Source organism: Streptomyces sp. CB00316, from assembly GCF_001905595.1.
Lineage (GTDB): Bacteria > Actinomycetota > Actinomycetes > Streptomycetales > Streptomycetaceae > Streptomyces.
In genome coordinates, this window is the sequence record NZ_LIXI01000002.1 from 341,912 (window position 1) to 399,582 (window position 57,671).

The following is a 57,671-nucleotide window of genomic DNA, read 5'->3' on the forward strand; positions in this document are numbered from 1 at the left end:
GGCGGCAGGGGCGTCGGCATCGGCTTCCGGGCCGGCGGAACCCTGTTCGCTTTCCGCGGCCTCGCCACCCACGGCCTCGACGTCCCCCTCAAGACCCTCGGCCGACACGTCCTCCGCACCGTCCTCCTCCGCGCCGCCTTCCTCCGCGCCGTCCTCCCCGTGCGCGGCCAGCGTCTCCGTCACCAGCTGCTGGGTGAAGCGGTCCAGGAGCCGCTGGACCGCCGCGAGCGCGGCGCCCTCCTCCAGCTCGGCCAGCCGGCCGTCGCCGCTCGCCGTACCGCTGTACGCGAGGGTCGTCCCGCCGTCCGTCTCCGTGAGTGCGATGGTCAGGGCCAGCTTCACCGCGCCGGCCCCCCGCGCCTCCACGCCCTGCCCGGACACCGAGAAGCGGTCGCCGTCGGAGCCCGGACCGGAGAACTTCAGCTCGCCCCGGTACGTGATGGTGTGGCCGCCGGCCCGGAACTTCAGCCGGCCCGCCAGGGGCGGCGCCGACGCGTCGGCGTCCTGCTGGATCCCCGGGACGCAGCGGGCGACCCGGGCGGGGTCACCCAGCGTGCGCCGCAGGGCCGGGACCGGGACCGGAACGAACACCTGATGCTCCATACCGACCGAGCCTAATCGCCCCCGGCCCGCACGTCTGGGCTTCCACACGCCCGACCCGCCCGCCCGGCGCCACCCTCACGCCCTCCTCACGCCTCCTCCCAGTAGCGCGGGTGGATCAGCGTGGACGGCACCTGCCCCGGCAGCCGCAGTCCGTCGGCGGCCCGGGCACCCTCCCGCAGCTCCGCCTCCCCCAGCGAGCGCAGTGCGGGCGCCCCGGCACCCAGCCCCGGCTCCCCCACCGACCCGGCCGCCGCCAGGACGAAGCCCCAGTCCTCCGGGGGTCGGCCACCGGCGCCGAGCCGGTCGGGGCTCGCGGTGAAGCCGGAGGGGCGGCCCGGGATGCGGTAGGGGCGGGTCGCGAGGCCTCCGGCCCGTACCGAGGCCTCCACCGTCCAGAAGGTCCGCGGGCGGACCACCGGCGGCCCCGCGTGCACCACGAGCCGCCCCCGCGGGGCCAGGGCCTCGGCGATCAGCCCGTAGAACTCGGCGGAGTACAGCTTCGTACTGGCCGTGACCCCCGGGCCCGGCAGGTCGGAGATCACCACGTCGTAGCGGTGGTGGTCGGCCCGCAGCCAGGTGAAGGCGTCCGCGCCGACGGCGGTGAGGCGCGGGTCCCGGTAGGCGTGGCCGTTGAGCTCGGAGAGGGCGGGGTCGGTGCGGGCCAGCCGGGTGACGGCGGGGTCGATCTCCACGAGGGTGACCGAGCGGACGTCCCCGTAGCGGAGCACCTCGCGGGCGGCGAGCCCGTCGCCACCGCCCAGGATGAGGACCCGGGCGCGGGGCCCGTCCATCGCCGGGTGGACCAGCGCCTCGTGGTAGCGGTGCTCGTCGCGGGCGCTGACCCGGAGCCGGCCGTCCAGGTAGAGGCCGAGGGAGTCGCGGTCGGGCCCGGTCAGGACGACCTCCTGCACCCCGGTCCGCACCGCGACCCGCACCTGGTCCCCGTAGACCGCCCGCCGCGCCGCCTGCTCGAAGTCGTCGACCAGGAGCGTGGCGGTGGCGAGGACGGCGATCACCGAGACGTTGACCACGACGAGGAGCCGGCGGGAGCCGGGGGTGAGGTCGCGCCGGAACACCCACAGGACCAGCGCCCCGCCCGCCGCCGCGTTGACCGCGCCGGTCAGGAGCGCTCCGGTGAGCTGCCCCAGCATCGGCAGCAGGAGGAAGGGGAAGGCCAGCCCGCCGACGAGCGCGCCCACGTAGTCGGCGGCGAAGAGGTCGGCCACCGCCCCGCCCGCGTCCTGCCGGTCGACGCGCTGGATCAGCGTCATCAGCAGCGGGATCTCCGCCCCGATCAGCACCCCGATCGCCAACGAGAACCCGACCAGGGCGTACTGCGACTCACCGAGCCAGGCGAACGACGCGTACAGCACGAGCGCCGAGGAGCCGCCGATCAGCGCGAGGGCCGCCTCGATCAGCCCGAAACCGACGGCGGCGTGGCAGCGTAGACGTTTCGCGAGGAGGGAGCCGATGCCCATCGCGAAGACCATCACGGAGAGCACGACGGAGGCCTGGGTGACCGAGTCACCGATCAAGTAGGAGGCGAGCGCGACCAGTTCCAACTCGTAGACGAGACCGCAGGCCGCGCAGACGAAGACGGCGGCCAGCACGAGGAACCGGCCGGTCCTCGGCCGTACGGGAAGCCGCGCCGCGCCCCCTCGCAGCGACACCTGCTGGTCGATCATGTTGCGAACGCTACGTCACTGACCGGTCACCACTGGTCACCCGCAAGGGTGCAAGTGGCGCGTCCACGAGGGGTCCGGCCCCCGGCCGCACCTCTCGTGGGGCGGGCGCGCGAATCAGGCCGCGGGCGCCTGGACGCGCACCCCCACCCGGGTCCGGGTGACCACCAACTGCCCTTCCTGCGGGTACGCGTGCCAGGTGCGCCACCGCACCTGGCCCTCGATGCACTGGGCGAGCATCGCCGTGAAGGCGTACGGGCTGCCGGGGAAGGTGCCCGCCAGGCCGTGCGGGTGGTCGCTCACGAGCGCGAGCAGCTCCTGCGCCCGCCCCGCGAACTGTCCCTGCGTCAGGGTCTCGACACGGGAGGCGAACTCGTACTCCCAGTCCCCGATCCGCTCGGCGACGCCGAGGGGGAGAGGGGTGCTGCTGCCCGGCATGCAGGCAACGGTCTCGGAGCAGACCCCGCGGTCCTCCTGGAGGAGGACCTGGTGGGAGGCGCCGAGGAGCCTCAACTGGAGTTCGGCACCGCCGAGCTGGAGGTCGAGGACGGCGAGGGCGGGGAGCGGCTCCCGGCCCAGGGTCCAGGCCAGGTCGGCGGCGCGGGTATCGGAGTAGGCCGTCTGGAGGGTGGTGAGCATAGGTCGGCTCCGCAACACACATGGACACATGGACAGCGAGCGGCGCCCCCTGGGCATGCGCGTGGGAGGAGGGAAGCGCCCGATCTGGTCCAACTAGGGGTCCGAGGGCTGAATATTCTCTTCGACGAGGGAATCACGAATTACGCCGCACTCGCAGCGTTTTTGACCAACTTGACGTGGTTTCCATCCCCCCGGGGGCAGCCCGGTTCACCTGTTCAGCCACTTTCCTCTGCGTGGCTCAACGACAGGGCGCCCGAAGGGAGTTCACCTTCGGGCGCCCGGAACTGGAGTCACTGTGGGTGACGGCTACGGCGACGGCCTCGCGGCCCGCTCAGCTGCCCCCGCCGCAGCCGCCACCGCCACCGCAGGACGACCCGCCGCCGCACGAGTGGCCGGAGGAGGAGCCGCAGGACGACCCGCCGCCACCGGAGCCGCCCGCCCACCAGCCACCGCCGCCCGCCGCCGCACCGCCCGCGGCGGACCGGCGCCGGGCACGCGCCGCCTGCGGCCCCTTCCTGACGCTGGTCACCCGCGCCAGGACCACCATCAGGCCGACAACGATCCCCACACCGATCAGCACCGTGATGAAGACAGCCATGCCCCTCACCCGCCTTTCTCTCCCCCGAAGCGCGGTTCCCCCGTCGCTTCCCGGTTTTCTCCTGTTTCCTTCGTGACAGGGGGATCCCCTCGGCGCAGGCGAGCCAAAGCAGACTTGAGCAACTCCAGAGCTTGGGCACAGGATGGCGCCCATGACCCAGGAACGACCGCTGCTCAACCGCCGCCTCGCCGGATTCGGCACGACGATCTTCGCCGAGATGTCCGCGCTGGCCGCGCGGACCGGCTCGATCAACCTCGGCCAGGGCTTCCCCGACACCGACGGCCCCGAGGAGATCCGGGAGGCGGCGGTCCGGGCGCTGCGCGCCGGGCACGGCAACCAGTACCCGCCGGGCCCGGGCGTCCCGGAGCTGCGCGCGGCCGTCGTCGGCCACCAGAAGCGGTTCTACGGCCTGACCTGGTCCCCCGACACCGAGGTCCTGGTCACCGCCGGGGCCACCGAGGCGATCGCCGCCTCGCTGCTCGCCCTGGTGGAGCCGGGCGACGAGGTCATCGCGCTCGAGCCGTACTACGACTCGTACGCCGCGTGCATCGCCATGGCGGGCGGCATCCGCGTCCCCCTCACGCTGCGCGCCCCCGCCTTCCGCCCCGACCTCGACGAACTGCGCGCCCTGATCACCCCGCGCACCCGTCTGCTGCTGCTCAACTCGCCGCACAACCCGACCGGCACGGTCCTCACCCCCGAGGAGCTGAGCGGTATCGCGGCCCTGGCGGTCGAGCACGACCTGCTGGTGGTCACCGACGAGGTGTACGAGCATCTCGTCTTCGCCGGCTCCCACCACCCGATCGCCGCCCTGCCGGGGATGCGCGAGCGGACCGTCTCCATCTCGTCGGCCGGCAAGACGTACTCGTACACCGGCTGGAAGATCGGCTGGGTGACGGGCGACGCGCCCCTGGTGACCGCCGTGCGCTCGGCGAAGCAGTACCTGACGTTCGTGAGCGGGGGCCCGTTCCAGTACGCGATCGCGGAGGCGCTCCAGCTGCCCGACACGTTCTTCACGGAGTTCCGCGCGTCCATGCGGCGCAAGCGCGATCTGCTCGCGGAGGGGCTGCGGAGCGCGGGCTTCCGGGTATACGAGCCGGAGGGGACGTACTTCGTCACCACCGACATCTCCCCGTTCGGCGAGGAGGACGCGTACGCCTTCTGCCGGGCGCTCCCGGAGCGCTGCGGGGTGGCCGCCGTACCGGTCTCGGTCTTCTACGACGATCCGGAGGCGGGCCGCAGTCAGGTCCGGTTCACCTTCTGCAAGCGCGAGGACGTGCTGGAGGAGGCGGTGGAGCGGCTGCGGCGGCTCGGCTGAACACGGAGGCGGCCCGGCCGGCGGTCATGGTGACCGCCGCCCGGGCCGCTGCCGGGGACCGAGAGGTCAGGCGCCCTCGGTGTCCGTCTTCTCCTCGGCCGGCGTGAGGCCGAGGCGCTCGATGAGCCACTTGTCGAACTCGATCGAGGCGCGCACCCAGCTCACCGTCGAGGAGACGAAGTGCTCCAGGCTGACGCCGGTGCCGATGAGCATCTGCGCCTCACCGATCAGCCGGACGGAGCCCGCCTCGCCCTCCTCGCCCTCGTGGGCGTGGGTGTAGACCTTGGGCCACAGGGTGCGGCGGTTCCAGTCGTCGATGGCGTCCAGGAGGACAGGGCGCAGATCGAGCGCGTGAGGGCGGTCGTAGAACGTACGGACCGAGAAGACCTGCTGCTCGTCCTCGCCCCGGAACATGAAGTACGTCCGGAACTCTTCCCACGGCGCGGCGAGGTCACCCTCGTCGTCGACGACGTACTTGAGCTCCATCTGGTCGAGGAGCTGCTTGACGAGGTCCTGGTCAGGGACGACGGGGCCCTCCGGTCCTGCCGCCTGCGGTTCGGGCTGGCCCCCGAAATTAGGAATCGAGGACGGATCGATGCTCACCGTTATTTCCCTTCGTGCGGTTGCGGCCATCCTCTCCCATGGCGGGCGGGGCATGGCAAGCCCGCACGGCCCCTATCCGCCACAAGCTGACACGCGGCGGGTGCGGAGAGGAGCCGGCGGGGCGGTTCTCAGGTGGCGGGGCCGACGATCAGGCCGCCCTCGGCCCGGTCCACCCGGACGGTGTCACCGTCCGTGATCTCGCCGGAGAGGATCTCCCTGGCGAGCCGGTCGCCGATGGCCGTCTGGATGAGGCGGCGCAGGGGGCGCGCCCCGTACGCCGGGTCGTTGCCCTCCTGGGCGAGCCAGGCGAGCGCCTCCGGCGTGACGTCGAGGATGAGCCGCCGGTCGGCCAGCCGGGCCGCGAGGCGGTCGACCTGGAGCTTCGCGATGTGCGCCAGCTCGTCGCCGGAGAGCGCCGAGAAGACCACCAGGTCGTCCAGCCGGTTGATGAACTCCGGCTTGAAGGAGGCCCGCACCACCTCCAGCACCTGCTCCTTCTTGACCTCGGGCTTGACCAGCGGGTCCATCAGGAACTGGCTGCCGAGGTTGGAGGTGAGGACGAGGATGGTGTTGCGGAAGTCCACCGTGCGGCCCTGGCCGTCGGTGAGCCGGCCGTCGTCGAGGACCTGGAGCAGGATGTCGAAGACCTCGGGGTGGGCCTTCTCCACCTCGTCCAGGAGGACGACGCTGTACGGGCGGCGGCGGACGGCCTCGGTGAGCTGGCCGCCCTCCTCGTAGCCGACGTAGCCGGGCGGGGCACCGACGAGGCGGGCGACGCTGTGCTTCTCGCCGTACTCGCTCATGTCGATGCGGATCATGGCCCGCTCGTCGTCGAAGAGGAAGTCCGCGAGCGCCTTGGCCAGCTCGGTCTTGCCGACGCCGGTGGGGCCGAGGAAGAGGAACGACCCGGTGGGCCGGTCGGGGTCGGCGATCCCGGCGCGCGTACGGCGTACGGCGTCGGAGACGGCCTGTACGGCCTCGCTCTGGCCGATCAGCCGCTTGCCCAGCTCGGACTCCATCCGCAGCAGCTTCTGGGTCTCGCCCTCCAGCAGCCGGCCGGCCGGGATGCCGGTCCAGGCGCCGACGACGTCCGCGATGTCGTCCGGGCCGACCTCCTCCTTGACCATGGTGTCCTTGGACGCCTCCTGCTCCGCCTCGGCGGCCTCCTCCAACTCCCGCTCCAGGCCCGGGATCTCCCCGTAAAGCAGCTTGGAGGCGGCGTCGAAGTCGCCGTCACGTTGTGCTCGTTCGGCCTGGCCGCGCAGCTCGTCGAGGCGCTCCTTGAGCTCACCGACCCGGTTGAGGCCCTGCTTCTCCTTCTCCCAGCGGGCGTTGAGGCCGCGCAGCTCCTCCTCCTTGTCGGCGAGGTCGCGGCGCAGCTTCTCCAGGCGCTGCTTGGAGGCGGCGTCGGACTCGTTCTTCAGCGCCAGCTCCTCCATGCGCAACCGGTCGACGGAGCGCTGGAGTTCGTCGATCTCCAAGGGGGAGGAGTCGATTTCCATCCTCAGTCGGGAGGCGGCCTCGTCGACCAGGTCGATGGCCTTGTCGGGGAGGAAGCGGGAGGTGATGTAGCGGTCGGAGAGGGTGGCCGCGGCGACCAGCGCCGAGTCGGCGATCTGGACCTTGTGGTGGGCCTCGTAGCGGCCCTTGAGACCGCGCAGGATCGCGATGGTGTCCTCGACGGACGGCTCGGCCACCAGCACCTGCTGGAAGCGGCGCTCCAGGGCGGGGTCCTTCTCGATGCGCTCGCGGTACTCGTCCAGCGTGGTCGCGCCGACCATGCGCAGTTCGCCGCGGGCCAGCATCGGCTTGAGCATGTTGCCCGCGTCCATGGCGGAGTCGCCGCCCGCGCCGGCGCCGACGACGGTGTGCAGCTCGTCGATGAAGGTGATGATCTGGCCGTCGCTCTCCTTGATCTCGGAGAGGACGGTCTTCAGGCGCTCCTCGAACTCGCCGCGGTACTTCGCGCCCGCGACCATCGCGCCGAGGTCGAGCGAGACGAGCCGCTTGTTCTTCAGGCTCTCGGGGACGTCGCCCTTGACGATGCGCTGGGCGAGCCCTTCGACGACGGCGGTCTTGCCGACGCCGGGCTCACCGATGAGCACCGGGTTGTTCTTGGTCCGGCGCGACAGCACCTGCACGACGCGGCGGATCTCCTGGTCGCGGCCGATGACCGGGTCCAGCTTGCCCTCGCGCGCGGCGGCCGTGAAGTCGGTGCCGAACTTCTCCAGGGCCTTGTACTGGCCCTCCGGGTCGGGTGTGGTCACGCGACGCCCTCCCCTGCTCGTCTCGAATGCGGCCAGCAGCTTCTTGGCGGTGGCCCCCTGTCCGTCGAGGATCTCACCGGCACGCCCGCCCTTCGCGGCGACCCCGATGAGCAGGTGCTCGGTGGAGAGGTACTCGTCGCCCAGCTCCTTCGCCCGCTGGGCCGCGTCCTGGATGACGGCCAACAGCTCGCGGTTGGGCTGCGGCGGGGCCACGGTGGAGCCGGTGACGCTGGGCAGGGCTCCGAGCAGTTTCTCGGTCTGCGCGCGCACCACGGCCTGGTCGGCCTCGACGGCGGCCAGGAGGTCGACGATGTTCGCGCTTGCCTGTCGGCCCTCACCCTCCAGGAGCGCGAGGAGCAGATGCCCGGGGGTGAGGTCGGGGTGCCCGTCCTTCACGGCCCTGTCGGTGGCCGCGTTGATGGCGTCCCGGCTCTTGTTGGTCAGCTCGGCGTCCACGTGTGCTACTCCTCCTCGCAGCTGGAACTCGTCCCTTGACGGAAACAACGTGCACAAAGTTGAGTCTATTCCACTCAAGGCAAGAGTACGGCACGCTTTCCCTCCGCTCCGAGTGAACGGGCTGCCGGACCCTCCCGCCACCGCACCGGCGCCGCCCCGCGCCTACGCTTCACCCATGGCAGACGTACGGAATCCCACCCCCGGCTACCTCGCGTTCTGGCGTGAGCGCCACGTGTGCACCCTGACGACGCTCCGCCCCGACGGCACACCGCACGTGGTGCCGGTGGGTGTGACGTACGACCCGGAGGCCGGGGTGGCACGGGTGATCACCGGTAAGGGCACCCGCAAGGTCGCCAACATCCTGGCCGCCGGCCCGGAGGGGGCACGGGTCGCCGTCTGCCAGATGCACAAGGCCCGCTGGGCGACGCTGGAGGGCCGCGCGACCATCCGCAGCGAGCCGGAGGTCGTCGCGGACGCGGTGAGCCGCTACGCGGAGCGCTACGAGCGCACGCCGAGGCCCAACCCGGAGCGCATCGTCATCGAGATCGCCCTCGACCGGGCGCTCGGAAACGCCTGAGGCCCCCCGAACCGGCACAGCACAACGGCGCCACCGTGTTCAGGTCACGGTGGCGCCGCTGTGTGGGGGAAGCGCCTGGAGCGACAGGTGACGACGGGGGAATCGCTCAGGCACTGCGGGGGGTGGCGGAAAGGGGTTCTGACGCGATCAGCTCATGGTCCCGCTGATCGAGGTTCACAAAGATCATCCCGTACCTAACGGCGCAGCGGACGGGCTGCGGCGCGCCACGGGGGCGTCGGAGACAGCGATAGGCGCGGACGTCTTCGTCCTCTTCCATCACGACGACGATCGGCTCTCCGAACAGGGTGACCATCAACGAGTCGCCACGGCGGGGGAGGGCCGTGAGCAGATCGATGAAATGCCACCCTGAGCGATAGGCGGTTGCCATCTCGCGCCGGAAGGTGCGGTCGTCCGGCGGCGTGGTCATGCCCGGTCCTGTTCGGTCGGGGCGAAATCCCACCCCATGTCAGGCCCGCGCTCTGCCGCCGTGGACGCTTCCGCGAGCTTCGCGGGCGCCGCGTCCCAGGCCAGGTCGGCGGGCAGCCGACCCTGGGACTGCACGGCGACCGTGCTGTCCGTACCTGCCACCTCGGGGCTCAGGGCACCGAGAGCCACGGACACAAGCCCGGCGGAGAAGGCCACGGCAAGCACCGAGCGAAGCGATTTCTTACTCATAGTGGGCTTCGTCCTCACTTCCAAGGTTTCCTCTCCCCCGCATCACAAGACGATGGCTCATCAAGGCACGTCAAACCACAGAAACGATGCATCATGTTCCTGCTGATGCATGTTCCTGGGGGGTGGAGAATTGACCACAAATAGAGCGAAAGCGACACATCCCCACTCTGTCACCACTTTGTGCGACGACGGGGCCCGGCTCTACACGAGCGCGCTCAGCGTGGGGAAGATTGCCCGCGCCGAGGCGGAAGCCGCTCCGTGTCTACTGGAGTTCGCCCTGCTGCAGCCCGATCCGGACGATCCCACCTGGCTCCGGCCGGTCCCCGCGTTCGCGGCGCTCACGCAGCGGCTCCACCCCATCGAGCGGGAGATCCAGGAGCGCAGGCGTCTCTCCGTGGAGCTGGCCGAGGCGTTCGAGCCCTTCATGGCCATCAGCGCCCAGGCCCCGCCGACCACGCACTCGATCACGGTCGTCGAAGGCATCGACCGCATCAACGCGTCCATAGAACTCGCCCTCTCCGAGTGCCAGTCGGAGGTGCTGACCATCCAGCCCGGGGGCGGGCGCAGCGAGGTCGCGCTCAACATCGCCATGGAACGCGGGAACACGCTCATACAGCGCGGTGTCGCCATGCGCACCCTGTATCAGCACACGGTCCGGCACAGCCAGGGCACGCTCAATTACGTGGCCCGCATGGCCGAGAGCAAAATGGAGATCCGGACCCTCGAGGAGCTCGTCGAGCGCCTCATGATCTTCGACCATACGGTCGCTTTCATCCCCGCCACGGAAGACCGGACCGTCGCCCTCGAACTGCGGCATCCGGTCATAGTGAAATACCTCGTCAAGGTCTTCGAGCAGTTCTGGCACCGCGGGACCCCGCTGCAGGAGCAGATCCCTTACGACCCCGGACCGGAAGGCATTTCCGGAGTCCGTCATTCGATCGCCAAACTGCTGGTCGAGGGCCACGTCGACGAGGCCATCGCCCGCCGTCTCGGCATGAATGTGCGGACCTGCCGCTCCCACATCGCCAAACTCGGTGTCGCGCTCGGCAGCAGCAGCCGGGCCCAGCTCGGCTACCTGATCGCGCGGTCAGGAATCCTGGAATCGGACTCCTGACCACGCGAACGATCCCCCCGTCAGGGCGCCCGGGGCGACTGCGCAATGGGCGAGAGCACAGCCGGAACTCCTACCTGATCCAGGTCTACGAGGTCCTCCGGGCCCAGGGCCGCCGCTGGCCGAGAACCACCAGGCGGCCGCGCCCGACACCCCGGTCACCGCGGTCCAGCACAGCGTCGCCCGCCCCCTCACCGACGGCCGTGTCGACGACGTGGTGGCCCGGAAGACGGGCATCAGCCTCCGCACCTGCCGCTCCCACATCGCGAAGCTCATGCAGACTTCGGGAGCCATCAGCCGCACCCACTCTCGGCGCCCTTCTCGTAGGGTCCGGGATCGCCGGAGCAGGCCGCGGCGACACCTGAAGGACGGACACGGGCGCCAGGCCCGTACAGGAGCGCCAGGCGACGTCGTACGCCCTACACGGCGGCGGGGCCGGAAGAGCATCCGCTCTTCCGGCCCCGCCGCACACAGGCGTGCGCCCTACTCCGCAGGCCTCTTCGGCTTCGGCCGCCACACCACCAGCGCGCTGGTCTGCTGCACGTCCTGGTACGGCACGAGGTCGCGGCGGTACGAGGCGTGCACCTGGGCCTCGCGCTGCTGCAGGGCGACCGCCGCGCCGTCCACCGCCGCCGAGAGCTCGGCGACGCGCTGCTGGAGCGCGGCCACCTGGTTCTCCAACTCGATGATGCGCTTGATGCCCGCCAGGTTGATGCCCTCGTCCTGCGACAGCTGCTGCACGGTGCGCAGCAGCTCGATGTCGCGGGCCGAGTAGCGGCGGCCGCGGCCGGCCGTACGGTCGGGGGAGACCAGGCCGAGACGGTCGTACTGGCGCAGCGTCTGCGGGTGCAGGCCCGAGAGCTGGGCCGCGATCGAGATCACGTACACCGGTGATTCATCGGTCAGCTGGTACGGATTGCGTCGACGGCCGTCCATCTCAAGCTCCCTTCGCGGCCTGGAACAGTTCCGCCCGCGGGTCCTCGTCCGCGGTCGCCTTGCGGTAGGCCTCCAGCGCGTCCCCGGCCTCCTGGCCGAGGTCCGTGGGTACCGCCACCTCCACGGTGACCAGCAGGTCGCCACGGGTGCCGTCCTTACGCACCGCGCCCTTGCCCCGGGCGCGCATCGTACGCCCGTTCGGGGTGCCGGCGGGCAGTTTCAGGGTGACCGGCGGTCCGCCGAGGGTGGGGACCTTCACCTCGCCGCCGAGCGTCGCCTCCGGGAAGGTGACGGGCACGGTGACCGTGAGGTTGTCGCCCTTGCGGCCGAAGACCGGGTGGGCGCCGACGTGGACGACGACGTACAGATCGCCGGCCGGACCGCCGCGCTCGCCCGGGCCGCCCTTGCCGCGCAGCCGGATCCGCTGGCCGTCCGAGACGCCCGCCGGGATCCTGACCTGCATCGTGCGGGCCGACTTCGCCCGGCCGCTGCCGTGGCAGACGTCGCAGGGGTCCTGGGCGATGAGGCCCCGGCCCTTGCAGTCCACGCACGGGTCGGTCAGCGAGAAGCCACCGCCCGTGCCGCGCGAGACCTGGCCGGTGCCGACGCAGGTCGGGCAGACCCTGGGGGTGCCGTTCTTGTCGCCGGTGCCCGAACACGCCTTGCAGGGCGCCTGGCTGGACATCCGCAGCGGGACCGTGGCCCCGTCGACCGCCTCGGTGAAGCTGAGCGTCACCTCGGACTCGATGTCCTGGCCGCGTCGCGGCTGGACCCGGGTGCCGGTGCCGCCGCGGTTGAACAGCCCGCCGAAGACGTCGCCGAGACCGCCCCCGCCGCCGAAGCCGCCGCCCGCGCCGCCCTGTCCGCCGCCCGGTGCGCCTCCGCCGAAGAGGTCGCCCAGGTCGAAGTTGAAGTTGCCGCCCGCACCACCGGGGCCGGCGCGGAAGCCACCGTTGCCGAAGAGGGCGCGCGCCTCGTCGTACTCCTTGCGCCGCTTGGTGTCACCGAGGACGTCGTTCGCCTCGGAGATCTCCTTGAAGCGCTCCTCCGCCTTGGCGTCACCCTTGTTGGCGTCGGGGTGGAACTCGCGGGCGAGCTTGCGGTACGCCTTCTTGATCTCGGCGTCGGTGGCGTCCTTGGGGACGCCGAGGACCTTGTAGTAGTCCTTCTCGACGAAGTCCTTCGTGCTCATCGACGTCCCTCCTTCCGGACGATCGGCGCGGCGGCCGGCCCGCGGGCCGGCCGCCGGGCCGGTCGGTGTGCACCCTGGTGGTCGGACGGGTTCCCGTCAGACCTCCTCGGTGCCACCGCTCTCCTCGTCGTCTGTCTTCTCTTCCTTGGCCGCCGCGGGCGTGGCGCCCGGCTGCGGCTCGGCGACGGCCACCCGCGCGGGGCGGATGGTGCGTTCGCCGATGCGATACCCCGGCTGGAGGATCGCCACGCAGGTCGTCTCGGTGACGTCCGGCGCGTAGCTGTGCATCAGGGCCTCGTGGATCGTCGGGTCGAAGGACTCGCCCTCCTTGCCGAACTGCTGGAGGCCCAGCTTCGCGACGACCGTCTCCAGCGATTCGGCGACCGACTTGAAGCCGCCCACCAACTCGCCGTGCTCCCTGGCGCGGCCGACGTCGTCGAGCACGGGCAGGAGCTCGGACAGGAGGTTCGCGACGGCGATCTCCTTGACCGTGACCCGGTCGCGCTCCACGCGGCGGCGGTAGTTCTGGTACTCGGCCTGGAGCCGCTGGAGGTCCGCGGTGCGCTCGGCGAGCGCGGTACGGACCTGGTCCAGCTGGGCGGTCAGGCCGACGGTCTGGTCGGTGTCCCCGGCCGGGGCCGCCGCCTCCTCCTCGGAGGGTGCGGCAGCCTTCGGCTCGGCGTCATCAGGGGTGGCGCCGGAGGGGACGTCGGGCTTCTCCTCGAAGCCCGGAGTCTCCTCGGTCACGCCGCACCGCCCTTGGTGTCCTTCTCGTCGTCCACGATCTCGGCGTCGACGACATCGTCATCGGCCTTGCCCTGGGCGTCGCCCGGAGCCCCGGCGCCCGGCGTCGCACCCTCGGCCTGGGCGTTGGCGTACATCGCCTGGCCCAGCTTCTGGGAGACGGCGGCGACCTTCTCGGTGGCCGTACGGATCTCGGCGGTGTCCTCGCCCTTGAGCTTCTCCTTCAGCTCGCCGACAGCGGTCTCCACCTCCGTCTTGACGTCAGCGGGGACCTTGTCCTCGTTGTCCTTGAGGAACTTCTCCGTCTGGTAGACGAGCTGCTCGCCCTGGTTGCGCGACTCGGCGGCCTCGCGGCGGGCGTGGTCCTCCTCCGCGTACTTCTCGGCCTCTTCGCGCATCCGGTTGACCTCGTCCTTCGGCAGCGAGGAGCCGCCGGTGACGGTCATCTTCTGCTCCTTGCCGGTGCCGAGGTCCTTGGCGGCGACGTGCATGATGCCGTTGGCGTCGATGTCGAAGGCGACCTCGATCTGCGGCACACCGCGCGGCGCCGGCGGCAGACCGGTCAGCTCGAACATCCCGAGCTTCTTGTTGTACGCCGCGATCTCGCGCTCGCCCTGGTAGACCTGGATCTGGACGGACGGCTGGTTGTCCTCGGCCGTCGTGAAGATCTCGGAACGCTTGGTCGGGATCGTGGTGTTGCGCTCGATGAGCTTGGTCATGATCCCTCCCTTGGTCTCGATACCGAGGGACAGCGGGGTGACGTCGAGAAGCAGGACGTCCTTGACCTCGCCCTTGAGGACACCGGCCTGGAGCGAGGCGCCGATGGCGACGACCTCGTCCGGGTTCACACCCTTGTTGGCGTCCTGGCCACCGGTCAGCTCCTTGACGAGCTCGGCGACGGCGGGCATACGGGTGGAGCCACCGACGAGAACGACGTGGTCGATCTCGGAGAGCTGGATGCCCGCGTCCTTGATGACGTTGTGGAACGGGGTCTTGCAGCGGTCCAGGAGGTCCGAGGTCAGCTGCTGGAACTGCGAGCGCGTGAGCTTCTCGTCCAGGTGCAGCGGGCCCTCGGCGGACGCCGTGATGTAGGGCAGGTTGATCGTGGTCTCGGTCGAGGACGAGAGCTCGATCTTCGCCTTCTCCGCGGCCTCGCGAAGACGCTGGAGAGCCATCTTGTCCTTGGACAGGTCCACGCCGTGCCCGTTGGCGAACTGCTTCACCAGGTAGTCGACGACGCGCTGGTCCCAGTCGTCACCACCGAGGTGGTTGTCACCGTTGGTGGCCTTCACCTCGACGACGCCGTCACCGATCTCCAGGAGCGACACGTCGAAGGTGCCGCCGCCGAGGTCGAAGACGAGGATCGTCTGGTCGTCCTTGTCCAGGCCGTACGCCAGGGCGGCGGCGGTCGGCTCGTTGACGATGCGCAGGACGTTGAGGCCCGCGATCTCACCGGCCTCCTTGGTCGCCTGACGCTCGGAGTCGTTGAAGTACGCCGGGACGGTGATGACCGCGTCGGCCACCTTCTCGCCCAGGTAGGACTCGGCGTCACGCTTCAGCTTCTGCAGGATGAAGGCGCTCATCTGCTGCGGGTTGAAGCCCTTGCCGTCGATCTCGATCTTCCAGTCAGTGCCCATGTGGCGCTTGACGGAGCGGATGGTCCTGTCGACGTTGGTGACCGCCTGACGCTTGGCCACCTCGCCGACCAGCACCTCGCCGTTCTTGGCGAAGGCGACGACGGACGGCGTGGTCCTGGCGCCTTCGGCGTTGGTGATGACGGTGGGCTCGCCGCCTTCGAGAACGCTGACGACGGAGTTAGTCGTGCCCAGGTCGATGCCGACCGCACGTGCCATTTCAATTCCTCCAACTGACTACTTGAGTGGATCTGACTCAAGGATGCACGACATCGGCCCCGGAGTCAACAGACCTGAGCCAGGCCGACTCAACTTAGGTGCAGTCACCTGTCACCGTCGCGCTTCTCCCCCGCCCCATGAGGGGCGCCACGCACGCCACACCCCTCGCACACCGCCCTGCCCACCATCCCACCGTGGGATCGTTCTGTCACAAATGCCGCGAGACGCCCATAAGCGTCATCGGACGGCTGGCACAGGGACACCACACCATCGGACTCCGAACCCCGGGCGGGCGCTATGCGGAACGCGAGACAGCGGCGCGTGCGGCAGAAGAACCAGAGGAAGAGACAGCGGAGGCAGCAACAGAGGAAGCAGCCGGAGGCGCAGGTGCTGGCACAGCCCCGACCCCGGGCCGGAACAGAGCCCGCGCCGCAGCCGCCCGCACCCCGAGCGCCGGCCCGCCACGCCCTATCCGCAGCCTCACCCCGCCATCGGACGCGCCCCCCGCACCCCTCCACCGGCCCCACCGGCACCGCCCGAGGCCACTTCCCCTCCCGCCCCGCCGCACACCTCGCCGACCTCAGCGACCGGGCCGGCCACCTCGCGGCCCGCCTCACCCCCCGCGCCTCCGCCGAACGGGTGCTGGACCTGACCCTGGGCACCGCACTCCTGATCGCGGCCGCCCCCGCCATCACCCTCGGGGCCCTGGCCCTCGCACTCCGGCGGGGCCCCGGCAACGTATGGGAGCGCAGCCCTCGTACGGGCCTGGGTGGCCAGGTCTTCACGCTGCGCTCCCTGCGCACCCGCCGGCTCCGGCTCGACCTGCTCTCCCGGCTCCCCCAGGTCGTCCGGGGCGAGCTCTCCCTCGTAGGACCGGCTCCGCTGGCGCCGGGCGACCCGCGCGCCGCATGGCCGGGGGCCCGGCAGTGGCGGCAGGAGGTGCGGCCGGGACTGACCGGGCTGGCACAGGTGCGCGCCCGCTCCGGCATGCCGTGGGACGACCCCGCCCTGCTGGACCAGCACTACGCAGAGCACCATGGAGTGGTGCTCGACCTGGCGATCCTGGCGGAAGCCGTACGCAACCCCCTGCGGACGGCGCTCCGGAGGGCCCGCCCAACCAAGGCACACCTGAGCGACACAGATCACCGCCCGCCCGGCTACAGCGGGGCGGAATAAGTGGATAGTGTCAGCACAGACTAATTAAGTTACTGCTTAGTAGTAGTGGGCAGTCGTAACTGGATCCCGCTCTCGCAGGCCCGAGGAGCCCCGAAATGCAACTCGCCGCGATCATCGTGTCGCTGGTGCTGACGGTCGTCGGCGTTGCGCTCATCACCCGAGCCGTCGCGCAGATCTACCGCTTCGTCCGTCTCGGACAGCCGGTACCCGCAGGCACCCGCACCGACGACCCCAAGCAGCGGACGATCACCCTGGTCAAGGAGTTCCTCGGCCACACCCGGATGAACCGGTGGGGGATCGTCGGCTTCGCCCACTGGTTCGTCGCGATCGGCTTCCTGACGCTGCCGCCGACGCTGCTCCAGGCGTACGGGCAGCTCTTCCAGGCGGACTGGGTGCTGCCGATCATCGGCACGTTCCTGCCGTTCGAGATGTACATCGAGTTCATCGGCCTGATGACGGTCGTCGGCATCGTGACCCTGATGGTGATCCGGCTGCTGAACCTGCCTTCCCGGGCCGGACGCAAGTCGCGGTTCACCGGCTCGAAGGCCTGGCAGGCGTACTTCGTCGAGTACATCATCCTGATCATCGGCCTCGCGATCCTGGTGCTGCGCGGCCTTGAGGGCGCGATCCACCACGTCGACAGCTACGACGCCGCGTACTTCGTGTCGTACCCGCTGGTGCTCGCCTTCAAGGGGCTGAGCATCAGCACCCTCCAGACGCTCATCTACTTCACCGCGATGATCAAGATCGGCACCTCGCTGATCTGGATGATCACGGTCTCGCTCAACACCAACATGGGTGTCGCCTGGCACCGCTTCCTCGGCTTCCCGAACATCTGGTTCAAGCGGAACGCCGACGGCGACGTCGCGCTCGGCGCGCTGCTGCCGATGACGACGGGCGGCAAGGAGATCGACTGGGAGGACCCGGCCGACGACGCGGTCTTCGGTGTCTCCCAGGTCGAGCAGTTCTCCTGGAAGGGCATCCTCGACTTCTCCACCTGCACCGAGTGCGGCCGCTGCCAGTCGCAGTGCCCCGCGTGGAACACCGGCAAGCCGCTCTCCCCGAAGCTCCTGATCATGTCGCTGCGCGACCACGCGCACGCCAAGGCCCCCTACCTCCTGGCCGGCGGCGGCAAGGACATGGAGGGCAACGAGAGGGCCACCGAGGAGCAGCTCAAGGACGTCCCCGCGGCCGCCCTCGCCGAGGCCGAGCGCCCGCTGATCGGCACCGCCGAGGAGAACGGCGTCATCGACCCGGACGTGCTCTGGTCCTGCACCACCTGCGGCGCGTGCGTGGAGCAGTGCCCGGTCGACATCGAGCACATCGACCACATCGTCGACATGCGCCGCTACCAGGTGATGATCGAGTCCGCGTTCCCGTCCGAGGCGGGCACGATGCTCAAGAACCTGGAGAAGAAGGGCAACCCCTGGGGGCTGGCCAAGAAGGCGCGCGTCGAGTGGACCAAGGAGGTCGACTTCGAGGTCCCGATCGTGGGCAAGGACATCGAGGACCTCACCGAGGTCGACTACCTGTACTGGGTCGGCTGCGCGGGCGCCCTGGAGGACCGGGCCAAGAAGACCACGAAGGCCTTCGCGGAGCTGCTGCACATCGCGGGCGTCAAGTTCGCGATCATGGGCGGCGACGAGAAGTGCACCGGTGACTCCGCCCGCCGCCTGGGCAACGAGCCGCTGTTCCAGCAGCTCGGCCAGGAGAACGTGGCCATGCTGAACATGGCGTACGGCGAGTCCTTCGATGACGAGGGCAACGTCGAGCCGGAGACGAAGAGGCCCAAGTCGTCGAAGAAGATCGTCGCGACCTGCCCGCACTGCTTCAACACGATCGCGAACGAGTACCCGCAGCTCGGCGGCGAGTACGAGGTCATCCACCACACGCAGCTGCTCCAGCACCTCATCGACGAGGGCAAGCTGATCCCGGTGACCCCGGTCGAGGGCCTGATCACGTACCACGACCCGTGCTACCTGGGCCGTCACAACAAGATCTACACCCCGCCGCGCGAGATCATCGCGAAGGTCCCGGGACTGCGGAACGAGGAGATGCACCGCCACAAGGAGCGCGGCTTCTGCTGCGGCGCCGGTGGTGCCCGGATGTGGATGGAGGAGCGGATCGGCAAGCGCGTCAACAACGAGCGCGTCGACGAGGCCCTCGCCCTCAACCCGGACATCGTCTCCACCGCCTGCCCGTTCTGCCTCGTCATGCTGACCGACTCGGTCAACGGCAAGAAGAACGACGGCAAGGCCAAGGAGTCCATCCAGGTCGTCGACGTCTCGCAGCTGCTCCTGGAGTCGGTGAAGGCCCCGGCCGATCCGGCGGACGGGCCGGAGCAGGTGGACGCGCCGGAGCCGGAACCGGCGAAGTGACATAACGCATCGGCGCGATGAGCGGCCGGACCTGCCTCGGGGGCAGGACCGGCCGCTTTCCCGTGCGTACGGGAACGGGTGGGTGACGCGGTCCGCGGGTGAGCCCCGACATGTACGCGCGGACGTATCCGGAGCATCAGTGCCCCGGAGATCCGCCGGACCGGAACGCGAACACACCCACGCCGACGGCCTGCGCGACCCCGCCACGTACGACGAACGACCACGGGCGACGAACGAGGGCCCGCGCGCACACGCATCACGTACCCGAAAGCCACGGCAACAGCGACGACCACCACCAAGGCCGCGGCCGCCCTCGCCGCAGGCTGCGCGGGTCTGCCGCTGGTGCTCACGGGCTGCGACAGCTCCTCGGCCGCCGAGCCGTCCCCCTCCGCCGCCGACGCCAAGAACGGCGACGGCGCACCGGTCCCCGCCATTTCCCTCCCGGCGCGGCCCCCGGCCGGCCAGGAGTGGCCCGAGCACCCGGTCTGCGGCGACTTCGACGGCGACGGCAGCACCGACCTCGCGGTCACCGCGAGCGACGGCCGGATCTCCTTCCTGCGCGGCCCCTTCGCCCGCACCGGGGCCCCGGCCGGCGCGGAACTGCTGCCGGACGGCGGCCCGTACCTGGATGCCCCGAGCCGAAGGCCGACACCGACGGTGACGGCTACGGCGACCTCGTCGCCACCGCCCGCCCGCGCACGCCCGGCAAGGGGGCCAGGGGCACCCTGCTGCTGGGCTCCGCGGACGGCCCGGCGCGCCCCCTGTTCCTCCCCTGAGCCCGGAGAACTCCCCGAACTCCCCCTCGTACGCCCCTGAACTCCCCTCCCCGCGCCCCCCTAGGGGATGTCACAGCTCGGCCGCAATGGCGCACGGGTTCCCCCGGCCCCCGCTCACCACCACCGGGGACCAGGTACGTTCGACGGGTGGCTGGATTCAGGATCGGACGCGGCCGGGACAACCGCACCCCGCAACAACCGCAGCAGCGGCAGCAGCCGTACGGAGGGCAGGCACCACAGCCGCCGTACGGAGCTCAGCCGTGGCCGACGGCAGGAGGCGGCGGCAACGGCGCGGCGCCCCCTCCGTACGGAGCCCCCCAGGGCGCCCCGTACACGAGCGGCGGCTACGCGGGCGACGGACACGACGGCAGACACGGCGGGCACGCCGGGCACGCCGGGCACGGACAGGGCCCTCACGGGACCCGCGGCGGCCACGGCGAGCCGGAGTACTTCGGCGACCCCTACGCCGACCCCGCGCCCCACGACCCGCACGCCAACAACCCGGGTCACACGCAGGCGTTCAGCATCAACGACGACCCGTACGGCGCCGGCGACACCTACCGAGCCGGCTCCGCCCCCGCCCAGCCCGCCGGCCCGCGCCTGCCCTGGAAGGCACTGCTGACCGGCATCGTGACGCGCCCCGGCCCGACGTTCTGGCAGATGCGGGACTACCCCGTCTGGGGCCCGGCGCTGATCGTCACGTTCCTCTACGGCCTGCTCGCCCTGTTCGGCTTCGACCAGGCCCGCGAGGAGGCGATCGGCGCCCCGGTCGCGACGGCCGTCCCGTACGTCCTCTTCACCGGCGTCGGCTTCGTCATCGGCGGCCTGGTCCTCGGCGCGGTGACCCACACCGTGGCCCGCCAGCTCGGCGGCACGGGCTCCTGGCAGCCGACGGTCGGCCTGTCGATGCTGATCATGTCGATCACCGACGCCCCGCGACTGCTCTTCGCCGTCTTCCTGGGCGGCGAGAACTCCCTGGTCCAGATCATGGGCTGGCTGACCTGGCTGGCGGCCGGCGCGCTGTTCACGTCGATGGTGAGCAAGTCGCACGACCTGCCGTGGCCGAAGGCGCTGGGAGCGTCGGCGATCCAGCTGCTGGCGCTGCTGTCGATCATCAAGCTGGGCACGATCTGAGGCTGAGGCCGACGTGAGCGACGAGAGAAGGCCCCGGAGCGCAGGACGCGCTCCGGGGCCATCTCACGTACTACGTGCGCACGTAGTACGGGCTACGCGTCGAGGACCTGCCCGTCCCGCCGCACCACGGGCTTCTCGACACTCCAGGGGAAGTTGATCCACTGATCGGTCTTCTTCCACACGTACTCGCACTTCACGAGGGAGTGGGACTTCTCGTAGATGACGGCGCTGCGGACCTCGGCGACGTGGTCGACGCAGAAGTCGTGGACGAGCTTGAGGGTCTTGCCCGTATCGGCGACATCATCGGCGATCAGAACCTTCTTCTGCGAGAAGTCGATCGCGTTGGGCACGGGCGCCAGCATGACGGGCATCTCCAGGGTCGTCCCGACCCCGGTGTAGAACTCCACGTTGACCAGGTGGATGTTCTTGCAGTCGAGGGCGTACGCGAGCCCGCCGGCGACGAACACACCACCGCGAGCGATGCTCAGCACGACGTCGGGCTCGTACCCGTCGTCGGCGACGGCCTGCGCGAGCTCGCGCACGGCCCTCCCGAAGCCCTCGTAGGTAAGGTTCTCCCGCACGTCACTGGTCACGATCGATCACACCTGGGTCCGATGGAAGTTCTGGAACGACCGTGAGGCCGTGGGCCCCCGCTGCCCCTGGTACCGCGACTCGTACCGCTCGGAGCCGTAGGGGAACTCGGAGGACGAGGTCAGCTTGAACAGGCACAGCTGCCCGATCTTCATACCCGGCCACAGCTTTATCGGCAGGGTCGCGAGGTTCGACAGCTCCAGGGTCACGTGCCCGGAGAACCCGGGGTCGATGAACCCGGCCGTCGAGTGCGTCACCAGACCGAGCCGCCCGAGCGAGCTCTTCCCCTCCAGCCGCGAGGCCAGGTCGTCGGGGAGCGAGATCACCTCGTACGTGGACGCCAGCACGAACTCCCCGGGGTGCAGAATGAACGCCTCGTCGCCCTCCGGCTCGACGGTCCGCGTCAGGTCGGGCTGTTCGACGGCCGGGTCGATGTGCGGGTACCGGTGGTTCTCGAACACCCGGAAGTAGCGGTCCAGCCGCACGTCGATGCTCGACGGCTGCACCATCGAAGGGTCGTACGGATCGATACGGACTCGCCCGGCGTCGATCTCGGCCCGGATGTCCTTGTCTGAGAGAAGCACGCCCCGAGGATACGCAGAAGCCACGACCCCACCCCAACCGGACCACCCTGGGACCGGGAGGGCAGGGGGACGACAGGGCGGCAAGGAGGCACCGGCCGGGGGCAGCGGGCTCCGCTCCGCCGAGCCTGCCCCCTCCCCCGCTCCTACCGCTTCTCGAACCCCACAGGAACGGCCTGCCGCAACCGGGCACACCGGGGGCACCGGATCAACCGCCCCGGCCCGATCCGGTCGGCCCCGAGCTGCTGCATCGGGAACGACGAGGTAGCGAAAACGTGCCCTTCGGCACAGCGGACGACGGTGCGCTCCATCGACTCCATCAAGTCCCTTCCCCAACCGCATATGGACGAGACCGCCACATTAGGGGATGAACAGGACGCCACCGCAAGCGGCACTCCGACCTCCCACGCTACGCCCCCAACTACCGCCCGCCACAACCGCGTCCACCCCACCCACGCCCCGGCCCACACAACCGACAGGCCCCACGGCTCATCCACCGGGGGCCTGACATGGGGTACAGTGTGTGACGGTGCAGCGCCGATCATCGGCATGCTTCGCGGGTGTAGTTTAATGGTAGAACATGAGCTTCCCAAGCTCAGAGCGCGAGTTCGATTCTCGTCACCCGCTCCACATGAAAGCCCCTGGCCGTCGGCCAGGGGCTTCTTTGTTGTCTAGACCTCTTGCGGTGCGGCGTGCCCTCCGCGTGCCCCATCTATGAGGCCCGAAGGGCTTGCGCCCATACCGCCGGCGGGACCAGCGGACGGTTGAAGCATCCGCTCAGCACGTCCGGCGTCGGCTTTCAAGACGTTACCGATCTGCTGCGTGTCGGCCGAGACTGGGGCGCTTCTGAGACAGAGATAGCCATTCGCCAGCGGAGGAGATCCGACGTGGTCGAAGGTGGGGCCTTCATTGGACGGCCCTCGGGGGAGGTGGCAGGTGCCGCTGCTGTCTTGGAAGGCGGGAGTGCCCCGCGGACGCACACCGGACTCTGATGCCGGACAGAAGTCGGAGCCCGTTCCCCAAATACCAGTGAACGGCAAGACTGGTCGGCCGCTGGCCTACGTACCCGGCCAGCGCCCCGTCCGGTCGGAGTACGCTCGACGAGATCCAGCGCCAAGCAGCAACTCCGTCATTCGGGGGTTGGCTGGCTCCGTGCACGAGCGAGTCAACAGGATCATGCAGGCACAGGACTGGGTCGGGCGATGGCAGGACAAGATCCAGGGAAGGCCCCAGCGCCCCATTCGGGGTCTAGACGAGTTCACCGGGGAGCCTCTCGCGCAGTGGGCTCTGACGAATGTGCTGTACGCGCGAAAGCGGCCGGTGCCGTCCTTTGGATTCGCGTTGGCTCCGGTACTCACCCACAGCGTGGCGGCACGACGACAACGTCGACTCCGCTTCACTCTGTTGCTGGCCACGTCCCTCTATATGGCAAGCACTCACCCACTGGGACTTGCGGCGCTCGTCCTGGCCATGCTGGTCTGGCAGTTCCTCACCGGGCGGGCCGGTCGAGCAGTCATCCGCTGGGGTTTCAGCGCACTGGTTCCGACTGTCCTGCTTGCTGCAGCCCTGCTTGCCCTCTGGACCTTCGTCAAGCCTCATCAGCCGATGCTGCGCGATGCCGTGGTGGAATCTCTTATCGTCGCTCCTTACCTTCTCATCGGCACCACAAGCATTCATCTTCTTGACCGTTTGGCGTGTCACGCCTATATGCAGTCACTACGGCCTAGCCGCACACAACTGGCCAAACGTCCCTTCCTCGCCCCTTACGCTGCTAAGAAGATTACTTCGCACGAAGTCTCAGAGCAGTGGCAAAGCATTGCCTACCGCAGGGAAGGCAATGTAGACCGCTTCGTGGGAGCCGGCCTCGATTCGTGGATGAGGGGTGCTACCCGCATCCAGCTAACGTCAGCTCGCACCAGCGATGAGGAGGAAGACAATCTTTCGGCCACTGGTGCGTTCGATCTCGATGCGAGCCAAAAGTTTGAGGCGGACGAACTCTTGGACAAGGTGCGTGACGAGCTAGAGGAACTTCGCGGAGCTCTGGTTGAGACCCACGCCCTACCCAACTGCGATGTGGCCGAATTCCTAGGGGTTCCAGAGAGTCGATGGAAAAGCTTGGGGCAGGGTGGGGGCGGTGTAAGCAAATCAGAGTGGCCGGAAGCTACTGAAATGTGCACCGAGGCCCGTGACGCGCCAACCGGCCACTTCTCTCGTAGATACCTGGCTGCGCAGGTCATCGCATGGGACGGGCAGATTGTCGTGACAGTCTTCGCGCACGCTGCGTTGGAAGGCAACACCCTTCACTTCGTTACCCGCCCGCATGTCCAGGCCCCATTGACCCCTTCGGCGAACGTTACTCCCGCCAAGGGTTGGGACCTCGCTAGGAAGCTGGCGGAAGCACCGCTTCACGCGGTCGGAGACACCGTCGCACTAGCTGCCTGGGCCTACACAGCAGTCGGCCGTGGCCTCGGACTGCTGAGCGCGGCAACCACAGCCGCAGCCGCTGTTCGACCAAGGGACGACGGCAAGCCCGTAAGCCTTCGAGAGCACTGTGGCCGGGCGACGACTGAGGATATGCACCAGACCGAGGACGTGCAGCGGTACGTTTCGATCCTCCAGTCGAGGATGTTCAGCACTGTGAGCGCCTTTCTCGCTGACCACGGTCTGGCCACCGGAGACTTCAAACGCCAGGCCATTGCCATCACACAGAACTTCATCAGCGGCGACAACAACCAGGTGAACACCGGAAATATGGGCGGCGGTATGCAGCAAGGCTCCGCGCCTGGCAGTCCGGCGAACAGAACCGAGAAGGCGGGATGACCATGCGTTTTGGACGAGCGAACACAAGTGGCGGCACCCACGTCACCGGCAGCGGCAATCAAGTCAACACCGGCAGGGTCGGCGGCGACATGCGCCAAGTCCAAGTTTCGGGACGGGAAGCAGACGATCCCAGGCTTTTGGCCGCGCAGGCCAAACTCGCCGAGTTGGCAGCCGCCCTGGACACGCACGCTGGCGAAGTCCACAGCATCGACAGCTGCCGACAGGCCGTGGCCAGAATCGACGAGGAGCTTCGCGAGCCGACGCCGGACGGCCGCCGCCTCACCGAGACCCTGGAGATGCTGAGCCTCGCACTCGGGTCCGCCACGTCCCTGGCCTCGCTCGCCGGAGCACTTCGAAGTGCAATCGAGGCACTTCTCAGCTGAAGACGATTCTTCCTCTTCGCCGCGAAAACACCAAAGCCAGCTGGCGACCAAGTATCACGGCTACGTGGGGCCGGGCAGCGGGCCCTGTCCCACGTCCACGAACCGAAAAATGAGGGCTGTGCTGCAAGGCACATCGGCGCCTTGCAGCACAGCAGCTGCTAGCTATGCGGACGAGGTGCGCAACCTCATGGACGACTCACCCGAAGGTCATGCATTCCTGGCGCTGTTCGCTGACCAGGAATCACCGAGGCATCTTTTCTCATGATTTCGGAGGGTTTTACCATGGCTCAGGACCGACCAGACATCCCAACGGCACTGAAGCGGACCGTACTTGTTGAAGCAGGTCATCGATGCGCAATCCCCACGTGCAGGCAGACACCGGTGGAGTTGGCGCACATCACGCCGTGGTCGAAGACCAAGGAGCACACATTCGATAATCTGATCGCCCTTTGCCCAACGTGTCATACACGGTTTGATCGAGGCGATATAGACCGCAAAGCAATGCTTCAGTACAAACTGAACCTTGAAGTGCTGAATGGGCGATATACAGACGTCGAACGCCAGGTACTGAAGGTCTATGCCCGAATTCTCGGAGATAACGCCAGGAGGATGGCATCTGTTGGCTTCCCCTCCGTGATCAGCACAATGCGATCTAGCCTGAGCGCCAGAAGTACGTTCGCGCTTGGAGATATAGCAATCCATCGTGGCATGGCGTGGCTCCTCATGAACCTCATTGATGACGGGATCGTCGAAGTGCTCAAAGAGGTACCGGACTTGGGTGAGTTGCCAGCAGAAAAGCCAGACGGGGTAGTGGCCCTGACAGTCAAGGGGATGGAACTGATTGAGAAGATGATCGCCGCGGAGCCGATTTAGTTCTCTCGTGGAGCCGAGCGGCGCGCTTCTGCCATTTCCCGACGCCCCCTCTGCACCAGGGTGTCGATGCCCGACGCCACCTCCCGCTGACGCTCCCCGTCGGAGTGCTGGTAGATCAGCGCCGCCTTCTCCGAGGACTGGCCGGCGCGGACCATCGTGTCCTTGAGCGTGGCCCCCGACTGGGTGGACAAGGTGTGGCCGGTGTGGCGGAGGTCGTAGAAGCGGAAGTCCTCCGGCAGGCCCACCTTGGCGCGCGCCCTGCGCCACTTGCGGCCGAAGGTGGACCGCCGGAACGGCGCGCCCCGCTCGCCGACGAACAGGAGGCCGTTGGGCTCCTTCTCCGCGTACCAGTCCAGGTGGCGTTTCACCTCGATGTACAAGAAGGCCGGGAGGAAGACGGTTCGGCGTCCGGCGGTCGACTTCGTATCGCCCTCGACCCGGCGGCCCGTAGTCAGCTCCGGCGCGGCGTCGCTGATCCTGGCCGCGAGCGGTTCGAGCGTGACGTCGGGCCGCCGCAGCGCCGCCTGCTCCTCCGGGCGCATCGGCCCGTAGGCGCCGAAGTAGACCATCAGCCGCCACCTGGGGCCCATGGCGCCCGCGAGCGCGTCGACCTGTTCGACGGTGGCGGTGGGGCGTTCCTTGGCCCTCTCGCTGCCGGCGCCCCTGATCCGGCAGGGGTTGCGGCGGATCAGCTCGTCGTCGGCGGCCGTCTCCATGATGGCCTTGAGGAGGCGGTACGACTTGGCGACGGTCGTCGTGCCGGTTGCCTCCAGCCGCTCGGCCCGCCAGGTACGCACACCGGGCGGCGTGATGTCATCCAGGTTCACCGAGGCGAACGTGGGCAGCAGGTGCAGCCGCAGGAGCCTGCGATACAGCTCCTCCGTGGTGGCCGAGAGGCCGCGCTCCTCGACCCACTGGACCGCGTAGGCAGCGAAGTTGACCGCGCCGGCCTCCGGGTCGATCCAGTGCTTGCGCTCGATGTCGGCCTGGGTGAGCGTGAGCCAGGTCTGGGCGTCGGTGCGCGTCGAGAAGGTCTCCGGGGCGGTACGGCGGCTGCCGTCCGGGGCCCAGTAGCGTGCCTGCCAGCGCCCCGAAGGCAGTTGGCGGACCGTGCCGAATTCACGCCGCCTCTGCGGCTTGCGGGTGGCCATCAGGCGGCCTTCCCGTAGCGGGAACGCTCATCGCGAAGAGTCGGTACGGTGCGCTCCTCGATGTATGCGGCGATGGCGCTCTCGGGTATCCGCACGGGCTTGCCGAGCTTGACGTAGCGGATACGGCGCTCCTGGACGAGTCGCCGGATGAAGCGCACGCCGGTGCCGAGGCGTTCGGCAGCCTGCTCCACGGTGAGGAGGGGGTCGGTGGTGGTCACCTCCTCCGACTGGAGGGTGCGCTGAGCAGGGACGTGCGGTATCGCCGAAGGGCGCAAGGTTGGTGCTCCGGTTCTGGCCGGCGGGCAGGGCGGCAACCCCGGGCTGGCCTGGTGTCGTTCAGGGATGGGACGGGTGTTGCGTCCACAGCGGGGGTTTGCGTTCCCGCTGCGGCCGCTGGATCGGTCCGCTACGCGTCGGAAGCGGGACCGTACTCCTCGTTGATCTTGATCAGCTCAGTCGCGATGGCATTGGAGACCATCACGTCGGCTTCCTCACGGATGTCGGGGTGGTCGGCGAGGTAGGCGTCGAGCTGGTCGCGGGCTCTCCGTGCCTCGTGGTTGGCGCGGTTGGAGGCCCGGTAGGTGGCGACGACGTTGTCGATCAACTCCATGGCGCGGCCCATGGTCGCCAGGCTGGGTGGCCCGACGAAGTTGCTGAGCGGGACGCCGAAGATCTCGGCGAAGCCGATGGCCTCGTCGAGGTTGATGCGGCGCTTGCGGTTCTCGATACGCCACACCGCGGACGGGTTCATGTCGAAGCCGGCCTCGTTCATGCGGTCGGACAGCGTCGTGGTGCTCCAGCCGCGCTTCTCCCGCTCCAGCTTGATCCGCACGGTGGCGTTCTCTTCGCCGCTGAGGAGCACCCCTTCCGGGCCCTCTTCGCCATCCGACATCGCCGACAAGGAGCCACCGATGATCGCCAAGATCAGCAGCGGCAAGAGCATGGCCGGCCTCATCCGCTACCTCTACGGACCAGGCCGCGCCAACGAACACACCGATCCCCACCTCGTCGCTTCCTGGGCCGGCTACGCCCCCGACCCCGGCCGCGCCGACGACATCACGGGCGGCCAGGAAGCAGCTCGTCGACGACCTCGACCTACGCGTCAAACAAGCCAACCGGCTGGGCCGCGCCCCAGAGCATGTGTGGCACTGCTCCCTCCGCGCGGCACCCGGCGACCGCCTCCTCGACGACGGCGAGTGGGCGGACATCTCCCGTCGCGTCGTCGCGGCCACCGGCATCGCACCGGCGGACGACCCGGACGGCTGCCGCTGGATCGCCGTACGCCACGCCCCCGATCACATCCACATCGCCGCCACAAAGGTCCGAGGTGACCTCCGCTCAGCCCGTCACTGGAACGACTACCTCACCGCTGACCGCGAACTCGCAGCCGTCGAGAAGGAATACGGGCTGCAGCGGGTCATCCGCGGTGACCGCACCGCCGCCAAACAGCCCCATCGCGCCGAACAGGAGAAGGCCCTGCGAAACGGCCAGGCCAAGGCTGCCCGCGAACGCCTGCGCACCGTGGTCCGCATAGCGGCGGCTGCCGCCACCGATACCGAGGAGTTCCTCGGTCTGCTCACCCACACCAAGGGGGTTCTCGTCGAGGTCCTGCACTTCCCCTCGGGAGAACCACGCGGCTACAAGATCGCCCTGGAGAACGACCGGAACGCCAAAGCCGAACCGGTCTGGTTCTCCGGCTCCACGCTGGCTCCGGATCTCTCCCTCCCGAAGATCCAGAGCCGTCTCGCCGCAGCAGAGGTTCCAGCGTCCGCCGCCGAGGGGCGCCTCAGGCCGCACCCATGGCATCAAGCCACCGCTGCCACCGAGCGCATCCCCCACCACCTCGACCAGCCGAACGCCGAAGCCGCCCAGGCCCACCTCGCCGCCTTCGGCGAAGCGCTCGACGCCGTAGCTCTCACCGCACCGCCGAACATGCGTACCGAACTCCGCTCAGCGGCCTCAGCTTTCGAGCGCGCGACCCGTTCGCGCGTCCGCGCCGAGCACCACCACGCTCGTGCCCTACGCTGCGCGGTCAAGGCGATGCTTCGCGAGCCGGCACCGAAGGACGGAGCCACTTTGGCAATGTTCCTCGACGCCGCGCTCCTCGTCGTCATCGCCGCCGCACGCTGGCACGACCGGCGAGAGCACGAGCAACAGGTCGCCGCAGCCCACAAGAGCCTGCTCCACCTCCAGGCCGCCAACGACCACACGGCAGCCACGCCCCTACTGCTCCTCGGCCAACGCCGACCGCCCCAAAATCTTGCGGACCAATACGTCCGGCTCATCCGCCAGGCCGCCCCGGCGCACGCCGACCAGATCCTCGCCGACTCTGCCTCGCAGGCGCTCACCACCGCATTGGCCGAGGCAGAGGCAGCGGGCCCTGCTGCAGCAGGCAGCAGACGAACGAGCCCTCGACGACGCACGCTCCCCGGCACGCACCCTCACGTGGCGCGTACATCGGCTCTCGCAGAGGCCGGCTCCCAGTCGACGAGCTCTGGCGGCACAAGCTCGCAGCACCGGACTACGCCACGTGCCCTCGCCCGAACCTGCGGCGACGGCCCCACCCACCATTCCCGCGTCTCGCCCTCGGCGGAGGTGATCGTCCAGCGGCTCCCCCTCAGCGTGAACGAATCAACGGCTCTTTTCTGACCGGAGCTGGGAGAGGGTGTGCACGACCGGCAAGTCGTACTGGTCCTTGTCCTGCTCCCAGAAAGCGAGTACCCGAGCCGTGGCCTCGGCCATGTCCGTGGGCAGGTCGGCCGCGCGGAGGGTGTCGGCGACCTCTTCCATCTCAGGTGCCCAGCGCCAGGCTCGGGCTGCAACATTCGGCAGGTACTCCGGATCGGAGAGGATCGCGGAGATCATGATCTCGGCTTCGGCCGTGAGCTGATCACCGACTCCATGGGCATCGGCGAGCGCGTGAGCGATGCCGGCGAGGGTGCGAGCGGCCTTCTGGTAGCTGGCAAAGGCCATCTTCAGCGCGGAAGCGGAACCGGGTGTGTCCCCGACCCGGCACACGTGCAGCGCAGAGTCCGTGAACAGCGATGCCACCAGCTCGACGGGAGAGTCGGCCCCTGCGAGATAGAGCCGTGTGGCACGCCCCTCGCCTGGCGGCTGACCGAAAACGGCACCGTCGACAACTGCGGAGCCGGGGCGGATCTCGTCGGCGATGCGCCGTACGCGTTGAGGGCTGATGGCGTTTACATCGGCGTACACCCCCGCGAAGCCGTGCGCGGCCACCGCCGCCGCAACGTCCTCCGCCGCCTGTGGTGGGCACACCGAGAGAACGACCGCGCTTCGGGACAGCGCTTCCGCGAGCGAGTCGTACGCCGTGGCACCGGCTTCCCTCCCGCGGAGCCAGGTGTTCTCACTGCGGCCCTTGGTCACCGACAGTGCCTCATGGCCGCCGGCGACGAGCTCGGCGGTGATCGCCGCGCCCATGGTCCCAGGGTGGAGGACGGTCACGGTGATCACTGGCTGCCTCCGGCGGTGCGCGACGTGGAATGTCCCTCATCCCCATGATCCGCTGTCGCTCGGCACCGGCGGCTTCAGGATCAATGCCTGGTGGCAGTCCGGGCACTGAATGGCGGGCAGAAGTGCCGCCGGTCTCGGACTCGCCGTTCAGGACGGGACAGCGGTACACGAGCCGTGGCCCCGACTGCCCTTGCAGCTCGTCTCACGCTGAAGCCGCGTCATGGGTACCGTGCAGGAGACGAACTCTGTACGGACAGACCGGCGGTCGCGCCGGATCGTCCGGCGGCTGGGAGGTGTCCTGATGCTGGAGGAAGCCGAGGAGATCGGCAAGCGCGCTCGCAGGGCGAGGCTGCGGCTGGGCATGCCGCAGGCCGACCTGGCGACGGCTCTCGGGAAGTCGCAGGGCTGGGTGTCGAAGATGGAGCGTGGCCTGATCGAGCTGGACCGGGTCGGGCTGCTCAACCAGGTGGCCGCAGAGCTGCACGTCCATCCGAACGACCTGATCGGACGCCCGTACAGCAGCTCCCCCGACGACAGCCAGTGGCAGGTCGCCGCCTCGTCGATCCTGCGCGAGCTGCGTCGCTACGACCTCGTTCCCGTCTTCGACGGGGTTCCCCGACCGGCCTCACAGCTATGGCGTGAGGTGACCCGGCTGCACCGCCTGCGGGACACCGCCTCCAACGTCGCGATCCTCCGAGTTCTCCCGGACCTGTTCCGGGAAGCGCGCGCCCTGGCGGAGGACTCGGACGGGCACGAGCGGGAAGAGGCGTATGCCATTTACGCCGTGTGCTGCAAGTTCGCGCACACCGCCGCGCACGCCCTCGGACACCCGGAGCTTGTGGCCATGGCGTGCGAACGGGCCGCGTGGTCTGCCAGGTTGTCGGGAGATTCGGTGCTGCCGGCCGTCGCCGACTGGATGCGCGTCTGGGACATGTGGGCGACGGCTGACTGGACCGATGCTCTGACCCTCTCGGACAAGGCGATCGCCTCGGTGCAACAGCCGTACGAGCATGGTGATCCGCTGGCCGTGCGGGCTTGGGGCACGCTTCAGCTTCGGGCGGCCATTTCCGCCGCTCGGGCCAACCGTCCATCGGAAGCGGAGGACCGGATCGGACACGCGAAGGACGCGGCGGAACGCATGGACGCTTACGTCGGGGCACCGGTGTACGACCGGCATTCGCTGACGTTCTCCGCCGGAAACGTGCAGATCCACGCGATCAGCGTGGCCCTGGAAATGGGCAAGCAGGGCAAAGCTCTGGAGATAAACCGCCGCACCAGCCCGAGCTTGGTCGGGGCACTGCCCAACTCACGTCAGGGCCACCACCACATGGACGTCGCACGGGCCTGGCTGTGGGACGGGAACCGGGCAAAGGCCCTCACCGAGCTGGAGACGGCTGAGCGCATCGCGCCGCAGCTCGTACGTAACCACCCCATCGCCCGTTCAACGCTCCGCAGTATCGTCTACGCCGAACGAGCGACCACAAGGGAAAAGCTGCGGCACATGTCCGACCGCTTTCACCTGGACGGATAGGGGTCGTATTCCTCCGGCTCATATTCGAGGCTCGTCCTGTCCCTAACTTCGGGGCATGACGCGACGACGCTCTTCTCATCTCCCTTCGCAGGGTGCCGAGTTAGGTACGGCAGCACCGTTCGTTCCACGACTCGGCGACCTCGCCACGGACAGCGCTCGCGATGGCCGTGTCGGGGTCGTGGTCGCCCTCCCCGGTGAGGGCTCCGCTACGACGTACCACCTGCGTCCGCCTGGGGGCGGGGCCCCCTGGTCCGCGCCCGCCGACGGAACGACGCTCAGTCCCGTGCCGGTGAGGGCAACCCACGCCACGCTCTCGGCCGGACGGGACGCGGTCTACGACCCGCGGGCCAGGCAAGGATCGGTTCCCATCGAGTTCCACTTGGATGACGGCTCGACCCTCGATGGCGCGCTCATCCTCACCTCTGCCGAGGCGGTGTGGTTGCACCAGCAGACCAGCCGCCTCGTCGACGCACACGGACGGGCCCTCGGCGGCACCCCGTGACCGGGCCTCGGCGACGCCACGCCCGAAAAGCCGCGCCGCGCTCCGTACGCCCCGAAGGCGGAGGCATCGCGCTCACGCTTCTGGCGGTCGCCGGCCTGGTGGGACCGGGCTGGGCACTGCGTGAGCAGGCCGTCCCGCTCCTCAACGGCCTCGGTCACCAGCCCGCCGCCGTCTCAACGGACGCGAGCCCGCCCTCCGACCGCTGACTCCGCTCCCCTGTCCGGGTCGTTCACCCCACCTTCCCGGCCAACGGAGCCTGCCATGCACCCGGAACATCCAGGCGTGATTCTCCAGGGAGAGATCATGGACATCCCGTACATCGTCATCGACCAGCTCACCCCCGACCAACAGCAGGTCTGGAAGACCTATTTCGGCGACGCCGACCGACCCCGCTACATCGAGGAAGGCATCTGGCGCCGTACGCAGGAGAAGGCCACGGCCGAACAGAGCGGCTGGACTGCCGACGACGACGCCCGGCGGCGGATCATCCACTACCGCTACCGGTACGGCCTGGTCCCCACCACCGCCGCGCCGGCCATCGGCCTGACCGACCTGTACCTCTACCACTCCGCTACCGCTCCCGCGGACGTGATCGACGCGCACCACGACGCCCTGTGGGACTCGCTCGCCACCGGCGGCTGGAAGGAGGCTCCCGGTGGATTCTTATGGACACGTCGGGATCTGCAGTGCCGGATCACCGAGCACGACGTCCACCCCCAGGACGCCGCTGCGGGCCGTACCCTCCCCGTCGGCTACCGGAGCCTGGACGTGCAGATCGCCTCGGTGTCCTACGCACCGCCGCCTTCGGTCCGGCAGCTGCCGTGGAACGTCCTCTCCACCGGGATCAGGTGCAAGGACCGCCCCGGTACGCCGACCCGCGTCCCAGACCTGTCCGTCCTCGCGGACCTGCTGCCGTTCCAGGTGGAGATCGGATGCGGTACGTCGGTCGAGGCGGGTATCCCGCCCCTGCACCGGCTCCATGAGATCTATCGAGTGACCGACCGCCAGGGTCACGAGCCGAGGGAACATCGCTTCACTCTCTCCCCGACCGCGGACACGCTCCTCCACGAGGTGCTGACGGAGCCGGAGGAGAAGGCGGCGGAATTCGTGGAGATGTTCCGCGCATGCTTCCTGGCCGAGCCGACCCCGGCCATCTGGGCGCTCAAGGAACTGAAGGACGCCGGGCACCTCGTCGGCCCTGTCATCACCAACAACTTCGACGTGCTCGCGGCGCGCGCCGGGCTCGACGAGTGCTTCATGCGCCGGTACGACCAGGCCGTACCCGACGTCGAGTGGGTGGACGGCGCCAAGGCCCTCCTCGTCGTCGGCCTGCACGCCGACCGCCGCAAGGTCCAGGCCCGCGCCCGCGCTCGCGGCATGCAGGTCGTCTACCTGGACCCGGAGGGTTTCTGGCGCGACGGCCAGTTCATGCCGTACCCGCTGGAAGGGCCCCAGGACGGCGACCTGGTGTGCCGGGCAACCGCCGCCGAGGCGCTACCCGCCCTCGTCAACCTGCTGAAGCAGCAAGCTGGTTGATCCACCTGCACGAAGAGGGCCATGCCGGGTGTTGGCGCTAGCGTGACGCACCCGGCCGGCCCGGACTCCTCTGGGCGGGCGAGAGGCAAGGAAAGGAGCGTCGACCCCATGCGCGTATCCGTCATCGGTTGTGGTCACCTGGGCATCCCCCACGCCGCTGCTATGGCCGAGATCGGCCACGAGGTCATCGGCGTGGACCTGGACCAGGCGAAGATCGACCGTCTCAACGCCGGCGAGTGCCCCATCTACGAGGACGGCCTGCCGGAGCTCCTCAGCGCCCACACCGCTACTGGACGCCTGCGGTTCACCACCAGCCTCGCAGAGGCGGCCGAGTTCGCCGACATCCACTTCCTCGCCGTGGGCACGCCGATCGACGCGGACGGACGGAGCTACGACACCGGGCAGGTCTTCGGCGCAGCCCGTGCCCTCGCCCCGCACCTGACCCGCCCGACCGTCATCGTCGGGAAGTCCACGGTCACCGTCGGCACCTCCCGCGACCTCGGTGCTCTCCTCGCCCGGCTCTCTCCGGCCGGTGAGGACGTGGAGGTCGTCTGGAACCCCGAGTTCCTGCGCGAAGGCCACGCCATCGACGACACCCTGCGCCCCGACCGCATCGTCGTGGGCGTGCCCTCGGCCCGCGCCGAGGACGCGGTACGCCAGGTCTACGCACCCCTGCTCGCGAACGGCATCCCGCTGTTCGTGACCGACCCCGCCACCGCCGAACTCATCAAGGGCGCCGCCAACGCCTACCTCGGCATGAAGATCTCCTTCATCAACGGCGTCGCCGACATGTGTACCGCCGCCGGAGCCGACGTCCAGCAGCTCACCGAGGCCATCGGCCTGGACCCCCGCATCGGCCGCGGTGGCCTGAACGCCGGCCCCGGCTACGGCGGCGGCTGCCTCCCGAAGGACGTCCGCGCCTTCACCGCCTCCGCCCGCACCCTGGGCGCCAACGAGGCAGCGACCATGCTGCGCGCGGCGGAGGAGGTCAACGAATCCCGACCCACCGCCGCGCTGAGGCTCATCGAGCAGACACTCGGCCGACCCGTCGACGGCGTACGCATCACCGTCTGGGGCGCTTCCTTCAAGGCCGGCACCGACGACGTCCGCGAATCCCCGGCCCTGGCGATCGCCGCCCTCATGCACCAGCGCGGCGCGACCGTCACCGTCCACGACCCGCACGCCGTACCCACAGCACTGCGCCGCCACCCCGAACTCGACTACTGCGAAACCCTCGAAGTCTCCGTCGAGGCGGCCGAGTTGATCGTCCTGGCCACCGAATGGCACCACTTCAGCGAGGCCGACCCCAAAGCACTCGCCCCCCTGGTCGCGGACCAGGTCCTCGTCGACCTCCGCAACCTCATCGACGCCGACGCCTGGCGCATGGCCGGATGGACCGTACGCCAGCTCGGACGACCCGCACAGGAATAGCCGAACCCATCGACCGGAGGTCCGACGTGGACACCCTGTGGGACAACATCGAGAAGCTCTCCGCCGTCTGCCGAGCAGCCGGCACTCACCTCCCCGACGAGGAGCTCAAAGCCCTCCAGGTCGGCAAGGTCGCAGAGGAAGCCGGCGAGGCCATGCACGCCCTCCACGGCCTGAAGGGGCTCACCACCTGCGGCGACGACCACACCTGGTCCGAGGTCCAGAACGACCTGGTCGGCGCCGTCATCGCCGCCCTCCTGGCCATGCACTACATCGACCCCGCAGGCGCCCGCGCCACCTTCGACGAGATTTTCCACCGTCGGACGCGCAGGGGCCGCGAGGCCGCTGCGGCGGCCTGACGGCCTTCGGACGTGGTCGTCGACCGCTCCAGGTGAGCGCGGTCGACGGCCACATCAGACACACAAGTTGCGGCAGGCACGTGCTCCCAGCGCGGTAGAACTCTCCCTACTCCATGAATCGCATCAAGCGTCAGCCGCGTATCGGTTAACCCGCGCCAAGAAGGGCCCCTCTTGCCCCTACCACCGCTGGCTGTCCGGCCACTCGCCTAGCAGAACGCCTGACAAAACGCTCAGAAGCGTAGTTGCCTGCCCTGCAATTTGGTCGAGAGGAAGAGGTCAGCACTCAACGCCATGCTCGTCATTGCTAGCCACAGCTGTGCAACCAGCTGGAATCGCGTCGATTCCCAAGCTTAGAACGCGAGTTCGATTTTCGTCAGCCGCTCTCATGTGAGGTCCCAGGTCGTCGGCCTGGGACCTCATCGTCGTGTAGACCTGATCAGGAGTTAGTAACCCTCGACCAACAGGAGAGCAGCACCGGTTCAGGGCTGTGCAGACCGGTCGTGTCCACGTCGAAGACCTGGAGGGCGCGAAGGATCCGGATGGCGTCGGCGGCTTCCGGCCCAGGGTCCAGGCCGGCAGCGCCGACGGCTGCTTCCAGGTCCTCGAACGGCAGGCCCTGCTCTGTCATGAACTCCAGCACAGCGGTGAACGCCGACCATCGGAACGTCTCCGGTACGAGACCCACCTGGGCCAGGAAGTCGGCCGCGCCCTCGATACTCTCCAGCCGACCGCGTACGGACTTCAGGGCAGCGCCCTCCGAGTCGCCGCGGGATACCTGTTCGGAGAGTTGGTCGACGAGCAGCGGCCAGCCGCCCGTGGTCTCCGCCACCCGTTGCAGCGCCGCCTCCGACGTGAAGGAGTTCTGGTCGAGGGACCAGGTACGCAGCCCGTGTCGGGTGAAGCGCCGCAGTGGGACGACTCCCACGCCGGACGTCTGCTCGTCCGACAGCAACGAGGCCCACAGGGTGAGCTGCTCCAGACCTGCCACGACCACGGCGGAGCGAGTGACCCCCGGGCCGTCCGGCAGTCGGGTGGTCGCCAGCTCCGGGGAGATGAGGCAGGACTGCTCGCCGGGGGACTTGACGGTCAGGTCGGAGACTACGAGCCTGCTCATCCCCGGCTCGCCGCCGACGAGCTCACGCTCGAAATCGGCCCTTCGGGCCACATGCGGCATCTTCCAGCCGGTGGTCTCAGCGATCTCGCGCAGCCCCGTGGTGACCCGGTTCACGCCGGTGGCGGGAGAGCCGAGTACGACCCGAGCCAGGTTCTGGCGGCCCGGTTCCGAACCGGAGACCTGCCTGCCTGGCAGGATGTCCGCAATCTGTGCGGCGGTCAGCGGACAGTGCGAGTGCGACTTCGCGGACTTGTGCCGCGTCTCCAGGGCTGTCAGCCGCTCGGTGACCTGCCGACTGGATGTGTTCTCCAACTGCGCGTCCACGTCCTCCAACGTTCCGATCATGCTGAGGGCGTTGGCGCTTCGCAGATGCCAGCCCCGGTGGTCCGGGTCGGGGGCGAGGACGCCGAGGCCCTCCATCTCCGTGAGGTAGGCGCGGAACTGGTCCGGGTCCAGGTCCCTGAAACCCTCCGCCCACCAATAGGTGCACTCGTCGCGCAGTTCGGCGTGGGTCATCCGGGCGTCGATGCCGTGGTGATGAGCGTGATGCGCCACCACGTTGGCGATCATGTTGTACCGGGAATCGAGCCGCAGGGTGTCATGGAAGGCTGCGGTGATGCTCCGCTGGAGGTCCTTGTCGGACTGTACGCGTTCGACGTCGTCGCGGGCGATGAAGTGCAGCGGCCCCGACTTCGTCTCCCGCCTCTTGGCGTGCATGGTCTGCACCAGCCGGTGCGCGAACATCTGGAGCAGGAACGGCTGATACGAACAGTGGCCCAGGATGCGGTGCACCAACTGCGGTTCCAGGAACTGGTATCCAAGGGCGGCCAGCGGTTTCAGCAGCAGGTTCGCGGCGTCCTGGGGCTGGAGCGGGCCGATGACCGTCGGGTGCTGCGAGAGGTGGCTGAACGGATTGTTCGCCGCGAGGGTGGCGTATCGCTGTACCGAGTGGAGCCCGGCAAAGACGATCTTGACACCGTCGTTGGTCTCGGAACTGAGATCACGCAGCCGCCGGGTCTCGGTGAACCTCGGCGAGTCCGACTCGAAGAAGCCGTCCGCCTCGTCCAGCATGATGAGCATCCGCCGACTGCTGTCGACCTTCAGCCAGGTCCTGATGCCGGTCAGCACGTTGTCGTAGGTGAGGGTAGCGTCGGCCCGTACACGCTTGGGCAGCGGAAGGGCGTCCTCTTCCAGCAGCCTGCGCCCGATGAGATTCCACACGGCCGAGGACTGGGCACTGGTGCCGTTGTAGGTGGAGTCCAGGCTGAGGGCCATGCTGATGTGAGCCGTGGGCGCCTGCGCGGTGAACTTCCGGCCCGCTTCCTTCAGCAGCGCTGACTTGCCGAGCCCCCGGCCTCCGAACACCACCTGGTTGCCCACCGGGTCCTGTACGGAGCCGAGTTCCTCCAGGCGTCCGAAGAACATTTCCTCGGCCACCCGGCCGCGCTTCTCACTGACGTACGGATTCACGGCCGAGAACGGCAGCAACACCCGCATCGCCGGGTCGAGCAACTGGTTGCCCCGGGCGGCGAGATAGGCGAGGGCCGCATCGTCCAGCACCACCATGGGCCGGCGGCCGACGCTGAGCGCGGCCAGCGATGTCCGGGCGTGCGCGGAAAGGGTGCCAAAGTATGCGACGAGCAGGCTCTCCTGGCTGGGGTCCTGTTGCACACGGGCCATCAGCGCCTCCGGAGTCGGCTGGCCCCACGCGAGCATGACCCGCAGCCTGCCGCGCAGGGCGGACCCGAAGGACGGCACCAGGGCTTCTCCTGTGTACCGGACCTCCTGGAGGTCCAGAAAACGGTGCTCGGGGGTCGTGCTGCGCTGGCGGTCACGTTGCGGTTTGCGCAGGCTTCGGTATCCGATGAGACGGAGCGCCGGCATCAGCAGGTTCTCCTCACTCAGGCCCTCCGTCCTCCTTACGCCCCGTCGTGAGGCCATCTCTCGCCAGCCTGCAAGGCCGTTGGCCGCCTGATCGGTGAACTCCTGTGACATGGCGGAAAAGTCGAGTGCGTCAAGGTTCTGGAAGCGCTGCCGGTCCCGTACCGCCCGAATGAGTTCCTCGGTGATGCCCTGGGGCAGGGCATCGGGTACCGAGGGGAAGAAGGCGTTCAGCGGGTGGTCCCCGTAGCGCGTGTCGGGGATGCTCTCGCCGTTGGAGAGGTGGGAGATCAGCTCCTCAGCGGTCAGCAGATCGCCGTCGTCGAGTAGGGGAGTCACCCGTGCGGAGTCCTCGGCCTTCAGACCGGGGATCTCCATGAGCCGCGCCCGCAGCTTGGCAGTGGCCGTCGCATGAGCGCGTTCAAGCTCCTCCGACAATCCGCTGAGCCGCCGCCGTGCGGAGGCGAGGTCGGATTTTGTGGTCACCGCGGTTGCCTGAAGGCGTTGCTCGAAGTCGCGCTCCTCCTCTTCCTTGAAGACGCCGTTGACGCGCGTGCGGCGCAGCGAGTCCTCCAGTACTCGCCGCTTGTCTTCTAGAGCGGCCGCCGTGTGGCTTGCCGCCTCCCCCACCGCGAGGTGCACACTCTCATCGGCCAACTCTTCGTGACCGTTCGGGCCAGGCGGCAGGAGGCGCATTTCGGAGAGACCCAGGAGGTGAGCCGCGAGGTCGAACCGTTCGGCCGCCCGATGGCTGTCGATGACGTCCAGCCACGACCGTCGGGCGCTCTCAATGATTCTCTCGGCGGTCAGTTCAGGTGGAATCACGCGTCCCGTCGCCTCTTCCACCCGCACGCCGGGGAGCTTGAAGAGGTCCATGCCCAGGACGACTTCCGCCGGATACTCGGCGGGATCGAGCCGAGTGTCGCCCGACAGCAGATCGAAGGTGAGCCTCAGCGAATCCGCTGCCGCTCTCATGGCGGCCTGGGTGTAGGCGTCATCGGCGAGCGACTGCGCCGCCAAGTCGTCCAACACCTGGTCGCGCAGAGCCAGCACGGCCGCGCGCATCGCCTGGACCTGGTCGACACTCCAGTCGTTCGCTCCGACGTCGAGCGCGCGAGCCGCGACGACCCACTTGTCGACCGAGCGCAGTCGGTCGTTCATCAGCCGAAGCAAATTCTGCCTGGCGGGGCCTTCCAGTCGGCTCCTGCTGGATCTCATCAGCCTGCGGTCAACCTCGTTGAGTTCGTCCTGGAGGGCAGACCCGTTGGCCAGCTTCCGCACGCCGTCCGCGACCTCGTCCAGGCCGTCCCTGTCGTCGTCGGCGGCCCGCTGGAGCAGGCTGCCGATGAGTCCGGAGGGCGCAAGCCAGAGCCGGGTGATTTCGGTGGCCCGGTTGAACCGGATGCGGGGCAGTTGGTCCAAGCCCTGTTGGCATTCCTCGCGGGCCTCCTGGAGGGAGCGTTCCAGTTCGGCCGTGCCGCGCGCCAGGGCGAGCGGCGGGGAATGCAGCAGCATGGACTGAAGCGCGCACCGGGAGACCTCGTCGGCCACGGACACGAGGCTCGGCGGCAGTACGGCGGCCACCTGCTGAAGCGGGGCACTGGTCTCAGCGTCCCCGGTCACGAGTACGACCCGCAGCAGAGCGGCCGTTACGAGAGCTGCGTCGGGGCGGCTTCGGACGAGGGAGTCGACGTCGATCCCGGCCAGTTCGGCGCGTACCCGCGATGCGCACTCTCCGCTGGAGGAACGCAGCGCGAGGGCGTACCCGGAGATCCGCAGGGCGGCGGAACGGAATACGGGTTCGGCGTTCTGCTCGGCCAGCGCCGCGGCGGCTCCGTAGCGGTGTTCGGCCACCAAGGGGGCAAGGACGGCCTCCGGGGCACCCGACCCGAGCGCTGTGTCCGTCTTCACGGCCGGATGCCGGCGCTGCTGTGGCAGGTGGGCGCTCGAACCGGGGGGCTGCGCGGAAGCGGGGGCAGGGGGCGGGGGCTGGTGCCGCCCGGCAGTGAGCAGCGAACCGTCCGCGGCTTCGGTAGAGCGGGACGGCGCTTCGGGCTGTGCAGGGAGCTCGGCGGTCTGCCGGTTCTCCCCCGGGGTGGGGTTCCGGCGCGGTCCGGATGCGACGCCACGGTCTGCGAGGGCCCCGGCCCTCTGCGGGCCAGGCTCCGTCGTAGGGGGGCTCCCCTGTGGGTGCGGGCCGGAGGTGTCAAGGCCGCCGTGAGCCCGTGCGGCATCGCCGTCGGCTGCTTCGCTGGGCTCGGGCTCCGCTCCCGTTCCCCCTCCCGCGGCCGGCTCCACCACCGCTCCTGCCGCTCCGTCCGCGGTCGTGTCCTGGGCTGGCTCCGAGCCGGTACCGGGGGAGGAGGCGAGATCGGCGTCCGGGGCGGGCCCGAGAGTCAGATCCCCGCACTGCGCTGCCAGCACGAGGAATGCGGGGGCCTTCGCTGATATCTGCTGGAGAAGCCCGAGGATCTCGGCCGAGCGTTCCTCGACGCTGTGGGCAAGTTCCACCATCCTCAGTAGAATCCCGAGGGCCTCGGCGTCCGACTTGTCCTGCTGGGACCAATCGGCTCGGGCCAGCAGCGCACGGGCGGCCTCCCGGGCTTCGGACACGGCGGTGGACAGGGCGGAAGCGGACCCCGGCGCACGGCGCAGCCCGTCCACGTCGGCAAGCCGGGTGCGCAGTGCTTCGGAAGCGAGCGTCTCGGCCACCGACACCGCGCGTTCGCGCAGGCTCCCGAGGTTGGGCGCAGGCTCTGCACCGAAGGTCCTGAATCCAGCCAGCGCGTCATCGAACGCCGCCGTGAGCTCGTGGAGCGAGACGAGGTCCGCGTCGGCCGGCCGGCTCTGCGCGGACACCGAGCCGGCAAGCCGCCGAACCGGCTCGCGGGCCGCCGTCAGCGCCCGTTCCACTCGCTCGACGGCTACGCTGAGCGCGGCGGCGTCGGGCCGGAACCCTACGCTCCCGTCGTGGTCCACGGGCTCATGTAGGGGCGTCGTCACGGCCGGTTCCGCGCCGGAGCCGGTGGAGTCGTCCTCTGCTCGCGGGGACTGTGGCACCGGGGCGAGCTCCACCACGCGTCGGGCGGCCTCACGCACCTCCGCAACCGATTTGACCGGCAACCCGTCCGTCATCCAGGGCTGGTCAAGGGCCCAGAGCCACAGCGCCCCGTCCTCCTCGCTGACCTGCAGATGCGCCCACCCGGCCAGCCGAAGCAGGCCCGGGCTCCAACGCCGGGTGAGCGGCTCACCCGAATCGGCTGCCATCAGGAGGTCGCTCAGGAGAGGCTGGGTCAAGTGGCTAGCCACATGGCGCGAGTTGGCAGAGGCCGGATCCCGGCTCATCCGCGTGAGCACATCACGGCACAGGGCCGGGCTCACGCGAGTTCCCGCCACCGGGATCCGTAGCGCGCCGAGGATGTGGCGTCGCCACTGCATCGGCGTCGAGTTCAACGCATGTTCTATGTCAGCCTGTTGTAGCTGCTCGACGGCCGCGCCGACCGGCGACGGCAGAGCACGGAGCGCCTGGGCCAGCGCTTCCAGGGCGTCGGTGAGAGCCGGGGTGTCCGACGCCCCCTCCACCACGGAGAACGGCATGTCCGACTCTCCGCACGAGTGCATTCCACGACGGGGTGATGTCACACAAACTCCTGCGAACTGAATTGCTGGGGAGCGACCGTTCAGCGGCCCCGTTGATGCGGCCGTACGTAGGTGTAGCCGGGGGGCAGCTCAGGGCTGCCGACGAGGCCGAACCTCAGAAAGTCCTGTCGGAACAAGCGTCGCTGTTCCGGGCTCGCTTCGTACCCCAAATGGCCTATGTAGCGTAAAGACCCTGGCACATGGTGTACGGCCTTCGCACGGACCTGCGAAGCGTCACCCCCCGTATCCCCGTGGCCTCGGGGACGGCCCTCCACCACCTGTGGTGTGTAACAGAGCAGTTCGACGATGCGTTCTCCGAGTCGTGTCGGATGGTGCGGTCGCCCGTCGTCGCCGCGGCTGCCCGGCAGGCTGGTCAGCGCCCCGGCCGCAAGCAGTTCGGCCACCGCCGCGTCCACCAGCTCGACCGTGGGGTCCTGCGGGGCATCGGTCATGACCAGAGGCAGGACGGGGGCCAGAAGTTCACGGGCCAGCATGGCCCGGCCGACGACATCCAGCAGGCCGAACCTCCGTACCGCCGTCATAACCAGCCACCGGGTTCGATCGAGGGGTGTGTCATCCAGTGGCCGCTGCCGGGCACCGTCCCTCGTACGCACTCGCTGGTCGTACCGGTACTCGATCGACTCCCCGTCAACTGTCCTCGGCCGGAGCAGCGCGGTCGTCCGCGCCTCCACGGTCCGGCTGCCGCGCTGCCAGGAGAGGTCGAGCAGGATGCCGGGGAAGCAGGTGGACGGCCAGTGCAGTCCGACGAGCCATCCCTCCTCGTCCATCCGGACATGCTGTACGCAGGACGGCTGACCGTCGTGTTCCAGGTGGAAGATGACGTCCGGGCTCGGACCCGAACTCGGTAGCAGGCCCGATCCGTCGCGTGGTGCGCGGCCGGGCGGTTGCGCGGCGCCCTGCCTGGTCGTCACAGCCAGAGGCATCGGCAGGTAGCCGCCCTCCAGTTGTCGAGCGCGCAGGGGCTGCTGCCACCCCAGCCGGTCCGGCCCCTCATGAACCAGTACAGATCCCCCGAGATGGGGCTCATCCGGCCACAGCATCCCTGGGTGCGAGTCTCCGGGCTCCGGCTCCACCACGGGCACCACCGGAACCTGGCGCTCCCTGCATTCCGCCCAACCCCACCCAGTCGGCTCCTCCGAGGCCCCCCGGAGCACGTCCGACGCCGAACCGGCCCCCACGTGCTCGGCCCGCCACACTCCGCCGCCCTGCCAGCGGTCGTCGAGGGCGACCCATACGCCGGTGGGCAGCAGGCCCGTCCTCTCGTCGGCCTCACGCCGTACGTGGTCCATCAGTACGACGTTGGCGTGGAGGACTGCCGAGGGGTACCTCGTGCCCCGCATCAGCCTGCCCGCCTCGGGCAGGGAACACAGTGCGGGCCCGAGGGCGGTGTAGACCGGCCGCCTCCGCACCGCTGTCCCGCGACTGACGATCGGCGCCGCGCCGCGGGCCACGGACCGAGCGAGTGTCTCCAGGGCGTCACGTCCCAGCGGCCCATCGTCGGCGAGACGGTCCGCCATCGAGGCGCGAGTGAAGGCGTACTCTCCCCACAGGCAAATCCCCGGCAGCGACGCGAGAGCGCGCCGGACCACGTTCACAAGGTTCCGCAGTCCCGCCTCCCTGTCCTGCGAAGTTGCACCGGGAGGCAGCATCAAGGGCAGTGGCATGGGGGCGAGGGAGCTGTCCAGCTGCTCCCTGCCGCGCGTCATGAGATAGCGCAGGTAATACGACGTGTCGTCTAGGTCGCTCTCAGGCAGGCCGTCGCCGGACCGTTTGTACAGACTGTTGACGACCAAGGACTCGTGCGCGTCGAGAGTGCCGCGGCGGATCAGCCTGTTCAGGCGTGCAGCGGAAGCAGCCAGCCCGGGCCCGAACGCGTCGGCGTCGAAGACAAGTCGCTCGCGCAGCGAGGTGGCCTTCGCCCCGTCGAACTGGTCCGGCCCTTGTGCGCCGGCGGGGGCACCCGACAACCAGCCCGGTATATCGCCCTCGCCGCCGAGTGCCTCGTGGGCGCCCTCCTTATATACGATCTCCGCAGGCAACAGATCACCGCCGGTCCGCACGTTGATCATCGCGCCGACCGGTAACGCCGCCATCTCGTCGCCGAGGGCGACCGAGGGGAAGTCACCGATGTCCAGTGGCCCGCCTGCGTATCCTGCAGTGTCCGTGTCGAAGCCGAAGTACACGGCGTTAAACGCGACTGCGACGTGGACGGGAGCGGCTCGCCGCTCGACGAGAGCAAGGAGATATCGACGCAGCCGCGCTTCGTCCGCCGGCTCGCCGGCTCCCGGCCTGATCATCCAGGGAGTAATCAGCGGAGGGTCCATATAGGGCCGCCAAACCCCGTCCGAAGTCCCCTCCGACGAAGCTCCGGTCACCGGTGTTCCTCGCATATGCCCTCATACTCACGCCTCGCCGGAGGAAAGGAAAGAGCCGGGACTCGCGCATGTGCTCCTCTGGCCGCCCAAGGAGACTCGGGTCACAGTTGATCAGGTCGTCACGGCAGGGGGCGATCCAGCCGCGGGCGAACAGGGTGCCCTTGGAAAGCGTGACCAGAAACCCAAGGCACATGCATGCCCATCGGCGGCACGGCCCCCGAGGTCTCTCGCCAGCCGAATCGGGACGCCCTCCTCACGCCCGACAGCGACGACATGACCAAACTCTGTCGCAACGAGATCCGCATCATCCCTCTTTGACTCGCCGGCCCACCCCTAAGCACACCGCCTGACAGGGTCCGCTGCATCGCCGCCCTCGTGCCCCGTCCGTGCCCAGCGGAGCGGACAACAGTGGTCAGGTACGGTTTCCAGAGCGCTTAGCCATACACCTTGCCCGACGGGAAAGCGCAGGTCAGATCCCATCTGGTAGCCCAGTCACCGCTGATTCCCAAGCTCAGAGCGCGAGTTCGATTCTCGTCACCCGCTCTTTGATGAAGGCCCTGGTCAGCGACCGGGGCCCTTCTTGTGTTCGGGGTCGGCCCGAGGTGTGGAGGCTCTGGGGACGGCTGGAACTACGGGGTTACCGGCGAGCGTGGTGTTCTAGCGTGTGCAGACGTGAAGGATCACAGCTCGCGGGTGGGGAGGGCTTCCAGTGGGTGACGGGGCAGCGCTGGCGGATCGGATAGCCGAGCAGCGGGCCGGGGTCGGTGATCCGAGGGCTCTGGTGGGTGAGCTACGGCGGTCGTTGCTGTTGGTGCCGTTCGACCGGGGTGGGCTCTGGACCGCTGAGTTCGGTGGGATCCGGTGGGTGTGCGGGTTCACCGATGAGGCTGCGCTGGCCCGGTTCGCCGAGGAGCGGGCTGCCGTGGAGGGAGCTGGAGCCGCCTCGCGGAGCTGGGAGTATGCCGCTTTCCGGGGGGCGCGGTTGCTGGACGAAGTCATTCCGGCCATGAGGGTGCCGGCCGGCGTCGCGGTGAATGTGGCCGATCCGGACGGGTCGATGTTGTTTCCGCCGGTGGTGGGGATCGTGCCTGATGCCGTCGCCGTCGATGCGGACGTACCGAGCGGGGGGCAGGGCCTGTGAGCGGTACAGGGGCGGAAGACCTCAACATCAGTCCGGTCAGTGTTCAGCAGATCACCACCGGGCTGCGGGAGGCCGTGGCGGAGTTGAAGGAGATCGGCACCGGTACGGGGGCGGTGCTTGGGAAGGGGCTCTCGGAGCTGTCCATGACCGGCATGGAGGCCGGCCACCACGGGTTGTCGGTGGACTTCGAGGACTTCTGCGAGCGGTGGGAGTGGGGCGTGCGGGCGCTGGTCCAGGACGCCAACGCGATCGCGGCGAAGCTGGGGCTGGCGGCGGGGATCGTCTGGGAGGAGGACCAGTACGTCGAGGGCACGATGAAGATCGCCGTGAACGCGGGCGTGGGGAATCCGCATGCGTCGGAGGACGAGGTCGTCAAGCAGGACTGGGGCGATGTGTTCACCCCGGACTACCTCAGCCCGGACTACAGCCAGGAGTCGTTCGAGCGCACGGCCGACGAGGCTGGACAGACCTGGAAAGACACCGGGCGGGCGCTCGTCACTGAGGGGAACGGCGGACGTCAGGCGGACCAGCTGAACGAGATGTTCGGCGTGGACCGGGACGCGTTCGATCGGTCCGTGGACGACATGTTCGGCCCCTCCCCCGAGGAGCGGGCCCGACAGCAGGAGCAGGGCGGGGGGAACTGAGTCATGGGGTTCGGGGATTTCGTCCGGGACATCACGCCCGACGTCGTCGAGGACGCAGTCGAGGACGGTGTCGAGTGGGCCGGTGACCGGGTCGAGGACGCCGGGAACTGGACCGGTGACCGGCTCGACGACGCCGGCTGGGAGTCGGGGGCGGACTGGGTCCGGGAGAAGTCCCGGTCCGTGGCGAGCCGGATGGGCGCCGAGGTCGACGAGATGGACCTCGGGCAGACCGAGGACAAGACGAAATTGATCTACGGCAGCCCGTCCGAGATCCGGTCCACCGCAACCCATCTCCGTAAGCTCCAAGGCGCGTTCGACAAGGTCGGCGGCGGGCTCAAGGGGGTGGACTCCGCCGCGCTGAAGGGGCAGGCGGCGGACGCGTTCCGGAACTCCGTGTCGATCGAGCCGCCTAAGTGGTTCAAGGCCGCCGATGCGTTCGAGAAGGCGGCGGGCGCGCTCGACTCGTTCGCGGGGACCGTGGAGTGGGCGCAGGGGCAGGCGCAGACCGCGATCGACAGGTGGAAGGCCGGGACGAAGGCGTCGGAGGAGGCCAGGGACGCGTACAACGAGAAGACGACCACGTACAACAAGGCTGTCGACGTCTATAACGCCAAACCCGCCGACGAGCGCGATCCCTCCACCCTGCCGGCGAAGCCGGGCACCTTCAGCGATCCCGGCACGGCGCGGATGAAGGAGGCGCAGGAACTGCTCGCGGAGGCTCGTAAGCAGCGCAACACGGCGGCCGAGACCGCCCGCAAGGCCGTGACGGCGGCCCGCGACACCGCCCCCCAGAAGCCGCGCTACGCCGAGCAGGCCATGGACGGACTCGCCGAGTACCAGGTCATCAAGACCCACCTCGCGGGCGGCGTCGTCAAGGGCGCGGCAGGCATTCTGACCTTCGCGCGCAGCGTCAACCCCATGGATCTGTACAACATCACCCACCCCGCCGAATACGGGCTCGCGCTCAACAACACCGCTGCCGGGCTCGTCCGGGTCGCCAACGACCCCTGGGGCACCGGCAAGCAGATGATCGACGACTTCATGAAGGACCCCGCCGAAGGCTTCGGCCGGCTCCTCCCCGACGCCGCCCTCACCGTCGCCACCGGCGGCGCCGGGGCGGGCGTCAAGGGGGCGCGGGTGGTGAAGGAGGCCGCCGACATCGCCTCCGACGCCCGGAGAGCGGAAAACATCGCCGACGCCAGCCGCAAAGCCCCGGACAAGTGCTGCGGTCGTGAGCCGGTGGACTTCGCAACAGGACGCATGCTGCTGGCCGAAACCGACGTCACCCTGCCGACCGGGCTCCCGCTGGACTTCCGCCGAGCCTACGAGTCGTCGTATCGGGCGGGCCGCTGGTTCGGCCCCACCTGGTCGTCCACCATCGACCAACGGCTGTCGATCGACTCTTTGGGCGTAGTTTTCCACGGTGAGGACAACCTGCTGCTGGCTTTCCCCCACCCGGCGCCCGGGCTGGCGGTGTTCGCCGAAGCCGGACCTCGCTGGCCGCTGGAGCGTCATGCCGACGGCAGCTATGTCCTCACCGATCCGAGCACGGGACACATACGAAACTTCCTGCCCCCGCCCGGTGCAGTTCCAGGAGGGAACGGGACAGCTCTTCTGGCGGATGTGGTGGACCGCAACGGCAACACCATCACCGCCGACTACGACGACGAGGGCACGCCGCTCTCTCTCACTCACTCCTGTGGATACCGGCTCACCTTCACCGCCGAAGGTGGACGGATCACTTCGCTGCGACTGGCTGACACCGAGTCGGCCTGCGCAGCCGACGACGGCGTGAGTGACGCCGGCACCAACCTCGTCCGTTACGGCTACCGGAATGGTCTTCTCACCGAAGTCACCCGATCATCGGGCCTTCCGATGTCCTTCGAATACGACGCCGAAAGCCGGATGACGGCATGGACCGACACCAACGGCTCCCGATTCGTCTTCGCCTACGACGAGCACGACCGTTGTGTGACGCAGACCGGCGAAGAGGGCCATCTGCGATCGGACTTCCACTACTCGCAGCCCGACCCCGAGACGGGTCTGCGCACCACCACCGTCACAGACTCTCTCGGCCACATTTGGCGCTACACGGTGAACAACCGACTCCAGGTGATCGCTGAAACCGACCCCACCGGCGCTGTCGTCCGTACCACCTACGACCGTTTCAACCGGCTGCTGACGCGCACCGATCCACTGGGCGCGACAACCGCATTCGAGTATGACGACATCGGATGCCTGACCCTCATCACTCGTGCTGACGGCAGACAGATGCGAGCCACCCACAACGACTTGGGACTGGTTACCGAGCTGGTCCAAGAGGATGGAGCCTGCTGGAAGCAGGAGTTCGACAAGCGGGGAAATCGGCTTCGCGTCACCGATCCGGGCGGGCGAACCACGCACTATTCTCACAACCCCCTGGGCGACCTCATCTCGGTCACCGACGCGCTAGGGGCTACAACGCGAATGCGACGGAACCCGGCCGGTCTGCTCATCGAGCGAATGGACCCGAGCGGCGGTATCACCCTGTACCGCAGGGACGCCTTCGGCCGGATTACCGAACTCGTCGACGCGGACGGCACCGTGACCGCTTTCGAGTGGTCCGTCGAGGGCAGGCCAACCCGCCGTACCAGTCCCGACGGCACAACCGAGGTATGGGTATACGACGGAGAAGGAAACTGCACGAGCCACACGGACGCCATGGGCCGGACCACCCGGTTTGAATACACTCATTTCGATCTGCTGGCGGCTCGGATCGATCCGGACGGCGCTCGATACGAATTCGACCATGACACCGAGTTGCGCTTGACGATGGTGAAGAACCCACAAGGTCTCAGCTGGTCGTACGTGTACGACAGTGCGGGTCGGCTGACGGCCGAGACCGACTTCGACGGGCGAACGACACATTACGAGGTCGACGCTCTGGGCCGGATTTCCACCCGAATCAGCCCTCTCGGCCGGGCCATCCGCTATGAGCGGGACAACCTTGGACGAGTGATCAGCAAGAATGCGGCGGGCGATGTCACGGCCTACTCCTATGATCCGGCAGGCAGGCTGCTCCAGGCGCATTCCCCGAGCAGCGAGCTGATCTATCAGTACGACCGCGAAGGCCGGGTGAAGACCGAGCTCGTCGACGGGCGTACCGTCACGTACGCGTACGACGCGGTCGGACGACGTACAAGCCGGATCACACCCGGTGGTCAGCGCACTTCATACACCTACGACGCCGCAGGTCGGCCCGCTCGGCTCAGCTCCGGAAATCACGAGTTCGACTTCACCCGCGACAAGTCAGGTCGCGAACTCTCCCGTCGGATCGGCGAGACTCTGACTCTCACCTCGGTACGGGACGACTCAGGCCGAGTCGCCGAGCAGGCGATCTCAGCCGGCGGGCGCACCGTCAATCGCCGACGCTATACGTACAGCGGGGACGGTCATCTGACGGAGATCGACGACGAACTGAACGGACAGCGCCGTTTTGACCTGGATCCGGTAGGCCGGGTCACCGCGGTCACCGCCTCCGGGTGGGTCGAGTCGTACCTCTACGACAGGAGTGGCAATCAGACCACCGCTGCCTGGCCGGACCAGCACGCCGGTCCGGAGTCCCGGGGTACCCGCGAGTACAGTGGCACACGAATTGTCCGCGCCGGCGCCTACCGCTACGAATACGACGGCGCGGGACGTCTGAGCCGGCGTTCCAAGACCCGGCTGTCCCGCCCACGGGACACCTGGTGCTACTCCTACGACCCGGAAGACCGGCTCACCGAGGTCGTCACCCCCGACGGCACGGTCTGGCGCTATCGCTACGATCCGCTGGGCCGCCGTACACGTAAAGAGCGGCTGACTCCCGACGGTGAAACCGTGTTGGAGCACACCGACTTCACGTGGGACGGGACGGTTCTCGCAGAGGAGACCACGGCCCGTGCTGGAGGGTCCCGCACGGTCACACTCACCTGGGACCATCAGGGCCTCACGCCCATCGCCCAGACGGAACGGCTCACGGACTCGGTGAGCCAGTGCGAGATCGACACACGGTTCTTCGCCATTGCCACAGACCTCATCGGCACCCCCACCGAGCTCTTGGACGACCAGGGCGGTATAGCTTGGCGCAGCCGCACCACCTTGTGGGGCACCACTACATGGAACGCCGACGCTGCCGCATATACGCCGCTGCGGTTCCCAGGTCAGTATTACGACCCCGAGACGGGCCTCCATTACAACTACCACCGCTATTACGACCCGGAAACGGCCCGCTACACCACCCCCGACCCGCTCGGTCTTGCTCCGTCCCCCAACCCCGCCGCCTACGTGCACAACCCGCACACGTGGAGCGATCCGCTCGGCCTGTCGCCCTACGAGAACAACGGCGGACTCGGCCAGTTGGTCAAGGTGCACAAGCCGGACCCTGCAGCCGATGCGTTGGCCGAGCGGCTCGGCGGTGAATCTCGGGTCAAATTTGAGAACGATCCGAAGGGGCGTGAAATCGATGCAATCAGCGATGAATACGTCGCACAGTCGAAGCCGGGAGGAATGCAGATGGGAAGCGCTCTGCGAAACCAAGCGAAGGCGACTTTCGAGTATGCTATACAATCCGGCCGGACACCGTACTTCCACTTCGACGGCGAACCAGGACCTGGCGTGGTCAACAAGCTGAAGGAGTACGGCCGCCGCTATGGAATCGAACCCGTCATCGACACCACACCCCTGGAGTGAGAGCCGTGTACGAATTTCACGGTTGGTTCGGCATTGCCGAGTCGCCCGAAGAATCGGATGCCGGAAATCTTGATGCGGGAATTGCGGAACTGAGTGCGAAGATCAGGAATATCGACTGGGCTACCGGCGAAGTCGCTCTGAAAACGCACAACGGCGAGTTCTTCGTCATTGCCAACGGGCTGATGAATCGCCGCCGTGACGAGGCAGAGGAGCTGGACGAACTCCTTCACCATATCTGTGCCCGCTTCCCCGGGTCCTGGGGACTGCTCTACGAACGTTCACCTGAAATGGAGACACCTCCAGGGCAGGGCGCCTTTCGCGTTCGAGTGATGGCCAGGGGACAAATCCACCTTCGTTTGGACCCTTTTCTATCACCCGTGCAGCCGGTCATCGAAGACTGACCCAGGTCCAGAGCGGATGCGCCCGGCCATAGAGGCGATGAGGCCCCCTCGCTGCCCCACTCGGCCCGTACGACATGCAAGGTCCAGCCGGTCCGGCCGACTTGGCCGTAAGGGCCCTTCGGCCTTACCCTCCGCTCGTGCCCCATCCGTGCCCAGCAGAGCGGGCAACAGCGGTCAGGTGCGGTCTCCACAGACCATAGCCATCTAAACCGTCTCGCGGGAAAGCACAGGTCAGAGCCGCTTCGGTGGCTCAAGAACCGCTGATTCCCAAGCTCAGAGCGCGAGTTCGATTCTCGTCACCCGCTCCACATGAAAGCCCCTGGCCGTCGGCCAGGGGCTTCTTCGTTCGGGTCACCTCGGATGCGTCCGGTCGGCTTCGGTGGCCTCTCCCTGGATAATCGACGTATGGCATCACAGCCCAGTCCTTCTGATCTCCGCCGTGCCAAGTACGCCCGGCGAACGCCTGCAGCACTCTCCGAGCTTGTCGGCCCCGAGCACGGCACGGTGCGCCTGCCCCTTCACCTGGCATGGTCGGGGCTGACCACGTTCGACCTCGACCAGCCCCGGCTGCGGATGAGCTATTACCGCATCGTGTTGGCCGAGGGCCAGCACGACGACCTGGTCCGGTTCCTCAATCGCGGCCTCCTCGTCAGCTTGTGGCCCACACTGCGCACACTGATCAGCCGTGATGTCCGTGAAGTCTGGGAACACTCCTTCGACGAGCTGGCTCACAGCGCCCAGGCTGCTGCGTGAACCTCACCGACCTGCACCGTCGCCTGCTGGCGGATGTACTCGCCGTGGGCGGTGCCTACCCTCTGGCCCTTACCGGCGGCTACGCAGTTCAGGCACACGGCCTGGTCGACCGGCTCAGCCAGGACCTCGACGTAGCGACCGAGAACCCCGATCGCATGGAGGACATTGCTACTGCCGTGCGCGCCGGCCTGGAACAACACGGGTGGCAGGTCAGCGCTCTGGAGACAGACCCCCTCTCCGCACGCCTGATCGTCACCGATCCCGTCAGTCACGAAGAGTGCGGGGTCGACATCCTCAAGGAAGCGCTCTGGCGACCGCCCGTACACACCGAGCACGGATTGGTGCTGTCCCTCGAAGATGTCGTCGGAACCAAAGTCCGCGCACTCTTCGACCGCGGACTCGCCAGGGACCTGATCGACGTACAGGCTGCCGCGAACCGCTGGAGCCATGTCGAACTCGAAGAACTCGGTCGGCGCCACGCCCGCGACTCCTTCGACCTGAGCGAGCTCCAAGCGCGACTGGGTGGAGCCGACTGGATCGACGACACGGAATTTGCCGCCTACGGACTCGACGAACGAGCGATCACCGGGCTGCGTCAGTGGGCACAGGCATGGGCCACCGACATCGGCGAACGGCTCCAAGAGCTGGAGACTCCGCACGAAGACTGAAGGCCGCATGGAGGCCGGACGCGCTCAGCCCACGCCGACCGTGCCCCATCCGTGCCCAGCAGAGCGGATAACAGCGGTCGGATACGGTCTCAGAGACCCGGGGAACATCCGCTTGCCCGCTGCAAAACCCCAGTTCACAGCCCCTCTACCAGCCCAAGAACCGCTGATTCCCAAGCTCAGAGCGCGAGTTCGATTCTCGTCACCCGCTCTCCAATGAAGGCCCTGGTCGATGACCGGGGCCTTTCGCTTGCCCTCCAGCGGCGTCGGTCCAAATCCTTGCCCCGCAGTGGACTGCCGGAGAGCGGCCGCTCTGTCATCGCCCGACGCATGCGGTCGCAACCATCAAGGCAGGGCCTGTAACTCAAGCCGATCCTCGCATACTCCAGTATGATTGGACTTATGTCCTCGACGACTCGCATCACCGTCACTCTCCCCAGCGACCAGGTGGCGGAGCTCCGCAAGCTCACGGACAACGTCTCCGGCTACGTGGCGGAAGCCGTGGCCCGCCAGATCCGGCACCAGCTCCTGGGCGACGACCTCCGTCGACATGAGGAGGAGCATGGGCCCTTCAGCGACGAGGAGCTCTCCGAGGCCCGCGCGAAGATCTTCGGCTCCGCCGGCACCTCCAAAGGCGCGGACGCCGCGTGAGCGAGCGCATCGAGACCGTCGTCCTGGACTCGGAAGGGCTCTCCGCCTGGATCTCGCAGGACCGTAAGCTTCTCGCGATGCTGCAGGTCTTCCACGACATGGGAGCCGACCTGGTGATCGGGGCCAACACCATCGTCGAAGTCACGCACTCCCGCACCAACATGCCCCGTCTGAACTGGGCCCTCTCCCGCGTCAAGGTGGAGCCGGTCACCGAACAAGCGGCGAAGGCGGCAGCGGAACTCCTCAAAGGGGCTGGGCTGCACGGGCACAAGTACGCCATCGACGCCACGGTCGCCGAGGTCGCCCTGCGTCAGCCGAAACCCGTCGCCCTCCTGACCTCCGACAGCGACGACATGACCAAACTCTGCGGAGACCAGGTCCGCATCATCCCTCTCTGACGCGCCGGCCCACACCGAGCGCGCCCTGGCAAGGTCCGCCGCACCGCTACCCTCGTGCCCCATCCGTGCCCAGCAGAGCGGACAACAGCGGTCAGGTACAGCTTCCAGAGACCATGGAAACCCAAACTCCCTCATGGGAAAGCGCAGGTCATAGCCCCTCTGGCAGCCCAAGAACCGCTGATTCCCAAGCTCAGAGCGCGAGTTCGATTCTCGTCACCCGCTCCATGAAAAAGCCCCGGGCCAGCGGCCTGGGGCTGAGTCGTTGTCTTACCTGTCACGGCCTGCCTTGCCCTCCGCATGCCCCAACTCTCGGGAATGCCCTGCTCGGACGGCTGGCCGTGCACCACACGCACCACCTGGGGTCGGATGCCTCCTGGATGCCGCCCCCTTGAGGTCCGGACGAATCCGGAGCGGACGCCCGGCGCCTCTCCCCGACGTTGGGGCGCTCCGCAGCAGGCCGGGACGGCCACCGAGAATGCCCGGTCATGCCCACGGACCAGAACCTCGTTCCGCTTCTCCCGGCGCGCTCAGCGCCCGTGGTGTTCGGTGCGGGAGCGGTCATCGGTGTTCCGGGCGAGCGACCGCCTCACTCGCGTCTCACGCGCGGTACCGGGCCCTCCGAAGTCGGCGCGGGCCGGCTCGTTGGCCCGAGGCACAGGCTTTGGCAGCCAACCTGCCGACGCTAAGGTGAGGCGCCGTACTCGACGGATCGCTTCCCTGAGGGAAGACCGATCCCCTGAGGGAGGTGGGAATGGGGCTCATGGATGCGGAACACGCGGGGCTGGTCGTCGCGGCGCAGGCCGGTGACGATCGAGCGCGCGAGGAGCTGATCGCCGCGTACCTGCCGTTGGTCTACAACATCGTCGGGCGGGCGCTGAGCGGGCACGCCGACGTCGACGACGTCGTCCAGGAAACGCTGCTGCGCGTGGTGCGCGACCTTCCTGCCCTGCGTGCCCCGGAGAGCTTCCGGTCCTGGCTGGTGTCGATCACGCTCCGCCAGATCAATACCCACTGGCACCGGCAACGCACCTTCGCCGGCCGAACCACGGTCATCGACGAGGCACACCAGATTCCGGACGCCGGTGCCGAACCCGAGGACGTCACGATCCTGCGTCTGCATCTGTCGGACGAGCGGCGGCAGGCCGTCGAAGCCGGCCGGTGGCTCGACGAGGACCAACGGGCGCTGCTGTCGCTGTGGTGGCAGGAACGCGCCGGCTCGCTGAGCCGTGACGACATCGCCGCCGCGACCGGACTCACCGTCGCCCATGTCGGAGTACGCCTGCAACGCATGCGTGAGCAGTTGGAACTGAGCCGGGCGATCGTCGCCGCGCTGGAGGCCGACCCGCGCTGTCCGCAGTTGGACGAGACCGTCGTCGGCTGGGACGGTGTCCCCGCATCGGTGTGGCGCAAGCGGATCGCGCGGCACACGCGCGGCTGCCCGGTCTGCATGGCGACGACGACAGAACGGGTTCCGGCCGAACTACTGCTCCTCAGCCTCGCGACGCTGACCGTCCCGGCCGGACTCATCGCCGCGCTGGCCGCCAAGGGCCTGCTGTCGGGTACGACCGCGAGCGCCGCCGGGCTGGCCACGGCACACGTCGCCGCCGGCACGGCGACGGCGACAGCGGGCGGGAGCCTGCACAGCGCGCTGATCGGCAAACTCCACGCGGTGACCGCTCACCAGCTGGTGAGTCTCGCCACCGGCGCGGTGCTCATCGCCGGGACCGCCACCTACGCGACCTGGCCCGAACCGGCGCATCGGGAGCCCGGGGTCATCGCCACGCCTACGGCCGGCAACCCCACGGTCGGCACTCCCACGCCGGTCCCGTCGCGCACCACCACGTCGGCCGGACCGTCCCCGGTGAGTCCGTCCGCCGGCGCAGGCACTGTTCCGCTGGGCGCACAGTCGCTGGAGTCCGTGGACCAGCCCGCCCTGTACCTCACGTATGCCGGCGACTTCGTGACGCTCGGCCGAGTCTCCGCGTCCAGCAGCGCGCGGACACGGCAGCAGGTCACCTTCACGGTCATCGGAGGGCTGGCCGACACACGGTGCGTCACCTTCCGCGCCGCCGACGGCCGCTATCTGCGCCATCGTGACCTGAGGCTCCAGCTGAGCGGCAACGATGGCAGCGAGCTGTTCCGTGAAGACGCCACCTTCTGTCCGCGCCCCGGGGCAGTCGCCGGATCAGTGACCCTGCACGCGCACAACTATCCGGGATCGGTCATCCGCCATCGCGACGGTGGCGTCTGGCTCGATGGCTCCGACGGCACTCGGACCTTCGCCGGCCAGGCCTCCTTCTTCATGCGCAGGGCATGGGCCTGAGAACGCCCCTTGAGCAGGCGATCCAGCTTCGATCCGTATGCATCGACGGCTGCCTCCACCCCGAAAGCCCTCACTGGTCATCAGGGCGGCGCGTCCTATCCACAGCGACGGCCGAACCGCGGGGCTCGGCATAACGCTTTCTGCCCGCGAGATGCATCACTGAGCGATCGTCCGGACAGCGCGACTTTTCTGTTACGAGACCGCGAGTGCGGAGGCCTCCATTGCGTGGGGTGATCTTCCCGCCGCTCACCATGACGTGCAGGCGTGGCAGGTTCCCCGGTTTCCCCTTTGACGTATCCCCAGAAGAAGGCCCCTCCCATGACGCGACATGCCCGCACGATCACGGCCCCCAGGGTCACCCGCGCCCCCCGAGGAGAATCATGAAGGGCCTGCACCGGCTCAGCCGGCGTCGCCGAACGGTGACGGTAGGAGTGTCGGCCGCGGCGGTGGTGGCCGGTGTCGTGACGCTCCTCCCCAGCTCCGCCGGAGCCGCGAGCCTGGGTACGCAGGCGTCCCCCTCGGGCAGGTACTTCGGCACCGCTGTGGCCGCCGGAAGGCTCGGCGACTCGGCGTACACCGCGATCGCCGACCGGGAGTTCAACATGATCACCCCGGAGAACGAGATGAAGTGGGACGCCGTCCAGCCGTCCCGCGGCAACTTCAACTTCGGCCCCGCCGACCGGATCGTCGACCGTGCGAGGGCGAACGGCCAGCGCGTGCGCGGCCACACCACGGTCTGGCACTCGCAACTCCCGGCCTGGGTCGGCTCGATCGGCGACGCGCGCACCCTGCGCAGCGTGATGAACACCCACATCACCACCACGATGAACCGCTACAAGGGCAAGATCTACGCCTGGGACGTGGTCAACGAGGCGTTCCAGGACGGTCCCAGCGGGCAGCTCCGTACCTCGGTGTTCCAGAAGGTGCTCGGCAACGGTTTCATCGAGGAAGCGTTCCGCACCGCCCGTGCGGCCGACCCCTCGGCCAAGCTCTGCTACAACGACTACA

The 57,671-nt window shown here is 68.6% G+C and carries 45 protein-coding genes, 1 tRNA gene and 3 pseudogenes (2 of these 49 running past the window's edge); 29 read left to right on the forward strand and 20 right to left on the reverse strand.

Going from position 1 to position 57,671, the window contains the following annotated elements:
• The 4 genes from AMK21_RS05595 to AMK21_RS05610 all read right to left on the reverse strand — a co-directional run.
• Positions 1-603 carry the 5' portion of an SRPBCC domain-containing protein gene (locus tag AMK21_RS05595; RefSeq protein ID WP_073874775.1) on the reverse strand. 315 nt of this gene lie to the left of the window's left edge, so 603 of the gene's 918 nt are visible here — the first part of the coding sequence; it begins with the start codon at positions 601-603; its stop codon lies off the left edge, out of view.
• A gap of 86 nt (positions 604-689) precedes the next feature.
• Positions 690-2,288 carry a polyamine aminopropyltransferase gene (locus AMK21_RS05600; protein ID WP_073874777.1) on the reverse strand — a complete coding sequence of 533 codons (1,599 nt, stop codon included), beginning with the start codon at positions 2,286-2,288 and terminating at the stop codon, positions 690-692.
• Between the two features lie 114 nt (positions 2,289-2,402).
• Complete coding sequence (locus AMK21_RS05605) at positions 2,403-2,924, reverse strand: DUF2617 family protein (RefSeq protein WP_073874779.1); 522 nt, start codon at positions 2,922-2,924, stop codon at positions 2,403-2,405.
• Between the two features lie 331 nt (positions 2,925-3,255).
• Entirely contained in the window at positions 3,256-3,522 is a 267-nt protein-coding gene (locus tag AMK21_RS05610) for a hypothetical protein (protein WP_073874781.1), read from the reverse strand.
• Positions 3,523-3,673: 151 nt separating this feature from the next.
• On the opposite strand from AMK21_RS05610, the gene AMK21_RS05615 reads away from it, so the two are divergent.
• Complete coding sequence (locus AMK21_RS05615) at positions 3,674-4,840, forward strand: pyridoxal phosphate-dependent aminotransferase (RefSeq protein ID WP_107429871.1); 1,167 nt, start codon at positions 3,674-3,676, stop codon at positions 4,838-4,840.
• Positions 4,841-4,906: 66 nt separating this feature from the next.
• Here the strand turns inward: AMK21_RS05615 and AMK21_RS05620 are convergent, their stop codons facing one another.
• Entirely contained in the window at positions 4,907-5,443 is a 537-nt protein-coding gene (locus AMK21_RS05620) for a YbjN domain-containing protein (RefSeq protein ID WP_030570993.1), read from the reverse strand.
• Between the two features lie 128 nt (positions 5,444-5,571).
• Positions 5,572-8,166, reverse strand: coding sequence for an ATP-dependent chaperone ClpB (clpB, locus tag AMK21_RS05625; protein WP_073874785.1), 2,595 nt, complete (start codon positions 8,164-8,166; stop codon positions 5,572-5,574).
• A gap of 175 nt (positions 8,167-8,341) precedes the next feature.
• On the opposite strand from clpB, the gene AMK21_RS05630 reads away from it, so the two are divergent.
• On the forward strand, positions 8,342-8,743 hold the full coding sequence (locus AMK21_RS05630; RefSeq protein ID WP_073875600.1) for a pyridoxamine 5'-phosphate oxidase family protein: 402 nt from the start codon (positions 8,342-8,344) through the stop codon (positions 8,741-8,743).
• Between the two features lie 106 nt (positions 8,744-8,849).
• On the opposite strand, the gene AMK21_RS05635 is transcribed toward AMK21_RS05630, so the two are convergent.
• Both AMK21_RS05635 and AMK21_RS35305 read right to left on the reverse strand, forming a co-directional pair.
• Entirely contained in the window at positions 8,850-9,170 is a 321-nt protein-coding gene (locus AMK21_RS05635; RefSeq protein ID WP_015609572.1) for a hypothetical protein, read from the reverse strand.
• A complete protein-coding gene (locus AMK21_RS35305; RefSeq protein WP_199863141.1) occupies positions 9,167-9,418 on the reverse strand; it encodes a hypothetical protein in 252 nt (83 codons plus the stop codon). Before AMK21_RS35305 ends, AMK21_RS05635 begins: the two co-directional genes overlap by 4 nt.
• A 109-nt stretch (positions 9,419-9,527) precedes the next feature.
• On the opposite strand from AMK21_RS35305, the gene AMK21_RS05645 reads away from it, so the two are divergent.
• Positions 9,528-10,532: a helix-turn-helix transcriptional regulator gene (locus AMK21_RS05645; RefSeq protein WP_199863115.1), complete on the forward strand. Its 1,005-nt coding sequence runs from the start codon at positions 9,528-9,530 to the stop codon at positions 10,530-10,532.
• 68 nt (positions 10,533-10,600) lie between these two features.
• Positions 10,601-10,894 (forward strand): annotated as a pseudogene (locus AMK21_RS35780) (helix-turn-helix transcriptional regulator); the annotation flags it as partial.
• Between the two features lie 118 nt (positions 10,895-11,012).
• Here the strand turns inward: AMK21_RS35780 and AMK21_RS05655 are convergent.
• From AMK21_RS05655 to dnaK, 4 genes are all read right to left on the reverse strand, one after another.
• Positions 11,013-11,465: a heat shock protein transcriptional repressor HspR gene (locus AMK21_RS05655; protein WP_073874789.1), complete on the reverse strand. Its 453-nt coding sequence runs from the start codon at positions 11,463-11,465 to the stop codon at positions 11,013-11,015.
• A gap of 1 nt (position 11,466) precedes the next feature.
• The gene (gene dnaJ, locus AMK21_RS05660; protein WP_073874791.1) at positions 11,467-12,657 is read right to left on the reverse strand and encodes a molecular chaperone DnaJ; all 1,191 of its coding nucleotides are present in this window, start codon (positions 12,655-12,657) and stop codon (positions 11,467-11,469) included.
• 96 nt (positions 12,658-12,753) lie between these two features.
• On the reverse strand, positions 12,754-13,404 hold the full coding sequence (grpE, locus tag AMK21_RS05665) for a nucleotide exchange factor GrpE (protein ID WP_073874793.1): 651 nt from the start codon (positions 13,402-13,404) through the stop codon (positions 12,754-12,756).
• Positions 13,401-15,254, reverse strand: coding sequence for a molecular chaperone DnaK (dnaK, locus tag AMK21_RS05670; protein ID WP_073874795.1), 1,854 nt, complete (start codon positions 15,252-15,254; stop codon positions 13,401-13,403). The genes grpE and dnaK overlap by 4 nt, the downstream gene beginning before the upstream one ends.
• A gap of 387 nt (positions 15,255-15,641) precedes the next feature.
• Here dnaK and AMK21_RS05675 point away from each other — a divergent pair, with 387 nt between their 5' ends.
• From AMK21_RS05675 to AMK21_RS05690, 4 genes are all read left to right on the forward strand, one after another.
• Entirely contained in the window at positions 15,642-16,430 is a 789-nt protein-coding gene (locus AMK21_RS05675) for a sugar transferase (protein ID WP_420712472.1), read from the forward strand.
• A gap of 95 nt (positions 16,431-16,525) precedes the next feature.
• Positions 16,526-18,808 (forward strand): (Fe-S)-binding protein, encoded by a 2,283-nt coding sequence (locus AMK21_RS05680; RefSeq protein WP_073874799.1) that lies wholly within the window; start codon positions 16,526-16,528, stop codon positions 18,806-18,808.
• Positions 18,809-19,150: 342 nt separating this feature from the next.
• Positions 19,151-19,624 carry an FG-GAP repeat domain-containing protein gene (locus AMK21_RS05685; RefSeq protein ID WP_073874801.1) on the forward strand — a complete coding sequence of 158 codons (474 nt, stop codon included), beginning with the start codon at positions 19,151-19,153 and terminating at the stop codon, positions 19,622-19,624.
• 107 nt (positions 19,625-19,731) lie between these two features.
• Entirely contained in the window at positions 19,732-20,718 is a 987-nt protein-coding gene (locus AMK21_RS05690) for a Yip1 family protein (RefSeq protein WP_073874803.1), read from the forward strand.
• Between the two features lie 92 nt (positions 20,719-20,810).
• On the opposite strand, the gene AMK21_RS05695 is transcribed toward AMK21_RS05690, so the two are convergent.
• Both AMK21_RS05695 and dcd read right to left on the reverse strand, forming a co-directional pair.
• Positions 20,811-21,311, reverse strand: a complete 501-nt coding sequence (locus AMK21_RS05695) for a phosphoribosyltransferase (protein WP_073874805.1) — start codon at positions 21,309-21,311, stop codon at positions 20,811-20,813.
• A gap of 6 nt (positions 21,312-21,317) precedes the next feature.
• The gene (gene dcd, locus AMK21_RS05700) at positions 21,318-21,893 is read right to left on the reverse strand and encodes a dCTP deaminase (RefSeq protein WP_050358434.1); all 576 of its coding nucleotides are present in this window, start codon (positions 21,891-21,893) and stop codon (positions 21,318-21,320) included.
• Between the two features lie 553 nt (positions 21,894-22,446).
• Between dcd and AMK21_RS05705 the strand changes: the two genes are divergently transcribed.
• From AMK21_RS05705 to AMK21_RS05720, 4 genes are all read left to right on the forward strand, one after another.
• Positions 22,447-22,520: transfer RNA gene (locus tag AMK21_RS05705), tRNA-Gly, on the forward strand.
• A gap of 522 nt (positions 22,521-23,042) precedes the next feature.
• The gene (locus tag AMK21_RS05710) at positions 23,043-24,710 is read left to right on the forward strand and encodes a hypothetical protein (RefSeq protein WP_234421842.1); all 1,668 of its coding nucleotides are present in this window, start codon (positions 23,043-23,045) and stop codon (positions 24,708-24,710) included.
• Positions 24,707-25,093, forward strand: a complete 387-nt coding sequence (locus AMK21_RS05715; RefSeq protein ID WP_073874807.1) for a hypothetical protein — start codon at positions 24,707-24,709, stop codon at positions 25,091-25,093. Before AMK21_RS05710 ends, AMK21_RS05715 begins: the two co-directional genes overlap by 4 nt.
• Positions 25,094-25,375: 282 nt before the next feature.
• Complete coding sequence (locus AMK21_RS05720; RefSeq protein WP_267893896.1) at positions 25,376-25,966, forward strand: HNH endonuclease; 591 nt, start codon at positions 25,376-25,378, stop codon at positions 25,964-25,966.
• Here AMK21_RS05720 and AMK21_RS05725 read toward each other — a convergent pair.
• The 3 genes from AMK21_RS05725 to AMK21_RS05735 form a co-directional block, all read right to left on the reverse strand.
• Positions 25,963-27,117: a tyrosine-type recombinase/integrase gene (locus AMK21_RS05725; protein WP_073874811.1), complete on the reverse strand. Its 1,155-nt coding sequence runs from the start codon at positions 27,115-27,117 to the stop codon at positions 25,963-25,965. The two genes, AMK21_RS05720 and AMK21_RS05725, sit on opposite strands and share 4 nt — an antisense overlap.
• Entirely contained in the window at positions 27,117-27,335 is a 219-nt protein-coding gene (locus tag AMK21_RS05730; protein WP_010071525.1) for a helix-turn-helix domain-containing protein, read from the reverse strand. Before AMK21_RS05730 ends, AMK21_RS05725 begins: the two co-directional genes overlap by 1 nt.
• 188 nt (positions 27,336-27,523) lie before the next feature.
• Entirely contained in the window at positions 27,524-28,009 is a 486-nt protein-coding gene (locus AMK21_RS05735) for a helix-turn-helix domain-containing protein (RefSeq protein ID WP_073874813.1), read from the reverse strand.
• Positions 28,010-28,028: 19 nt separating this feature from the next.
• Here AMK21_RS05735 and AMK21_RS05740 point away from each other — a divergent pair.
• Positions 28,029-29,716 (forward strand): annotated as a pseudogene (locus AMK21_RS05740) (relaxase/mobilization nuclease domain-containing protein).
• A 32-nt stretch (positions 29,717-29,748) separates the two neighbouring features.
• Here AMK21_RS05740 and AMK21_RS05745 read toward each other — a convergent pair.
• Positions 29,749-30,591, reverse strand: coding sequence for an NAD(P)-dependent oxidoreductase (locus AMK21_RS05745; RefSeq protein WP_107429873.1), 843 nt, complete (start codon positions 30,589-30,591; stop codon positions 29,749-29,751).
• Positions 30,592-30,892: 301 nt separating this feature from the next.
• Between AMK21_RS05745 and AMK21_RS05750 the strand changes: the two genes are divergently transcribed.
• From AMK21_RS05750 to AMK21_RS05775, 5 genes are all read left to right on the forward strand, one after another.
• Positions 30,893-32,122: a helix-turn-helix domain-containing protein gene (locus tag AMK21_RS05750; protein WP_073875608.1), complete on the forward strand. Its 1,230-nt coding sequence runs from the start codon at positions 30,893-30,895 to the stop codon at positions 32,120-32,122.
• Positions 32,123-32,405: 283 nt separating this feature from the next.
• Complete coding sequence (locus AMK21_RS05755; RefSeq protein WP_073874815.1) at positions 32,406-32,624, forward strand: hypothetical protein; 219 nt, start codon at positions 32,406-32,408, stop codon at positions 32,622-32,624.
• A gap of 303 nt (positions 32,625-32,927) precedes the next feature.
• Positions 32,928-34,160 carry a hypothetical protein gene (locus AMK21_RS05765; RefSeq protein WP_073875610.1) on the forward strand — a complete coding sequence of 411 codons (1,233 nt, stop codon included), beginning with the start codon at positions 32,928-32,930 and terminating at the stop codon, positions 34,158-34,160.
• Between the two features lie 108 nt (positions 34,161-34,268).
• Positions 34,269-35,591 (forward strand): UDP-glucose dehydrogenase family protein, encoded by a 1,323-nt coding sequence (locus tag AMK21_RS05770; protein ID WP_073874819.1) that lies wholly within the window; start codon positions 34,269-34,271, stop codon positions 35,589-35,591.
• A gap of 26 nt (positions 35,592-35,617) precedes the next feature.
• Positions 35,618-35,947: a MazG-like family protein gene (locus AMK21_RS05775; RefSeq protein ID WP_073874821.1), complete on the forward strand. Its 330-nt coding sequence runs from the start codon at positions 35,618-35,620 to the stop codon at positions 35,945-35,947.
• Positions 35,948-36,383: 436 nt separating this feature from the next.
• Here AMK21_RS05775 and AMK21_RS05780 read toward each other — a convergent pair whose 3' ends face one another.
• Entirely contained in the window at positions 36,384-42,539 is a 6,156-nt protein-coding gene (locus AMK21_RS05780) for a hypothetical protein (protein WP_073875612.1), read from the reverse strand.
• 83 nt (positions 42,540-42,622) lie between these two features.
• Positions 42,623-44,899, reverse strand: coding sequence for a hypothetical protein (locus tag AMK21_RS05785; RefSeq protein ID WP_143194842.1), 2,277 nt, complete (start codon positions 44,897-44,899; stop codon positions 42,623-42,625).
• Positions 44,900-45,178: 279 nt separating this feature from the next.
• On the opposite strand from AMK21_RS05785, the pseudogene AMK21_RS35785 reads away from it, so the two are divergent.
• The 11 genes and pseudogenes from AMK21_RS35785 to AMK21_RS05835 form a co-directional block, all read left to right on the forward strand.
• Positions 45,179-45,295, forward strand: a pseudogene (locus AMK21_RS35785) (DNA-binding protein); the annotation flags it as partial.
• Between the two features lie 391 nt (positions 45,296-45,686).
• Positions 45,687-46,118, forward strand: a complete 432-nt coding sequence (locus tag AMK21_RS05790; RefSeq protein ID WP_073874825.1) for a hypothetical protein — start codon at positions 45,687-45,689, stop codon at positions 46,116-46,118.
• On the forward strand, positions 46,115-46,762 hold the full coding sequence (locus tag AMK21_RS05795; RefSeq protein WP_073874827.1) for a hypothetical protein: 648 nt from the start codon (positions 46,115-46,117) through the stop codon (positions 46,760-46,762). The genes AMK21_RS05790 and AMK21_RS05795 overlap by 4 nt, the downstream gene beginning before the upstream one ends.
• A 3-nt stretch (positions 46,763-46,765) precedes the next feature.
• The gene (locus tag AMK21_RS05800) at positions 46,766-51,472 is read left to right on the forward strand and encodes a putative T7SS-secreted protein (RefSeq protein ID WP_073874829.1); all 4,707 of its coding nucleotides are present in this window, start codon (positions 46,766-46,768) and stop codon (positions 51,470-51,472) included.
• Positions 51,473-51,477: 5 nt separating this feature from the next.
• Positions 51,478-51,873, forward strand: coding sequence for an Imm7 family immunity protein (locus AMK21_RS05805; RefSeq protein ID WP_073874831.1), 396 nt, complete (start codon positions 51,478-51,480; stop codon positions 51,871-51,873).
• Positions 51,874-52,278: 405 nt separating this feature from the next.
• A complete protein-coding gene (locus tag AMK21_RS05810) occupies positions 52,279-52,626 on the forward strand; it encodes a transcriptional regulator (RefSeq protein ID WP_073874833.1) in 348 nt (115 codons plus the stop codon).
• A complete protein-coding gene (locus AMK21_RS05815; RefSeq protein ID WP_073874835.1) occupies positions 52,623-53,294 on the forward strand; it encodes a nucleotidyl transferase AbiEii/AbiGii toxin family protein in 672 nt (223 codons plus the stop codon). Before AMK21_RS05810 ends, AMK21_RS05815 begins: the two co-directional genes overlap by 4 nt.
• Positions 53,295-53,693: 399 nt before the next feature.
• On the forward strand, positions 53,694-53,942 hold the full coding sequence (locus AMK21_RS05820; protein WP_073874837.1) for a type II toxin-antitoxin system CcdA family antitoxin: 249 nt from the start codon (positions 53,694-53,696) through the stop codon (positions 53,940-53,942).
• On the forward strand, positions 53,939-54,340 hold the full coding sequence (locus tag AMK21_RS05825; RefSeq protein ID WP_073874839.1) for a DNA-binding protein: 402 nt from the start codon (positions 53,939-53,941) through the stop codon (positions 54,338-54,340). Before AMK21_RS05820 ends, AMK21_RS05825 begins: the two co-directional genes overlap by 4 nt.
• A gap of 751 nt (positions 54,341-55,091) precedes the next feature.
• Positions 55,092-56,663, forward strand: coding sequence for a sigma-70 family RNA polymerase sigma factor (locus tag AMK21_RS05830; RefSeq protein ID WP_073874841.1), 1,572 nt, complete (start codon positions 55,092-55,094; stop codon positions 56,661-56,663).
• 380 nt (positions 56,664-57,043) lie between these two features.
• Positions 57,044-57,671: the 5' end (the start) of a non-reducing end alpha-L-arabinofuranosidase family hydrolase gene (locus AMK21_RS05835; protein WP_073874843.1), read on the forward strand. It continues 1,745 nt past the right edge of the window; 628 of the gene's 2,373 nt are visible here — the first part of the coding sequence; the start codon lies at positions 57,044-57,046; the stop codon falls past the right edge of the window.

Coding starts and splice junctions, on each gene's coding strand:
- AMK21_RS05600 (WP_073874777.1), bottom strand. CDS start 2,288: ATGATCGACCAGCAGGTGTCGCTGCGAGGGGGCGCGGCGCGGCTTCCC.
- AMK21_RS05605 (WP_073874779.1), bottom strand. CDS start 2,924: ATGCTCACCACCCTCCAGACGGCCTACTCCGATACCCGCGCCGCCGAC.
- AMK21_RS05610 (WP_073874781.1), bottom strand. CDS start 3,522: ATGGCTGTCTTCATCACGGTGCTGATCGGTGTGGGGATCGTTGTCGGC.
- AMK21_RS05615 (WP_107429871.1), top strand. CDS start 3,674: ATGACCCAGGAACGACCGCTGCTCAACCGCCGCCTCGCCGGATTCGGC.
- AMK21_RS05630 (WP_073875600.1), top strand. CDS start 8,342: ATGGCAGACGTACGGAATCCCACCCCCGGCTACCTCGCGTTCTGGCGT.
- AMK21_RS05635 (WP_015609572.1), bottom strand. CDS start 9,170: ATGACCACGCCGCCGGACGACCGCACCTTCCGGCGCGAGATGGCAACC.
- AMK21_RS35305 (WP_199863141.1), bottom strand. CDS start 9,418: ATGAGTAAGAAATCGCTTCGCTCGGTGCTTGCCGTGGCCTTCTCCGCC.
- AMK21_RS05645 (WP_199863115.1), top strand. CDS start 9,528: ATGTTCCTGGGGGGTGGAGAATTGACCACAAATAGAGCGAAAGCGACA.
- AMK21_RS05655 (WP_073874789.1), bottom strand. CDS start 11,465: ATGGACGGCCGTCGACGCAATCCGTACCAGCTGACCGATGAATCACCG.
- dnaJ (WP_073874791.1), bottom strand. CDS start 12,657: ATGAGCACGAAGGACTTCGTCGAGAAGGACTACTACAAGGTCCTCGGC.
- dnaK (WP_073874795.1), bottom strand. CDS start 15,254: ATGGCACGTGCGGTCGGCATCGACCTGGGCACGACTAACTCCGTCGTC.
- AMK21_RS05680 (WP_073874799.1), top strand. CDS start 16,526: ATGCAACTCGCCGCGATCATCGTGTCGCTGGTGCTGACGGTCGTCGGC.
- AMK21_RS05715 (WP_073874807.1), top strand. CDS start 24,707: ATGACCATGCGTTTTGGACGAGCGAACACAAGTGGCGGCACCCACGTC.
- AMK21_RS05720 (WP_267893896.1), top strand. CDS start 25,376: ATGGCTCAGGACCGACCAGACATCCCAACGGCACTGAAGCGGACCGTA.
- AMK21_RS05725 (WP_073874811.1), bottom strand. CDS start 27,117: ATGGCCACCCGCAAGCCGCAGAGGCGGCGTGAATTCGGCACGGTCCGC.
- AMK21_RS05735 (WP_073874813.1), bottom strand. CDS start 28,009: ATGTCGGATGGCGAAGAGGGCCCGGAAGGGGTGCTCCTCAGCGGCGAA.
- AMK21_RS05750 (WP_073875608.1), top strand. CDS start 30,893: ATGCTGGAGGAAGCCGAGGAGATCGGCAAGCGCGCTCGCAGGGCGAGG.
- AMK21_RS05765 (WP_073875610.1), top strand. CDS start 32,928: ATGGACATCCCGTACATCGTCATCGACCAGCTCACCCCCGACCAACAG.
- AMK21_RS05770 (WP_073874819.1), top strand. CDS start 34,269: ATGCGCGTATCCGTCATCGGTTGTGGTCACCTGGGCATCCCCCACGCC.
- AMK21_RS05780 (WP_073875612.1), bottom strand. CDS start 42,539: ATGCCGTTCTCCGTGGTGGAGGGGGCGTCGGACACCCCGGCTCTCACC.
- AMK21_RS05785 (WP_143194842.1), bottom strand. CDS start 44,899: ATGATCAGGCCGGGAGCCGGCGAGCCGGCGGACGAAGCGCGGCTGCGT.
- AMK21_RS05800 (WP_073874829.1), top strand. CDS start 46,766: ATGGGGTTCGGGGATTTCGTCCGGGACATCACGCCCGACGTCGTCGAG.
- AMK21_RS05810 (WP_073874833.1), top strand. CDS start 52,279: ATGGCATCACAGCCCAGTCCTTCTGATCTCCGCCGTGCCAAGTACGCC.
- AMK21_RS05820 (WP_073874837.1), top strand. CDS start 53,694: ATGTCCTCGACGACTCGCATCACCGTCACTCTCCCCAGCGACCAGGTG.
- AMK21_RS05830 (WP_073874841.1), top strand. CDS start 55,092: ATGGGGCTCATGGATGCGGAACACGCGGGGCTGGTCGTCGCGGCGCAG.